General features: G+C 61.1%; 56 protein-coding genes and 1 pseudogene (2 of these 57 only partly in view). 31 read left to right on the top strand and 26 right to left on the bottom strand.

Annotated elements, in window-relative coordinates:
* On the top strand, positions 1–503 hold the 3' end of the coding sequence (rluB, locus tag LQ249_RS24640) for a 23S rRNA pseudouridine(2605) synthase RluB (RefSeq protein WP_017847162.1). 742 nt of this gene lie to the left of the window's left edge; the window shows 503 of its 1,245 coding nt (coding positions 743–1,245); its start codon lies beyond the left edge, outside the window; its stop codon occupies positions 501–503.
* A 111-nt stretch (positions 504–614) separates the two neighbouring features.
* Here rluB and LQ249_RS24635 read toward each other — a convergent pair whose 3' ends face one another.
* The gene (locus tag LQ249_RS24635) at positions 615–1,574 is read right to left on the bottom strand and encodes a hypothetical protein (protein WP_017847163.1); all 960 of its coding nucleotides are present in this window, start codon (positions 1,572–1,574) and stop codon (positions 615–617) included.
* A 73-nt stretch (positions 1,575–1,647) separates the two neighbouring features.
* A complete protein-coding gene (locus tag LQ249_RS24630; RefSeq protein ID WP_003175756.1) occupies positions 1,648–1,785 on the bottom strand; it encodes a hypothetical protein in 138 nt (45 codons plus the stop codon).
* A 648-nt stretch (positions 1,786–2,433) separates the two neighbouring features.
* Here LQ249_RS24630 and LQ249_RS24625 point away from each other — a divergent pair.
* The gene (locus tag LQ249_RS24625) at positions 2,434–3,849 is read left to right on the top strand and encodes an amino acid permease (protein WP_057004518.1); all 1,416 of its coding nucleotides are present in this window, start codon (positions 2,434–2,436) and stop codon (positions 3,847–3,849) included.
* A gap of 110 nt (positions 3,850–3,959) precedes the next feature.
* On the top strand, positions 3,960–4,373 hold the full coding sequence (gene arfB, locus LQ249_RS24620) for an alternative ribosome rescue aminoacyl-tRNA hydrolase ArfB (protein WP_017847165.1): 414 nt from the start codon (positions 3,960–3,962) through the stop codon (positions 4,371–4,373).
* Here arfB and LQ249_RS24615 read toward each other — a convergent pair.
* The 4 genes from LQ249_RS24615 to LQ249_RS24605 form a co-directional block, all read right to left on the bottom strand.
* Positions 4,370–5,566 (bottom strand): MFS transporter, encoded by a 1,197-nt coding sequence (locus LQ249_RS24615; protein ID WP_017847166.1) that lies wholly within the window; start codon positions 5,564–5,566, stop codon positions 4,370–4,372. The two genes, arfB and LQ249_RS24615, sit on opposite strands and share 4 nt — an antisense overlap.
* 103 nt (positions 5,567–5,669) lie before the next feature.
* Positions 5,670–5,852: a hypothetical protein gene (locus tag LQ249_RS24610; RefSeq protein WP_046382277.1), complete on the bottom strand. Its 183-nt coding sequence runs from the start codon at positions 5,850–5,852 to the stop codon at positions 5,670–5,672.
* A gap of 74 nt (positions 5,853–5,926) precedes the next feature.
* On the bottom strand, positions 5,927–6,055 hold the full coding sequence (locus LQ249_RS31565) for a hypothetical protein (RefSeq protein ID WP_017847168.1): 129 nt from the start codon (positions 6,053–6,055) through the stop codon (positions 5,927–5,929).
* A 160-nt stretch (positions 6,056–6,215) separates the two neighbouring features.
* Positions 6,216–6,527, bottom strand: a complete 312-nt coding sequence (locus LQ249_RS24605) for a DUF962 domain-containing protein (protein WP_017847169.1) — start codon at positions 6,525–6,527, stop codon at positions 6,216–6,218.
* A 160-nt stretch (positions 6,528–6,687) separates the two neighbouring features.
* Between LQ249_RS24605 and LQ249_RS24600 the strand changes: the two genes are divergently transcribed.
* Positions 6,688–7,746 (top strand): AraC family transcriptional regulator, encoded by a 1,059-nt coding sequence (locus tag LQ249_RS24600; protein ID WP_046382278.1) that lies wholly within the window; start codon positions 6,688–6,690, stop codon positions 7,744–7,746.
* On the opposite strand, the gene LQ249_RS24595 is transcribed toward LQ249_RS24600, so the two are convergent.
* Positions 7,703–9,157 carry a TrkH family potassium uptake protein gene (locus tag LQ249_RS24595; RefSeq protein WP_232565958.1) on the bottom strand — a complete coding sequence of 485 codons (1,455 nt, stop codon included), beginning with the start codon at positions 9,155–9,157 and terminating at the stop codon, positions 7,703–7,705. The genes LQ249_RS24600 and LQ249_RS24595 overlap by 44 nt on opposite strands.
* Before the next feature lie 157 nt (positions 9,158–9,314).
* Here LQ249_RS24595 and LQ249_RS24590 point away from each other — a divergent pair, with 157 nt between their 5' ends.
* A complete protein-coding gene (locus LQ249_RS24590) occupies positions 9,315–13,550 on the top strand; it encodes a dermonecrotic toxin domain-containing protein (protein ID WP_232565957.1) in 4,236 nt (1,411 codons plus the stop codon).
* Positions 13,551–13,628: 78 nt separating this feature from the next.
* Here the strand turns inward: LQ249_RS24590 and LQ249_RS24585 are convergent, their stop codons facing one another.
* The 5 genes from LQ249_RS24585 to LQ249_RS24565 form a co-directional block, all read right to left on the bottom strand.
* The gene (locus LQ249_RS24585; protein WP_057004516.1) at positions 13,629–14,972 is read right to left on the bottom strand and encodes an imelysin family protein; all 1,344 of its coding nucleotides are present in this window, start codon (positions 14,970–14,972) and stop codon (positions 13,629–13,631) included.
* Between the two features lie 127 nt (positions 14,973–15,099).
* Entirely contained in the window at positions 15,100–17,151 is a 2,052-nt protein-coding gene (locus LQ249_RS24580) for a putative bifunctional diguanylate cyclase/phosphodiesterase (RefSeq protein WP_017847174.1), read from the bottom strand.
* Between the two features lie 203 nt (positions 17,152–17,354).
* A complete protein-coding gene (locus LQ249_RS24575; RefSeq protein ID WP_017847175.1) occupies positions 17,355–17,537 on the bottom strand; it encodes a hypothetical protein in 183 nt (60 codons plus the stop codon).
* 156 nt (positions 17,538–17,693) lie between these two features.
* Positions 17,694–18,290: a superoxide dismutase gene (locus LQ249_RS24570; protein ID WP_017847176.1), complete on the bottom strand. Its 597-nt coding sequence runs from the start codon at positions 18,288–18,290 to the stop codon at positions 17,694–17,696.
* A gap of 178 nt (positions 18,291–18,468) precedes the next feature.
* Positions 18,469–19,068 carry a LysE/ArgO family amino acid transporter gene (locus LQ249_RS24565; RefSeq protein ID WP_057004515.1) on the bottom strand — a complete coding sequence of 200 codons (600 nt, stop codon included), beginning with the start codon at positions 19,066–19,068 and terminating at the stop codon, positions 18,469–18,471.
* A gap of 100 nt (positions 19,069–19,168) precedes the next feature.
* On the opposite strand from LQ249_RS24565, the gene LQ249_RS24560 reads away from it, so the two are divergent.
* The 10 genes from LQ249_RS24560 to LQ249_RS24515 all read left to right on the top strand — a co-directional run bounded on the left by LQ249_RS24560 (position 19,169) and on the right by LQ249_RS24515 (position 30,220).
* Positions 19,169–20,062 (top strand): LysR family transcriptional regulator ArgP, encoded by an 894-nt coding sequence (locus LQ249_RS24560; RefSeq protein ID WP_017847178.1) that lies wholly within the window; start codon positions 19,169–19,171, stop codon positions 20,060–20,062.
* Positions 20,063–20,114: 52 nt separating this feature from the next.
* Positions 20,115–21,113, top strand: a complete 999-nt coding sequence (locus tag LQ249_RS24555; RefSeq protein WP_046382282.1) for an NAD-dependent epimerase/dehydratase family protein — start codon at positions 20,115–20,117, stop codon at positions 21,111–21,113.
* A gap of 127 nt (positions 21,114–21,240) precedes the next feature.
* Positions 21,241–22,086 carry a hypothetical protein gene (locus LQ249_RS24550; protein WP_057004514.1) on the top strand — a complete coding sequence of 282 codons (846 nt, stop codon included), beginning with the start codon at positions 21,241–21,243 and terminating at the stop codon, positions 22,084–22,086.
* A 115-nt stretch (positions 22,087–22,201) separates the two neighbouring features.
* Entirely contained in the window at positions 22,202–23,461 is a 1,260-nt protein-coding gene (locus tag LQ249_RS24545) for a D-mannose isomerase (protein WP_017847181.1), read from the top strand.
* Positions 23,462–23,565: 104 nt separating this feature from the next.
* The gene (locus LQ249_RS24540) at positions 23,566–24,852 is read left to right on the top strand and encodes an ABC transporter substrate-binding protein (RefSeq protein WP_017847182.1); all 1,287 of its coding nucleotides are present in this window, start codon (positions 23,566–23,568) and stop codon (positions 24,850–24,852) included.
* 77 nt (positions 24,853–24,929) lie between these two features.
* Positions 24,930–25,838 (top strand): carbohydrate ABC transporter permease, encoded by a 909-nt coding sequence (locus tag LQ249_RS24535; RefSeq protein ID WP_003175732.1) that lies wholly within the window; start codon positions 24,930–24,932, stop codon positions 25,836–25,838.
* A complete protein-coding gene (locus LQ249_RS24530) occupies positions 25,831–26,676 on the top strand; it encodes a carbohydrate ABC transporter permease (protein ID WP_046382285.1) in 846 nt (281 codons plus the stop codon). Before LQ249_RS24535 ends, LQ249_RS24530 begins: the two co-directional genes overlap by 8 nt.
* A gap of 2 nt (positions 26,677–26,678) precedes the next feature.
* Positions 26,679–27,839 carry an ABC transporter ATP-binding protein gene (locus LQ249_RS24525; RefSeq protein WP_046382286.1) on the top strand — a complete coding sequence of 387 codons (1,161 nt, stop codon included), beginning with the start codon at positions 26,679–26,681 and terminating at the stop codon, positions 27,837–27,839.
* Positions 27,840–27,925: 86 nt separating this feature from the next.
* Positions 27,926–29,272, top strand: coding sequence for a carbohydrate porin (locus LQ249_RS24520; RefSeq protein WP_017847186.1), 1,347 nt, complete (start codon positions 27,926–27,928; stop codon positions 29,270–29,272).
* A 102-nt stretch (positions 29,273–29,374) separates the two neighbouring features.
* Positions 29,375–30,220 (top strand): D-hexose-6-phosphate mutarotase, encoded by an 846-nt coding sequence (locus tag LQ249_RS24515; protein WP_057004511.1) that lies wholly within the window; start codon positions 29,375–29,377, stop codon positions 30,218–30,220.
* 132 nt (positions 30,221–30,352) lie between these two features.
* On the opposite strand, the gene LQ249_RS24510 is transcribed toward LQ249_RS24515, so the two are convergent.
* On the bottom strand, positions 30,353–31,213 hold the full coding sequence (locus LQ249_RS24510) for a MurR/RpiR family transcriptional regulator (protein ID WP_169850571.1): 861 nt from the start codon (positions 31,211–31,213) through the stop codon (positions 30,353–30,355).
* Between the two features lie 219 nt (positions 31,214–31,432).
* Here LQ249_RS24510 and zwf point away from each other — a divergent pair, with 219 nt between their 5' ends.
* From zwf to LQ249_RS24495, 3 genes are read left to right on the top strand one after another with little or no spacing between them, the layout of a single operon-like run.
* Positions 31,433–32,899, top strand: a complete 1,467-nt coding sequence (zwf, locus tag LQ249_RS24505; RefSeq protein WP_017847189.1) for a glucose-6-phosphate dehydrogenase — start codon at positions 31,433–31,435, stop codon at positions 32,897–32,899.
* Positions 32,886–33,599: a 6-phosphogluconolactonase gene (gene pgl, locus LQ249_RS24500; RefSeq protein WP_046382287.1), complete on the top strand. Its 714-nt coding sequence runs from the start codon at positions 32,886–32,888 to the stop codon at positions 33,597–33,599. The genes zwf and pgl overlap by 14 nt, the downstream gene beginning before the upstream one ends.
* Positions 33,600–33,616: 17 nt before the next feature.
* Positions 33,617–34,282: a bifunctional 4-hydroxy-2-oxoglutarate aldolase/2-dehydro-3-deoxy-phosphogluconate aldolase gene (locus LQ249_RS24495; RefSeq protein ID WP_017847191.1), complete on the top strand. Its 666-nt coding sequence runs from the start codon at positions 33,617–33,619 to the stop codon at positions 34,280–34,282.
* 271 nt (positions 34,283–34,553) lie between these two features.
* Here LQ249_RS24495 and LQ249_RS24490 read toward each other — a convergent pair.
* Both LQ249_RS24490 and LQ249_RS24485 read right to left on the bottom strand, forming a co-directional pair.
* Positions 34,554–34,862, bottom strand: a pseudogene (locus LQ249_RS24490) (aminotransferase class V-fold PLP-dependent enzyme); the annotation flags it as partial.
* 11 nt (positions 34,863–34,873) lie between these two features.
* Positions 34,874–35,110, bottom strand: coding sequence for a DUF3820 family protein (locus LQ249_RS24485; RefSeq protein ID WP_003213031.1), 237 nt, complete (start codon positions 35,108–35,110; stop codon positions 34,874–34,876).
* 207 nt (positions 35,111–35,317) lie between these two features.
* On the opposite strand from LQ249_RS24485, the gene LQ249_RS24480 reads away from it, so the two are divergent.
* Positions 35,318–35,785: a ferritin-like domain-containing protein gene (locus LQ249_RS24480; protein WP_017847193.1), complete on the top strand. Its 468-nt coding sequence runs from the start codon at positions 35,318–35,320 to the stop codon at positions 35,783–35,785.
* Between the two features lie 54 nt (positions 35,786–35,839).
* Here the strand turns inward: LQ249_RS24480 and LQ249_RS24475 are convergent, their stop codons facing one another.
* Entirely contained in the window at positions 35,840–36,310 is a 471-nt protein-coding gene (locus LQ249_RS24475; RefSeq protein WP_017847194.1) for a MaoC family dehydratase, read from the bottom strand.
* 57 nt (positions 36,311–36,367) lie between these two features.
* Positions 36,368–37,312 (bottom strand): alpha/beta hydrolase, encoded by a 945-nt coding sequence (locus tag LQ249_RS24470; protein WP_046382289.1) that lies wholly within the window; start codon positions 37,310–37,312, stop codon positions 36,368–36,370.
* Positions 37,313–37,522: 210 nt separating this feature from the next.
* On the opposite strand from LQ249_RS24470, the gene fadD2 reads away from it, so the two are divergent.
* On the top strand, positions 37,523–39,211 hold the full coding sequence (gene fadD2, locus LQ249_RS24465; RefSeq protein ID WP_108524470.1) for a long-chain-fatty-acid--CoA ligase FadD2: 1,689 nt from the start codon (positions 37,523–37,525) through the stop codon (positions 39,209–39,211).
* A 383-nt stretch (positions 39,212–39,594) separates the two neighbouring features.
* The gene (fadD1, locus tag LQ249_RS24460) at positions 39,595–41,286 is read left to right on the top strand and encodes a long-chain-fatty-acid--CoA ligase FadD1 (RefSeq protein WP_017847197.1); all 1,692 of its coding nucleotides are present in this window, start codon (positions 39,595–39,597) and stop codon (positions 41,284–41,286) included.
* 116 nt (positions 41,287–41,402) lie between these two features.
* On the opposite strand, the gene LQ249_RS24455 is transcribed toward fadD1, so the two are convergent.
* Positions 41,403–41,780, bottom strand: a complete 378-nt coding sequence (locus LQ249_RS24455) for a hypothetical protein (RefSeq protein ID WP_017847198.1) — start codon at positions 41,778–41,780, stop codon at positions 41,403–41,405.
* Positions 41,781–41,979: 199 nt separating this feature from the next.
* On the opposite strand from LQ249_RS24455, the gene LQ249_RS24450 reads away from it, so the two are divergent.
* The 3 genes from LQ249_RS24450 (at position 41,980) to def (ending at position 43,838) form a co-directional block, all read left to right on the top strand.
* The gene (locus LQ249_RS24450; protein ID WP_232565956.1) at positions 41,980–42,165 is read left to right on the top strand and encodes a CsbD family protein; all 186 of its coding nucleotides are present in this window, start codon (positions 41,980–41,982) and stop codon (positions 42,163–42,165) included.
* Between the two features lie 179 nt (positions 42,166–42,344).
* Positions 42,345–43,295, top strand: coding sequence for a YihY/virulence factor BrkB family protein (locus LQ249_RS24445; RefSeq protein ID WP_046382291.1), 951 nt, complete (start codon positions 42,345–42,347; stop codon positions 43,293–43,295).
* Positions 43,296–43,298: 3 nt separating this feature from the next.
* The gene (gene def, locus LQ249_RS24440) at positions 43,299–43,838 is read left to right on the top strand and encodes a peptide deformylase (protein ID WP_108524469.1); all 540 of its coding nucleotides are present in this window, start codon (positions 43,299–43,301) and stop codon (positions 43,836–43,838) included.
* 43 nt (positions 43,839–43,881) lie between these two features.
* Here def and LQ249_RS24435 read toward each other — a convergent pair whose 3' ends face one another.
* The 5 genes from LQ249_RS24435 to LQ249_RS24415 all read right to left on the bottom strand — a co-directional run bounded on the left by LQ249_RS24435 (position 43,882) and on the right by LQ249_RS24415 (position 47,904).
* Positions 43,882–44,298: a GNAT family N-acetyltransferase gene (locus tag LQ249_RS24435; RefSeq protein WP_046382292.1), complete on the bottom strand. Its 417-nt coding sequence runs from the start codon at positions 44,296–44,298 to the stop codon at positions 43,882–43,884.
* 397 nt (positions 44,299–44,695) lie between these two features.
* Positions 44,696–45,208, bottom strand: a complete 513-nt coding sequence (locus LQ249_RS24430) for a hypothetical protein (RefSeq protein ID WP_057004505.1) — start codon at positions 45,206–45,208, stop codon at positions 44,696–44,698.
* 223 nt (positions 45,209–45,431) lie between these two features.
* Positions 45,432–45,860 carry a hypothetical protein gene (locus tag LQ249_RS24425; RefSeq protein WP_057004504.1) on the bottom strand — a complete coding sequence of 143 codons (429 nt, stop codon included), beginning with the start codon at positions 45,858–45,860 and terminating at the stop codon, positions 45,432–45,434.
* 204 nt (positions 45,861–46,064) lie between these two features.
* Positions 46,065–46,697 (bottom strand): glutathione S-transferase family protein, encoded by a 633-nt coding sequence (locus tag LQ249_RS24420; protein WP_017847205.1) that lies wholly within the window; start codon positions 46,695–46,697, stop codon positions 46,065–46,067.
* A gap of 175 nt (positions 46,698–46,872) precedes the next feature.
* Positions 46,873–47,904, bottom strand: coding sequence for a LacI family DNA-binding transcriptional regulator (locus tag LQ249_RS24415; protein ID WP_162231529.1), 1,032 nt, complete (start codon positions 47,902–47,904; stop codon positions 46,873–46,875).
* Between the two features lie 213 nt (positions 47,905–48,117).
* On the opposite strand from LQ249_RS24415, the gene LQ249_RS24410 reads away from it, so the two are divergent.
* The 3 genes from LQ249_RS24410 to LQ249_RS24400 all read left to right on the top strand — a co-directional run bounded on the left by LQ249_RS24410 (position 48,118) and on the right by LQ249_RS24400 (position 50,478).
* Positions 48,118–48,651: a gluconokinase gene (locus LQ249_RS24410; protein ID WP_046382296.1), complete on the top strand. Its 534-nt coding sequence runs from the start codon at positions 48,118–48,120 to the stop codon at positions 48,649–48,651.
* A gap of 84 nt (positions 48,652–48,735) precedes the next feature.
* Entirely contained in the window at positions 48,736–50,088 is a 1,353-nt protein-coding gene (locus tag LQ249_RS24405) for a GntP family permease (protein ID WP_057004503.1), read from the top strand.
* A gap of 108 nt (positions 50,089–50,196) precedes the next feature.
* Positions 50,197–50,478 (top strand): hypothetical protein, encoded by a 282-nt coding sequence (locus LQ249_RS24400; RefSeq protein ID WP_046382298.1) that lies wholly within the window; start codon positions 50,197–50,199, stop codon positions 50,476–50,478.
* Positions 50,479–50,522: 44 nt separating this feature from the next.
* On the opposite strand, the gene alaC is transcribed toward LQ249_RS24400, so the two are convergent.
* Positions 50,523–51,740, bottom strand: coding sequence for an alanine transaminase (alaC, locus tag LQ249_RS24395; protein WP_232565955.1), 1,218 nt, complete (start codon positions 51,738–51,740; stop codon positions 50,523–50,525).
* Positions 51,741–51,936: 196 nt separating this feature from the next.
* On the opposite strand from alaC, the gene LQ249_RS24390 reads away from it, so the two are divergent.
* Positions 51,937–52,419 carry a GyrI-like domain-containing protein gene (locus tag LQ249_RS24390; protein ID WP_017847210.1) on the top strand — a complete coding sequence of 161 codons (483 nt, stop codon included), beginning with the start codon at positions 51,937–51,939 and terminating at the stop codon, positions 52,417–52,419.
* 107 nt (positions 52,420–52,526) lie between these two features.
* Here the strand turns inward: LQ249_RS24390 and LQ249_RS24385 are convergent, their stop codons facing one another.
* The gene (locus LQ249_RS24385; RefSeq protein WP_017847211.1) at positions 52,527–53,021 is read right to left on the bottom strand and encodes a GNAT family N-acetyltransferase; all 495 of its coding nucleotides are present in this window, start codon (positions 53,019–53,021) and stop codon (positions 52,527–52,529) included.
* Between the two features lie 144 nt (positions 53,022–53,165).
* On the opposite strand from LQ249_RS24385, the gene LQ249_RS24380 reads away from it, so the two are divergent.
* The 3 genes from LQ249_RS24380 to LQ249_RS24370 all read left to right on the top strand — a co-directional run bounded on the left by LQ249_RS24380 (position 53,166) and on the right by LQ249_RS24370 (position 55,308).
* Entirely contained in the window at positions 53,166–53,585 is a 420-nt protein-coding gene (locus tag LQ249_RS24380) for a YybH family protein (protein WP_046382301.1), read from the top strand.
* Positions 53,586–53,627: 42 nt separating this feature from the next.
* Entirely contained in the window at positions 53,628–53,972 is a 345-nt protein-coding gene (locus LQ249_RS24375) for a YciI family protein (RefSeq protein ID WP_017847213.1), read from the top strand.
* A gap of 118 nt (positions 53,973–54,090) precedes the next feature.
* The gene (locus LQ249_RS24370; RefSeq protein WP_232565954.1) at positions 54,091–55,308 is read left to right on the top strand and encodes an RNA polymerase sigma factor; all 1,218 of its coding nucleotides are present in this window, start codon (positions 54,091–54,093) and stop codon (positions 55,306–55,308) included.
* Between the two features lie 54 nt (positions 55,309–55,362).
* Here the strand turns inward: LQ249_RS24370 and LQ249_RS24365 are convergent, their stop codons facing one another.
* Positions 55,363–55,519: the 3' portion of a LysR family transcriptional regulator gene (locus LQ249_RS24365; protein WP_017847215.1), read on the bottom strand. 698 nt of this gene lie beyond the right edge of the window; 157 of the gene's 855 nt are visible here — the last part of the coding sequence; its start codon lies off the right edge, out of view — the gene reads right to left on this strand; its stop codon occupies positions 55,363–55,365.

Below are 55,519 nucleotides of genomic sequence, written 5' to 3'. Positions count from 1 at the left end.
ACGAAGTCGACATCCTCAGCGCCGAAGTCGGCCTGACGCCGGTCGCGATGCCGCAGATGAACGCCAAGAGCAAAGACAAGCTCGAACGCATGCAGCGTAAATCGTCGCGCCCGGTGGCCCGCACCGAACGCGTTGCCCGCACCCTGCGCCCGGCGCTGGATGCACCGGCTACCGGCGGGCGGATTTCCCGTGAGCCGCACATTGAAGGCGAGCGTCGTCCAACCGCGCCATCGCGTCAGGAAGGCGAACGTGCGCCACGCACGCCGCGTCCTGCCGGCCGTGGCGAAGCGCCAAGCGGTGGTCGCGGTAATCGCGGTGAAGCCGGTCGCGGTGCGCCCGCAGGTCGCCCGGCCGACAACGCCAGCACCAAGCGCCCAGCCAAGCCCGCGCCGAACAAGCGCCCAGGCCTGAAACTGGTGGCGGACGAGCCGTCGGGCAAACGCCGTGGCGCGCCGGCCGGTTCCGGTCAGCGCCCGGGTTTTGGTCGCAAGAAACCGCAGTGATGTAACGGCTGCATAAAAACGCCAACCCTCGGGTTGGCGTTTTTTTTGGATCTGCATTTGCAATGCCATCAACTGTGGGAGGGAGCAAGCCCCTCCCACAGTTGGATCTGATCAGAACGCAAAGGTGCCATCGAACACCGGCTTGTCATCCAGCGCCAACACCCCGCTGGCGAAGATCAAATCCAGGTGATGACTGCCTTTCTGCCCGCCACCCAACCCAAGGTGCAGGCCGCAGTGACGCTCTTCGAACCCGGCGTTGCGCGCATACAGATCCTTGACCCCTTCATTGGTACCGATCCCCAGTTCCTCCACGCGGCGGTTCGATGGGTTGGCGTTCAGGTACTTGTTGAAATCATCCGCCAGCCCCGGGACGTCGCTGGCCACACTGCAGATGGTCGAGTTTTCGATCCACAGCTCCAGCGGTGATTGCAGCACGCCATATTTGCGTGCGAAGGGGATGGTGCTGAGGAAGGTGCCGACAAACCGCACCTGGCCGTTGATGGCTTCGCTGTGGGTGGCGATCTCGCCGGGGGCCAGGTCGTGGTTGCCGATGCCGTTGATATTGGTCCACTTTTTGATGCTGCTCAGCGGTGCTCGTAGGCGTGAGCCGTGCCGATCGCTGAAGCTCAGCACCGAGGCCTGGGACATGCGCCGGATCAGCGTGGCGTTGAGGTCGGCGATGCGTTGCGGCTCGACGCTGAAGGTGTCGTAGAAGTAGTCGCCGTAGTCCTTGAACAGCAGGGATTTTTTCCAGTGCTCGGCCATTACGCCATGCAACGCGCGGATAAAGTCCGGGCCTTCGGCGCGGGGGTTGGGCAGGGTCGAGGCGTCGTAGAAAAACAGGTACAGGTCGCAGGTTTCGATGGCTTCGGCCAGGGTGTCGCTGGCGGCCAGGTCCAGGCGCTGCACCTGGAAGTTGAAGCGGGCGGCGCTGCCGAGGCTGATCGCCTGGGCAATCGCCTCGTAGCGTTCGGTATGGCCCAGCAGCACAGTCGGCCGGCTCAAGCCGCTGAGGGCCGGATGGTGGGCGAGGTAGTAGAGAAAGTGTTCGACGGCGCGGGCCTTGTCCATGACGGGTGTCCTTGTGTGCCTTGGGTAAGGGGGCAGGCGCAGCGCACTGCGCCTGCCGGATGCCTGCCGAGGGTTAGAACGGCCACATCGCGGTGCCAAAAGGCACCACGGCATCGGCTTGCATCATTTCAACGGCGGCCTCATGGGTCGGCGCTTCAAACCAATCGTCAAGTTGCAGTTCGGTTTCCAGGTCGTTTTCCAGTGCTTGCATGGTGTATCTCCTAGAGGACGTTGTTTGAGAACGGCTTACCCGCGGGCTTCGCAGGGCAAGTGAAAGAACCTAGGTGAGAGTGTTTCGGAATGCAAAAATTTTATTGACACGGTCTCATTTGGATTTTTTGTTCTGTTTTTGACGCGCCATTTTTTCCCCATGCAAAACAGCGCACTGGGGCAGGCGAGTGTTCGGATATGTCCTACCGCCAATTTTTTGTGAACTGACAGATACTGGCTGGGTGTAACGCCGATTTTCCGCGCTGTAACGATTGATTTACGCAAAAGGCCTGCGGTATCGGGCCGGCACCGCGCTGTAAGGAATACCTGACAGATTGTCGCGGAAGCTCGCCAGGGCCGTCCGCAAGCGGTCGAGCGGTGTACAATGCGCCGCGTTTTACTGTGACCCCCTTGCGTAACCGCGCAAAAGGCCAAGACCTCAGGGTTAATCCACCCTGATCACTCCGCCTGGCCACGAGCCAGACGGGTTCGATTTCGTCACAGATAAAAACAAACAGGTGACGCATGACCGATAGAACGACGCTGTATTCCTGGTGCCTGCGCTGGGGTTTGAGCGGCGCTGCTTGAGTCGAACAACAAGGCAGCAACCTGCATTCAACATCATCAAACCTTGCGTGAGAGCCTTTTCATGAGTGGACCCGATTCCTCTTCAGGCGAACTGAAACGTGGCCTGAAAAACCGTCATATCCAGTTGATCGCCCTCGGTGGCGCCATCGGCACCGGCCTGTTCCTGGGCTCGGCCGGGGTGCTCAAATCCGCCGGCCCGTCGATGATCCTGGGCTATGCCATCTGCGGCTTCATTGCCTTCATGATCATGCGCCAACTCGGCGAAATGATCGTCGAAGAGCCGGTAGCCGGCTCCTTCAGCCACTTTGCCCACAAATACTGGGGCGGTTTCGCCGGCTTCCTGTCGGGCTGGAACTGCTGGATTCTGTACATCCTGGTGGGCATGTCGGAGCTGACGGCTGTCGGCAAATACGTGCATTACTGGTGGCCGGAGATTCCGACCTGGGTGTCGGCGGCGGCGTTTTTCGTGTTGATCAACCTGATCAACCTGGCCAACGTCAAAGTCTTCGGCGAGGCCGAGTTCTGGTTCGCCATCATCAAGGTGGTGGCCATCGTCGGCATGATCGCCCTGGGCAGCTACCTGCTGGTCAGCGGCAGCGGGGGCCCGCAAGCCTCGGTGAGTAACCTGTGGGAACACGGCGGCTTCTTCCCCCACGGTGTCGGTGGGTTGGTGATGGCCATGGCGCTCATCATGTTCTCCTTCGGCGGCCTGGAAATGCTCGGCTTTACCGCGGCCGAAGCCGACCAGCCACGCACCGTGATCCCCAAGGCGATCAATCAGGTGATCTACCGCATCCTGATCTTCTACATCGGCGCCCTGGTGGTGCTGTTGTCGCTGACGCCGTGGGACAGCCTGCTGGCGACCCTCAATGCGTCCGGCGATGCTTATAGCGGCAGCCCGTTCGTGCAGGTGTTCTCGATGCTCGGCAGCAACACTGCCGCGCATATCCTCAACTTTGTGGTGCTGACCGCCGCGCTGTCGGTGTACAACAGCGGCACCTACTGCAACAGCCGCATGCTGCTGGGCATGGCCGAGCAGGGCGACGCGCCGCGGGTGTTGGCGAAGATCGACAAGCGCGGCGTGCCGGTGCGCTCGATCCTCGCCTCGGCGGCGATCACCCTGGTGGCGGTGCTGATGAATTACCTGGTCCCGCAACACGCGCTGGAACTGCTGATGTCGCTGGTGGTGGCCACGCTGGTGATCAACTGGGCGATGATCAGCTTCTCCCACTTCAAGTTCCGCCAGCACATGAACCGCACCGGCCAGGTGCCGTTGTTCAAGGCGCTGTGGTATCCGTATGGCAATTACCTGTGCCTGGCGTTCGTGGTGTTTATCCTGGTGATCATGCTGATGAGTCCGGGGATTCAGGTCTCGGTGTATGCGATCCCGGTGTGGGTGGCGTTCATGGGGCTGTGTTACTGGATCAAGAACAAGCGCCGCGCGGATCAGCGTCTGGCGATGGCCGCGCTGGAGTAACCCTTCGATGCTGTTGAGCAAACCCGGCCGCGTGCCGGGTTTGTCGTTTGAAGGGATGGGCGGGGCGCATTCGCGTATCCTTGGGCTCCCCTTAGAGGAACCCGTTGCTCATGCTGGTGATTTCCAACAACGTCCACTTGCCCGACGCCGAGATCGAGCTGACCGCCATTCGCGCCCAGGGCGCCGGCGGGCAGAACGTCAACAAGGTGTCGAGCGCGGTGCATCTGCGCTTTGATATTCCGGCCTCGTCGTTGCCGGAATTCTATAAGGAGCGCTTGCTGGCACTGCGCGACAGTCGGATTACCAGCGACGGCGTGCTGGTGCTCAAGGCCCAGCAATACCGCACCCAGGAACAGAACCGCGCCGATGCACTGGAGCGCCTGGTGGAGTTGATCCTCAGCGCCACCAAGGTGGAGAAGAAACGCCGCCCGACCAAACCGACCCTGGGCTCGAAGAAACGCCGCCTCGAATCCAAGACCAAGCGCGGCAGCATCAAGGCCGGGCGCGGCAAGGTCGACTTCTAGGCGTCGCGCGCCTCGCGGGCCTTGGGGGCTTGCCGGTACAGGTAGACACTCAGCAGCAACCCGACCAGGGCGGCGAGGGCGGCGAACAGGAAGATCGACGCAAAGCCAAAGCCGGCCGCCACGGCCCCGGCCAGCGGGCCGGTGATCCCCAGCGACAGGTCGATGAACAGCGAGTACGCGCCCACCGCCGAACCCCGGCTGGACGCAGGCACCAGATTGACCGCCTCCACTCCCAGCGCCGGAAACACCAAAGAAAAACCGAAGCCGCTCAACGCCGCGCCCGCCAGTGCCCACGGCGCATCCGGCGCCAGCCACAGCAACAGCAGGCCCAGCACCTCCACCGACAGGCAGGCGATCGCCACGCGAAAGCCGCCGATGCGGTTGATCAAATTGCCGAACAACAGGCGCGCGCCGATAAAACTGGCGCCGAACAGGCTCAGTGCCCACACCGCGTTATCCCAATGCTGGGTGGTGTAATACAAGGTGATGAAGGTGGCGATGGTGCCAAAGCCGATGGAGCCCAGCGCCAGTGCGCAACCGTGAGGCAATACCCGGCCCAGCACATTCATGAAAGGCAGGCGCACCCCGGCGACAATCGGTGCCGGCTCTTTGCGCCACGCCAGCAGCAGACCCACCGCCGCCAGCAGCAGGATACTCACGCCCATGCTCCACAAGCCGAGGTGACGCACCAGCAGCACCCCCAACGGCGCGCCGACCGCCAGGGCGCCATAGCTGGCGATGCCGTTCCACGAGATGACCTTCGCCGTGTTCGCCGCCCCCACCCGGCCAATGCCCCAGCCGATGGCGCCCGAACCTACCAGGCTTTCGGCACTGCCCAGCACCAGGCGGCCGATGAGCAGGCTACCCAGGCTCAGCGCCGGCAGGCTGGAAAACCACGCCGCGAGCAACATGAACACGCCGCTCAGGCCGCAGCCCGCCAGGCCGATCAGCACGGCGCGCTTGCTGCCCAGGTTATCGATGATGCGCCCGGCATACGGCCGGCTCAGCAGGGTGGCGAGGTATTGCACACTGATCACCAGCCCGGCGATCACCGCGCCAAAGCCCAGCTCACTGTGGACATAGCCCGGCAACACGGCCAGGGGAATGCCGATATTCAGGTAGCCGATAAAGGTGAACAACACGATGGAAACAACTTGCAGCGTGACCGCCATGGGGCGCTGGGTATCTGGCATGGGAAGGGTCCACTGTCGCAGCAGGTAAAGATAGGCTGCTAATGATACCGATGCTTTGGCCCGCTCAGGGCAGTAAAAAGCCAAAACGTCGGTCTAAACCGCGTCAGGACCGGGCAGGGGCGAGCAATTGCGTGGTGACCAGGGCGGCCAAGGCGTTTTCCTGGGTGCCGAAGCGCTTGAGCAGCAGGGCCTGTTTGTCCGCGTTGAGGCGGTTCCATACGTCGACCATCTGCAGGGCAGTGTCGAGTATGGCGGCGTTGGGGCTATCGGAGTGGTTGTCGGTCATGGCGGGTATCTCGGGAATTTCAGGCAGTGTGGAAAGCGCTCAAAGGTGCGCTTTCCACACGGTCTGGTACGGCGTCAGTCCTGGCTTTCGCGGTCGACTGGTTTTGCTTCTTTGGCCTCAGGCTGCTTGTCGCCGGCCTGCTGCGGTGTTGGCTGCTCTGTTGGGTGCAGGCTTGGGAAGGGGAGATTAGGTATCTCGTGCATCGTCGTCGCTCCTCGCAAAGTCTGTTTTTTCAATCGCAGGTGATTCCGCGCTCTCAAAAAGCCTTGGCAGGATACAGCACTGTAAATGACAAAAAGACTTTTATATCGACGGATGGACAAAGCGTCATCGTTAAAGCACAAGTGACCAGACGTCGCACCACTAGAACGGCACTTTGCCCAGGATCATGTCGCGGTACATCACGAAATCCCCGAGCAGGCTGTAGAACGGATGCTGGAAGGTCGCCGGGCGGTTCTTTTCGAAGAAGAAGTGGCCCACCCAGGCGAAGCCGTAGCCAGCGATGGGCACCGCAATCAGCAGGCCGAGGGCGCCTTTGCCCAGCACATACGCCAGAAGCCCAATCACCAGCGTGGTGCCGATAAAGTGCAGGCGCCGGCAGGTGCTGTTGCCGTGTTCTTTCAGGTAATACGGGTAAAACTCGGCGAAGCTATTGAATTGCTTGGTATTTCCCACGGTGGTCGGCCCTCTGATTGTTATGCCGTCGAACAGTTGTTCGGCGGGGAGCTTATTTGAGTCTAGAGTGATCAGTGGTAACAGCCAGTGACATTAGATGCCACTTTAGTATCCTTGCCTTCCTGGCTGCGGTTTCAGCCTGCTTTATTAAGAAGACGCCATGAGCGAACGAACAACTTCTGCAAGCTGGGCGATGGGGATAGTCAAGGCACTGGAAATGGACGGCCTGGATTGCCAGGTGTTGTTCAAACAATTGGGCCTGGACTATGCCGCCCTCAACGACCCCGATGCGCGCTTTCCGCAAGACTCCATGACGCGGCTGTGGCAGCGTGCCGTGGAATTGTCGGGCAACCCCGCGATTGGCCTGAACATGGGCAAAGTGGTGCGCCCGGCGTCGTTTCACGTGACCGGTTACGCGCTGATGTCCAGCAACACATTGGCGGAAGGCTTTATGCGCCTGGTGCGCTACCAGCGGATCATCGCCGAAAGCGCTGACCTGAGTTTCCGATTATTACCCGAAGGCTATGCGCTGATTCTGACAGTACATGGCGATCACCTGCCGCCCACCCGGCAAAGCGCCGAAGCCTCGCTGGCCTGTGCGCTGGCGCTGTGCGGTTGGTTGACCGGGCGTACCCTGCAACCGCGCAAGGTGCTGCTGCAAGGTGAGCAACCCGCCGACCTCGCGCCCTACAAACAGGCGTTCCATGCGCCCCTGGAATTCAACGCAGCCTATGACGCGCTGATTTTCGAGCGCGCCGACATGGAGGCGCCGCTGCCCACTGCCAATGAGGCAATGGCGCTGCTGCACGACCGGTTTGCCGGTGAATACCTGGCGCGCTTCTCCGAAAGCCGTGTGACCCACAAGGCGCGGCAGGTGCTGTGCCGCCTGTTGCCCCAGGGCGAACCCAAGCGCGAAGTGGTGGCCCAGACCCTGCACCTGTCCCAACGCACGTTGCAGCGACGTCTGCAGGAAGAGGGCACCAGTTTCCAGACCCTGCTGGACGACACCCGCCGCGAACTCGCCGAGCAATACCTGGCGCAGCCGAGCATGACCTTGCTGGAGATCGCCTACCTGCTGGGCTTTGCCGACCCGAGCAACTTCTTCCGCGCCTTCCGCCGCTGGTTCGACGCCACGCCCGGCGAGTACCGCGCGCGCTTGCTGGATGCGTCGACGGTCAGTGACGCCAGAACGCCGGGATGCACAGAACAAAGACTGTAATGATTTCCAGCCGGCCGAGCAGCATGCCCAGCGCCAGGATCCACTTGGCCGCGTCCGGCAGGCTGGCGAAGTTGCCGGCCGGGCCGATGGTTTCGCCCAGGCCCGGGCCGACCCCGGATACCGTGCTGGCGGCGCCGGTCAGCGCGGTCATCCAGTCCAGGCCGAGCAGCGACAAGGCCAGGGCGATCATGCAAATGGTGATGGCGAAGAAAAACGAGAAGGTCAGGATCGAACGCACGATCTCTTCGTCGAGGCGGTGGCCGTTGTACTTCTGCTTGATCACCGCGCGCGGGTGAATCAACTGGTTCAAGTTGGCCTTGAGCAGGATATAGGCGACCTGGAAGCGGAAGATCTTGATCCCGCCCGCCGTTGACCCCGAGCAACCGCCGATAAAACCCAGGTAGAAAAACAGCATCAGTGAGAAATTGCCCCACAGGCTGTAGTCCCCCAGTGCAAAACCGGTCGTCGTCACCACCGACGTCACGTTCAGGGCCACATGGCGCAGCGCATCCAGCCAGTGCAGGTTGGTGGTCCACCAGTACCAGCTGCCGAGCACCAGCCAGGTCATCAACAGCAAGGCGAGCAAACCCTGCACCTGCTGATCCTTGATCAACGCCCGACGGTTGCCGCGCAACGTGGCGACGTACAGGGTGAACGGCAGGCTGCCGAGGATCATCACCACCACCGCCACCCAATGCACCGCCGGTTGTTTCCAGTGCGCCAGGGACTCATCGGAGGTGGAAAACCCGCCGGTGGAAATCGCCGACATCGCATGGTTGATCGCATCGAACAAGCCCATCCCGGCCCACCAGAACGCCAGGCTGCCGAGGATGGTGATGCCCACATACGCCGCCACGATCAGCCGCGCCACCATGTGCGAACGCGGCATGACCTTTTCCGAACGGTCCGAGGACTCGGTCTGGAACAGGCGCATGCCACCAATGCGCAGCAGCGGCAGGATCGCCACCGCCATGCCGATAAAGCCGATCCCGCCGAGCCAGTGCAGCAGCGAACGCCACATCAAAATGCCGGGCGATATGGTGTCCAGCCCGCTCAACACCGTGGAACCGGTGGCGGTGATGCCGGACATGCTTTCAAAAAACGAGTCGGTGTAGCTGATGTTCTGCGTCAGGAAAAACGGCAGCGCGGCGAAGATGCACACCACCACCCAACTGCTCACCGTCAGCAGGTACATGTCCCGGGGACGCAGGTGGATATGTTCCGGGCGACCGGGAATCACCAGGGCCAGGCCGGCGATAAAGGTAATCAGGCTGGCCCACAGGAACGACGGCAGGTCGCTGGTGCGTTCGAAGATCACCAGGATGGCCATCGGAACGACCATGGCGATCGCGAGGGTGATCAGGAAGATGCCGATGATGAAGCCAATGATGCGAAGGGTCGGCAACGCCATGAAGTCTGCTCGGGTGACAGGGGAAGGGCGCCATTCTACCTGGGGTGCAGGGCATGTAAACCTTGGCCGCCGATCGGCGGCGCGTAGCTATGTAGCGCATGGTTCAGGGGGGGCTTAGGCACGATGGGCCGGTATGTTTCCTATTCGAGAGGCCACCATGCCGTCTGATTTATTGTTATCTGCACCGCCAACTGTCAAGGACGCCCCGCAACAGGTTGCGTTGCGCGAACAGTTAATGGCGCTCGACCGCCAGATCGCCGAGCAGTTTCAGTCGCCACCGACGTTCCATTCATTTGTGCAGCATGCGTTCGAGCAAGCATTCCCGACCTTGACGCCCAGCCTCGATGTGCGCCACGCCTTCATCCGACTGCCGGAGACGTCCATCCCGCCAGCGACGTCAGAGGCGCAACCGCCCACCGAGGCCGAGTTGCTGCCCACGCTGTTCGATGCGGTGGTGCAACGTATCACCGCTGACCAGCCAGCGAGTTATGCGGGGCGCATGGCGACCCTGCATCGGCTGCCGGCGACGGGCGAAGCGCTGCTGCCCTTGAGCGGTATCACCCCGGCCGGGCTGGATAAATTCCTTGACCGCCTGGCCACCGGGCTGAGCGCTTCTTACAGCGCTTTCGTGCAAGCCTTCTGGACGCGCGCGCGCAGCCTGACCGATGCGCGCACGCAGAAACAATGGTTGGTGCAAACCCGTATCGAACTGCTGAAAACCGAAGTGGCGCTACTGGCTGCCGACCGCCTGCTCAGCCCCGCCGACCAGGACCTGTTCGCCCTGGTGCTGCGTCACCCGTACGCCCAGGCACGACAGGCGCTGCGCGCTGACCGGCCGTGTGTCTACGCGGTTGCCCTCAAGGGAGCTCCCGGCGCTGCGGACCTGACCTTGCGCGGCGCCTTTGTGCTGACCTCCAGAGACCCGGAACAAGCCGTGGTGAGGGCGCAGGAGGCGGTCGAGCCGGCCCGGGTGCGCCCCGTGGACCCAAGCATGAACGTCGGCACGCTGCTGCTGTTTCTGCCGGACTCCGGGCTTGAAGCGTTTGACTCCCTGGCCAGCCTGGATCGGGAGCTGCATCGGCGTTTGAACCACCCCGTCGAATTCGCCGCTGTGCTCGCTGGCCTGGCGGTGGCGGACCAGGCGCAAGGCTTGGCCCTGCATCGTCAGCTCAAGACCACGGGGCAGGTGGTCTACCATGAACAGCTCGAGTCGCCGTTCGTTGAGAGTGTCGAGGCGCAATGCCGGTTGATGCTCGACAACTTCACCTCAACCCTGTCGCGCTACCCGTCACCGGTCGACCCCATCGAAGTGGCTGAGCTGCCGCAGGTGCTGGACCGGGTCACGGACCCCGCTCGCCTTTTCAGTGCCGGCGGGGTGTTGTGGGGCCGCGAAATCAAGCGCGGGCAGGCGCAGCTCCGAACCTTTCTGCACGACGCATCCCCCGCCGATAAACAGGCGTGGCGCGCCGCGATGGCCGATTATTACGAGCTGCTGTCGCGCCTGCCGGACGCCGAGGGCTTGCCGTCGCTGGCGCAATTCAGTGATAAACCGACGCTGCTGGCATACGCCAACCAACAGCTGCGCATTCGCCTCAAGGCTGACTATGCACTGGACATCGACCCCGACACTGTCCGCGTACACACCAAAGAACCGTTCGTGCCGGCGACTGTCGTGGTTCCGGGCGCGCCTGCTCCGGCGCCGCGCGAGCCCGGTACAGCGTTGTTCCGGCAGCGAAGCCGCACGCTGACCGAGCTGGCCCTGGAGAATCTCGGCGGGCTGGATTTCAACTTCACGCACTTTTCCAGGCTCAGTGAAAACACGCGCAAAAAGCCTGATGAAGCACTGCTCCCCGAAGATCTGGAGGCGGCCCCGGCCTATGACGGGCTGACCCTGCAACAGGTCAAGGATCTGGTGCGCGCGGTCAATGTCGGACAAGGCTACGACACCTTTCTGAAGGACCGCCTTATCACCTCGCCGGCTGCGCTCGCGCAAAAACACACCTATGGCCAAGTCATGCGGCGGCAACTGCGTCTCGACGCCATCGAGGCCAAGATCCACGGCGACTTCCTCCCGGACCGCCTGGACCGTGGCTTCAATTGGGTGCGGGCGGTGCTCGATGCCCCCGTCGACAGTGATCGGCGCGAGCGCGTCGACGGGCATCGGATTCTCGTGCAGCACTTGAAACTGCGCGGTCAGCGCGTGCGCGGGGTACTGCTGTTCGGCACGGCCGCCGCCGGGGTCGGCTCGATCGTTGTATACACCCCGCAGGCGCCCGACGGTCGCGTGTTCCACGAGTACGCCAAAGACCGCCTGATGAGCGACTTCATCATCAACAGCAGTTGGCGCGCCTACCTGCTGGGGCGCGTGGAGCGGGCCTTCGAGCCTCACGTCCGCGCCGTGCTCAGGGGCCGCGGCGACGTGTCGATGGTGAGCCTGAGCCGGATTGCCGACGACTTCTTCGAGGAGGCTTATGAGGCTGAAGCGAACTGCGTGATCAACGACGCCGCCGCGCAAGCGAAGAGCACCCGGCAAGTCGACATTGAAACCGGCCTGAACGTCGCCACCGTGGCCTTCGACGTGCTGTCCATGGTGCTGCCGGTCAGGATCATGTTGCCGATCGGTTTGGCGCGCAGCCTGTTTTCGGTGTTCAACGCCGTCGAGGCGCTGGACCTGGGCGACCGCGCCGGTGCCGCACAGTCTTTCGTGCGCTCGCTGGGCGAGCTGGTCGGTGCGCTGGTGGACGGCGCGGTCGGCGCCCGCGCACCGGTGGCGGGCTCCCGGCCAAGGGCGTTGCCGGCGGAGATGGCGCTGGGGAAAAAGCCCGAGGGTGTGGCGCCGTTGGCCGGATGGGAAGGCCAGGGCGTGTATCACGCGCCCTCGAACGCCGCGGGTGCCCAGCACTACTTCCTCAATGACGGTGGGCGTTGGTACTCGATCCTCGATGACGGCGACAAAGCCGCCTGGCGGCTCAGGGACGCACGCAAGCTGACGCAATATCACTACGCGCCGATTCGGCGGAATGCGTCGGGGCAGTGGGAAATAGGTTCCCATCCGCTAGCCGGACTCAAGGGCGGCAACGCGCCGGAGCGTGCCCTCAGGGACCTTTACCCTCGGCTGGATGAGGTGCAGGCCAGACGCGTGTTTGAGTCGTTCAACTTCCCGGCGGGGCGCGAAATCGAATATCGGCTGGCCCTGGTCGAAAACCTGCGTCTGAGGCTCTCCACGGCGGCCTTCGAGACCTATCTGAACGTACCGCTTCTGCGGTTTCAGTGGCGTCTGGACGGGATTGATCTGCCAGACCTGCCGGTGGTGGCGACCCGCCATCCGCCGCCCGCCGAGCTGCCACCGAGCCTACCGACGCCACCACGCGCCAGTACCCGTGTCGCGGCGCCCGAGGCCACGGCGGTGCGTCCTGCAAACGAACAATTCATCGAGTGGGGCAGAACCCTCGACGTGGCCGAACTCGAGGTGGTGGATGCGACGCGGGGCATCTATCGGCGGGTTGCCGGTGATCCGCAGTGGCTGGGGCAGGAATACATCAAGATGGACCAGCGCTATTTCGCGATTTTGCCCCGCGACCCCAGCGCGCCCAACGACGTATTGATTCGTGACCCGAGGCGGCCGGCCATGCATTTCCTGGATCTGGAAAACCTGCTGCTCTCCGGCATTTACAATCAGCCCCGACAGGTGAAGTTTGCCACCGGTGACGGGCTGTGGGTCGTCGCCAGTGGCGTGCCCTTGAAAAAACTGGTCACCGCCTATGTGCGCGAGGCGTTTGCGCTGTTGACCACCCGCAGCCAAGTCGAACTCGCCCAGATCCTGTTCAATCGGGCCAACCCGGGGGGCTTGACCCAACTGGGCCTGCGCTCGCTGATACGCACCCTGCGGGACTGGCAGTTCTGGCTGCCCACGGCGCAGGGGCGGTTGGCCGATCCGTTTTCGTTGCTGCCGCCTACCCACACGCTCAGCGACGGCAGTTGGCTGTTACCGACCGCGCCCGGGCATTACCGCCGCCTGGACTTTCGTCCGGAGCCCGTCGCGGTGCCGCTGTTCAACGCGCTCCCGCCCGGCTCGGCCGGCTGGTTGCGGAGCTTGATGAGCGAGGTGGTGAGCCGCTGTCGCTACGGCGTGCTTGGCGGCTATGACGTTGCCGGCGAGCTGCTGTTCCGGCGTGTGGGGGATGTCAGGCTGTATTGGTTGAGAACGCGGCGTGTGGTCGGTGAGCGGATTGCCGCCGACGCGCAGGTTGCGCCCTACCGCAGCTTGATGGATGAGCCGACGCGAACCCTGGTCGCCCAGGCTGAGGCCAGTCATAACCTGGTACCGCTGATCGGCGGCATCCAACTGACGACGCCCATCGCGTCGCCGCAGATTTTTATCATTCGGGTGTAATGCCTTCGACTGCGGGCGTAAAAAAAATGCCCCGAGCGAGTCGGGGCATTCTTTATGGCACTTAGGCGTCGGCAGTGATCAGAACTCGTGATCAGCGCTATCCGGGTTCAGGTCGCTGATCCCCAGCTTGCCGGCAGCCGCTTCGATCGAGCCGGTCTGCTTGACCAGTGCGGCGATGGCGTCCCGCACGATCTGGTTGCCCGCGTCGTTACCCGCAGCGATCAACTGGTCGTAGTGCTCACCCTTGTTGGCGTGGTCAACCATGACCTGGATCTTCGCTTCGGTCGCCGCCAGGTCCGCTTTCAACGCGGCGTCGGCGGCCGGGTCGGCCTTGGCCACCAGGGATGACAGGCTGGCGCCGGTCATTTTGCTGCCGTCAGTGCGGGTGTACTCGCCCAGGTAGACGTTGCGGATGCCCTTGGCGTCGTAGAAGTGCGAGTTGTGGGTGTTGTCGCTGAAACAGTCCTGCTCGTCTTCCGGCGAGTTGGCTTCCAGGGACACCTTCATGCGCTCACCGGCCAGTTCGCCGAGCGACAGGCTGCCCATGCCGAACAGCATTTTGCGCAGGCCGTCGGTGGCCGGTTCGGCCTCCAGCGTGGCGCGGTAGTTGTCTTCGACGTTGGGTTTCCAGTTGCCGACCATTTCTTCCAGGTCGCTGACCAGCAACTGCGTCACGGCGCGCAGGTACGTGCGGCGGCGCTCGTTGTGGCCACCGGTTGCACCGTCGCCGGTCATGTAGTCCGACGCAGGCCGGTTGCCGGCGCCCGGGCCGGTGCCGTTCAGGTCCTGGCCCCACAGCAGGAATTCGATGGCGTGGTAGCCGGTGGCGACGTTGGCTTCGGAACCGCCCAGCTCATTGAGGCTGGCGAGTTTTTCCGGGGTGATGTCCTTGACGTCGACCTTGTCTTCGCCGACCTGGATCTCGGTGTTGGCGATGATGTTGGCCGTGGCGCCAGGGTTGCCCAGCGCGTGCTCGTAGGATTTGTCGGTGTAGTCGATCAGGCCTTCGTCCAGGGGCCAGGCGTTCACTTGGCCTTCCCAGTCGTCGATGATGGTGTTGCCGAAGCGGAACACTTCGCTCTGCAGGTACGGCACGCGCGCGGCGACCCAGGCGGTACGGGCGGCTTTGAGGGTCTCGTCGTTCGGGTTGGCGAGGAAGGTGTCGATCGCGGTTTGCAGGGTTTTCGCGGTGGATTCGGCATCGCTGTACACCGCGAACACCATGTCAGCGTAATGCGCGACCACGGCCTTGGCAGCGGTTTCGTCGACCTGGCCGGCAGAGGTGGCAGCCGCCGGAGCGGCAGTGCTGGCGGCCGGGGTCGGCGCCTGGGGCGCGGCGGCCTTGTCTTTACCTTCGCCGCAACCGGCGAGCGAAATGGCAATGGCCAACAGACTGGCGGTGGCCAGGGGCATACGAATCATGGCGAACATCCTGCATCGGTCGTTGATAGGGCGCGCGGGGGCCGCGCAAAACTGCAACATAATGCGAAAGATTTGCATTTTCTGTAAAGGGTTATACGAGGGAAATCTCAACTATCGTTTGGTCGTGTCAGAGAATGGCTGCGTTATTGCGCTCGGCCTGCTTCAAATACGCCGCCAATTCCCGTGCCGGCAACGGTTTGCTGTAGTGGTAGCCCTGACCTTCATGGCAGCCCTCGGAGATGATGTAAGCCTCCTGTTCCGCGGTTTCCACGCCTTCGGCGATCACCTGCATGCCCAGGCTTTTACCCAATTGGATAATCGCCCGCACGATGGTGGCGTCGTCGTCATCGTCGAGCAGGTCCTGCACGAAGCTCTTGTCGATCTTGATCTTGTCCAGCGGCAGGCTTTTCAGATAGCTCAAGGATGAATAGCCGGTGCCGAAGTCATCGATGGCGATCAGCGCGCCGGAGCGGCGCAGGCTCAGCAGGTGCTGGGCGGCGGTGCTGATGTCTTCCATCAGGCCGGTCTCGGTCACTTCCAGTTCCAGGCTGCGCGGTGGCAAGCGATAGATCTGCATCAGGTTATTCACCACCCGTGGCAATTCGGTGTGGTGCAGTTGCACGGTGGACAGGTTGACCGCCATGCGCAGCTCGGTGAAGCCTTGGTCGTGCCATTCGCGCAATTGTCGACAGGCCTGGTCGAGCACCCATTCACCGATCGCGATAATCGTGCCGTTCTGTTCCGCCAGGGGGATGAACAAGTCCGGCGGCACCAGGCCGTGTTCCGGGTGCTGCCAACGGATCAACGCTTCGACGCCGACCACACGGTGGTCGCGGTAGCTGATCTGCGGTTGGTACACCAGGTAAAACTGATTGCGGCTCAAGGCGTCGCGCAGGTCTTTCTCCAGTTCGCGGCGTCGGCGCATTTCACTGTCGACACTGGCGATATAGAACTGATAGCGGTTGCGCGAGCGGCTCTTGGCCAGGGTCATGGTCTGTTCGGCTTTTTGCAGCAGTTTCTCGGTGCTGTCGCCGTCTTCCGGGAACAAGGTGATGCCGATGGTGGCGCGCAGGCGAATCTGCTCGCTGTCGAGGGCAAACTCCGCTTCCAGGTCATCGAGGATACTTTGCGCCAGCTCGGCGGCTTCGTAGGGCTGATCGATATCGGCCTGCACCAGGGCGAACTGGTCGCCGCCGAGGCGGGCGAGGGCGCCGAGGCGGCCGCTGTGGGCGCGCAGGCGATCGGCCAGGGCCAGCAGCAGTTTGTCGCCGGCCTGGTAGGTGAACTGCTCGTTGACGCTTTTGAAGTCATCCAGGCCCACGCACAACACGGCGACGCGGCGCTGCCGACGGCCGGCGTCGATCAGGATCTTGTCCAGTTGCTCCTGCAGTTTCTGGCGGTTCGGCAGGCCGGTGAGAAAGTCGTACTGGGCCATGCGCAGCAGGCTGGATTCCGCTTCATGACGCAGGTGGGTGTTGCGTTCGATGGATTCGAGCAACTGGTTGGCCGTATTGATCCACAGCCCCAGTTCATTGCGTTCGTGGCCCTTGAGCTGGGGGATCTTGTGTTCGCTGGGGCGGTCGGGGTTGATCGAGGTCAGGTGTTCGATAATCCGCGACAGCGGCTTGGTCAGCAGCCAGTGATACACCAGGTACAGCACCAGGCCCATGGCCAGTGCGCGCAGCACCCCGGAAATAAAAATGATCACCGAGCTGACAATGAAACCCTTGCCGTAGGTGGCCGTGTCGAGCGTGATGCTCAGGTCGCCGTAATACTCGCTATAGGGGCCTTTGCCGACCAGGGCGGTGGTGAACGTGCGCTCCTGGCCGAGAATCAGGTCGGTCAACCAGCGGCTGGAGGATTGCTGCAAGGCGCGGTTTTTTTCCGCGAGCATGGTTTCGTTGGGATGGCCGATGGAGGCCATGCGGACCGCGTCGTCCTGAAACAGACCTTCGATCACCTGCATGCCCATCTCGCGGTCCAGGCTGTAGACGGCCTGGGTCGAGGGGTCGCGAAACATGTCGAGGATGCGCTGGGCATCATCGGCCACGGCCTGGCGCGTCTTGTAGGCATCGAAAACGATCTGCGCCACGCTCAGCGCCACGCCCACGATCAATGCCGACAGCAGCACAACCCGTAGCAACTTCACCGACAAGCTGTTTTTGAGTTCCAGCTTCAAAGGGGCATTCCTTGTCTCATGCGGGTGGCCTTCAATATGCCATGAGTATTGGCAATCTGGTGATGGCAGTCAAAGGAACATTGCGGCGCGATGCTCCATGACGCCATGGTGGGCCGGTCTGTTGCAGGCGGGGTCGTCAGGCGAGGGGGGAATTCAAGTGATGGCGGACTGATTTTGCTCCGCCACCGTTCACGCTTTCCCAATCAGAATTTGATTTGCTGCTGTTGATTCGTTGCGCTGCCGGCAGCACTCGTTGCGTTTTTCAGAAGGTCTTTTGCGACATTCATGGCCATACCGGCGGCTTGTTCAGCCAACGGCATTAGCACGGGGGCGAGTGCTGCGGCTGCGGAGGCTGCTGCTCCTAATCCTGCTGCGCCTGCGATCATAAGTTAATTCTCCGACATTGAATGAAAGGGACATTCCTCTCACTGCCTGGGTGGCAATTTCCGCGCAGTTGGTTCCGTCATGCCCAACTGGCGCCGCCGTCGAACGCACAAAAAAAAGCCCGGCAATCGCCGGGCTCTTTTTACTGCAAGGGTTGCTTAGGCAGTGAAGGCCTTGCCTTCGAACTGCTCAGCCACGAACTTCCAGTTGACCAGGTTCCAGAACGCTTCCACATACTTTGGACGGGCGTTGCGGTAGTCGATGTAGTAAGCGTGTTCCCAGACGTCGCAGGTCAGCAGCGGGGTGTCGCCGCTGGTCAGCGGGTTGCCGGCGCCGATGGTGCTGGCCAGAGCCAGGGAACCGTCAGCCTTTTTCACCAGCCAGCCCCAACCGGAACCGAAGGTGCCGACGGACGTCTTGGTGAATTCTTCTTTGAACTTGTCGAACGAACCGAACGCAGCGTTGATGGCTTCAGCCAGTGCGCCGGTCGGTTGACCGCCGGCGTTTGGCGCCAGGCAGTTCCAGTAGAAGGTGTGGTTCCAGACCTGAGCGGCGTTGTTGAAGATGCCGCCCGAAGAAGACTTGACGATTTCTTCCAGGGTCTTGCCTTCGAACTCGGTGCCAGGCACCAGGTTGTTCAGGTTCACGACATAGGTGTTGTGGTGCTTGTCGTGGTGGTATTCCAAGGTTTCCTTGGAAATGTGCGGCTGCAGGGCATCGTGTGCGTAGGGCAGCGGCGGCAATTCGAAAGCCATGATGATTCTCCTAATCAGGTCAGTTGCGGTGAGCGCAAGGCCGATCACGGGCGGCCAAACAAGCGCCGGGGAGTTTGTACTCTTTGCGGCGCAGGGTCCGGATCATAGCACCCGGGGTGTGGCAAAACCACGCAACAACTGTGTGGGATAGAGGTTCCAGAGCGTTTTGGAATATTCATCATGCACTGATCAATTGATAGGCCACGCTGAACATCATCCCCGCCACCAGAAGGTCGAGCAGGCGCCACGTCGTCGGACGTGCCAGCCACGGCGCCAACCAGGCGGCGCCGAGCGCCAGCGTGGCGAACCACAGGAACGAAGCGCTGGCCGCGCCGGCCACGTAGGCGCCGGGTTCGGTCTGTTGGGCGCCCAGCGAGCCAATCAGCAGCACGGTGTCCAAGTAAACGTGGGGGTTGAGCAACGTCACCGCCAACGCGCTGAGCAACACGGCGCGCAATGAGCGCACCTTGAGGGCGTCGCCTTGGTCGAGGCTCTGTTTCGAACAGGCCCGCCGCAGCGCGCAGGCGCCGTACCACAGCAGGAACGCGGCACCGCCCCAGCGGGCAATCCCCAGCAGGATCGGGCTTTGCGCCAGTATCGTTGCCAGGCCGAATACCCCGGCGGCCACCAGCAGCGCATCGCAGACCACGCACAGGGCCGCCACCGGCAGGTGGTGTTCACGACGCAGGCTTTGCGCGAGCACAAAGGCGTTCTGGCTGCCGATGGCCATGATCAGCCCCAACGCGACCAGCAGGCCGTTCATATAGCTTTGCCACATAGTTGAAGATCCTTGCTCAAGCCGAAACGATGCTGGCTATCTTCCCTGGCATGGCTGTATAAGAAAAACCAATATTGCTGATCGCTCATTAGAGAAACTGATGTTCGACTATAAATTGCTCTCCGCCCTGGCGGCGGTGGTGGAACAAGCCGGCTTCGAGCGCGGTGCCCAGGTGCTGGGGTTGTCGCAATCGGCGATCTCCCAGCGTATCAAGCTGCTGGAGGCACGGATCGGCCAGCCGGTGCTGGTGCGGGCCACGCCGCCGACGCCGACCGATATCGGCCGGCGCCTGCTCAACCATGTGCAACAGGTACGGCTGCTGGAGCGCGACTTGCAAAGCCAGGTGCCGGCGCTGGATGAAGAAGGCATGCCCGAACGCCTGCGCATCGCGTTGAATGCCGACAGCCTCGCCACCTGGTGGGCCGAGGCCGTCAGCGACTTTTGCGCCGAGCAGCATTTGCTGCTGGACCTGGTGGTGGAAGACCAGACCGTCGGCCTCAAGCGCATGCGCGCCGGTGAAGTGGCGGCCTGTATCTGCGCCAGTGAACGCCCGGTGGCCGGGGCGCGCAGCCTGTTGCTGGGCGCCATGCGCTATCGGGCGCTGGCGAGTCCGGCGTTTATCGCACGGCACTTCCCCAACGGTGTGCGCGCCGATCAACTGGCGCGCACGCCGGCCTTGGTATTCGGCCCGGACGATTTCCTGCAACACCGCTACCTGGCCGCGCTCGGGGTGGACGGCGGTTTCGAGCACCATTTGTGCCCGTCGTCCGAAGGGTTTATCCGCTTGGCGGAAGCCGGGCTCGGTTGGGGCCTGGTGCCTGAACTGCAGGTCGGCGACCAGCTGCAAAGGGGCGTATTGGTCGAGTTATTGCCAGATAAGCCCATCGATGTGCCGCTGTACTGGCATCATTGGCGCAGTGGCGGGCAACTGTTGGGTTTGTTGACCGACCATCTGGCCCAGGCCTGTGGTCAATGGTTGGTGCCGTTGGACTGATGGCGGGCGTCAAGGCAACAGCGATGAAAAACGAAAGAACACGGAGTAATACATGAAGATTCTGGTCACCGGCGCAAGCGGCTTCATCGGCGGGCGCTTTGCGCGTTTCGCCCTGGAGCAGGGCCTGGACGTGCGGGTCAACGGGCGGCGCGCCGAAGGTGTGGAACACCTGGTACGGCGCGGTGCCGAGTTTATCCAGGGTGATTTGAATGATGCCGACCTGGTGCGCGAACTGTGCCGCGATGTCGAAGCCGTGGTGCATTGCGCCGGCGCTGTCGGGCTGTGGGGGCGCTATCAGGATTTCCATCAGGGCAATGTGCTGGTGACCGAGAACGTTGTCGAAGCCTGCCTCAAGCAACGGGTCGGGCGCCTGGTTCACTTGTCGTCGCCATCGATCTATTTCGACGGCCGCGACCACCTGGGGCTGACCGAAGACCAAGTGCCCAAGCGCTTCAAGCATCCTTATGCCGCCACCAAGTACCTGGCCGAGCAAAAGGTGTTCGGTGCCCAGGAATTCGGCCTCGAAGTCCTGGCCCTGCGCCCGCGTTTTGTCACCGGCGCCGGCGACATGAGCATCTTCCCGCGTCTGCTGAAAATGCAGCGCAAGAACCGCCTGGCCATCGTCGGCGACGGCCTGAACAAGGTCGACTTCACCAGCGTCCACAACCTCAACGAAGCGCTGCTCAGCAGTCTGCTCGCCACCGGCTCGGCGCTGGGCAAAGCCTACAACATCAGCAACGGCACCCCGGTGCCGGTGTGGGATGTGGTGAACTACGTGATGCGCCAGATGGACTTGCCCCAGGTGACGCGGTATCGGTCCTACGGTTTGTCCTACAGTATCGCCGCGTTGAACGAGGCATTCTGCGCGCTGTGGCCCGGGCGCCCGGAGCCAGCGTTGTCGCGCCTGGGCATGCAGGTGATGAACAAAGATTTCACCCTCGACATCAGCCGCGCAAGGCATTATCTCGACTATGACCCCAAGGTCAGCCTGTGGACCGCGCTCGACGAGTTCTGCAGCTGGTGGAAGGCCCAGGAACCGGGGCTGAAGTAAGCTCACAAGCAGCAACACATCGGGAACCGAATTCAGGGTTCCAGGTCGATCAGTGCGGTAGGACAGCGGTTTATACTGCCGCCGCTCGGCTTTTCAGATAGCTATCTCACCGATTCAGGGTTGATTCATGCGTAACGATGCCAACGACGATTTCGACAATGTTCCCAGCCTGCGGGCCGACTCCTTGGACGATGATGATTTCGTGCCGACCGCCGCCACCTCCGTGCGTTCGCGCAATACCCCTGTGGTCAAGGTCAAGAGTGCCAGTACCGGGCCGCTGTGGGCCTTGGTCGGCGCGCTGCTGATCGCCTTTGCCGGCCTGGCCTGGTGGAGCTTCCAGCAGATCTCCCTGATGGGCCAGCAACTGGTTGCCACCCAGGAAAGTTTTGCACGCATCAGCGAAGAAGCGGCGGGGCGCCTGCAGGATATTTCCGGCAAGTTCGTGGCCAATGAGGCCAGCGTGAACAACGGCAGCGAAGCGCTGAAACTGCAGATCAAGCAGCTGGAAACCCAGTTGCTGGAGCAGGGCAAGCAGCAAGTCGGCGTGGCCGGCCAGGCCACCGAACTGGACAAGCGCCTGGCCCAGATGACCGCCAGCACCACCGACCTGTCGAACGCCAACGCCAAGCTGCAAGGCCAGGTGCAGGCGTTGACCGACGCCGTGGCCAGCCTCAAGGCGGCACAAGGTGAGGCCGCCAAGCGCGATGCCGAGATCAGGGAACTGGTCGCCGACGTGGCGGCCCTGAAGAAACAGGGCAACCCCAGTGCAGCCATCGCCCGCCTTGAACAAGACCTGGTGGTGCTAAAGAGCGCGCAGGACAACCAGCCGGGCAATAGCGACGCGCCGACCAATAAAGAGTTCGATGTGTTCCGCATCCAGACCACCCGCAATATCACCACCTTGCAGAGCCAGGTGCAGAACCTGAATCAGCGCCTCAATGCGCCGGCCGCGGTCACGCCGATCGGTCAGTAAAGGGCTTGGGGGAAATGTCACCATCTGGTGACATTTCCCTGGTCCTTCGTTACATGTGCTCACCTCGCCCTTGTTTAGACTCCGGTCATCCCACAAACAATAATAAGGGCTCCCCATGACCACCCAACCACTGCCTGCCAGCAGTTGGCTGAACGCACCTGCCCACCACGCCTGGCTCGCCAGCGAAGGCCAGCGCCTGCTGTCATTCGCCAAGGCTTCGCGCCTGCCCGACGGGTTCGGCAACCTGGACGATAAAGGCCAGTTGCCGGCCGATGCCGTTGCCGAGACCATGAACACCGCGCGCATGACCCATAGCTTCGCCATGGCTCACGCGATGGGGTTGCCCGGTTATGCCGGGCTGGTCGAGCATGGGGTAGCCGCCCTCAGCGGCGCGCTGCGCGATAACGCGCACGGTGGCTGGTTCGCCGCGCCCCACGCTGTGGATGGCAATACCGGCAAGGCTGCCTACCTGCACGCTTTTGTCGCCCTGGCCGCCAGTTCTGCGCTGGTCGCGGGCGCACCCGGCGCACAAGCCCTGTTGAACGACGCGATCCAGATCATCGAGCAGTTTTTCTGGAGCGAGGAGGAGGGCGTCATGCTCGAATCCTTTGCCCAGGACTGGAGCGGCGTCGAGGCCTATCGCGGCGCCAACAGCAACATGCACGCGACGGAAGCGTTCCTCGCCCTGGCCGACGTCACCGCCGACACACGCTGGCTGGACCGCGCGCTGCGCATCGTCGAGCGCGTGATCCACACCCACGCCGCCGGCAACCAGTTCATGGTGATCGAGCACTTCGACGCCCAGTGGACACCCTTGCGCGGTTACAACGAAGACAACCCCGCCGACGGCTTCCGCCCCTATGGCGTGACCCCCGGCCACGGCTTCGAGTGGGCGCGGTTGCTATTGCACCTGGAGGCTGCGCGCCTGCGGGCCGGGCTGGCCACGCCGGACTGGCTGGTGACCGACGCCAAAGGCCTGTTCGCCAGCGCCTGCGACAGCGCCTGGGCCGTGGATGGCGCCCCCGGCATCGTCTACACCCTGGACTGGAACCAGCGCCCGGTAGTGCGCGAACGCCTGCACTGGACCCACGCCGAAGCCAGCGCCGCCGCGCAGGCCTTGCTCAAACGCACCTTCGAGCCGCATTACGAAACCTGGTACCGGCGCTTCTGGGAGTTTTGCGACAGCCATTTCATCGACCGTACCCACGGCAGTTGGCACCACGAACTCAGCCCGCACAACCAGCCCAGCAGCAAGATCTGGGGCGGCAAACCGGACCTGTACCATGCCTGGCAAGCGGTCTTGCTGCCGGCGCTGCCGTTGGCGCCGAGCATGGCCAGTGCGTTGGGTTCCGGGTGCTATGTCACCAAGTGGTGACATTTGTGCATCCCTTTGTTACCTGCGCTTAAAAATTCCCTGTTTAAACTCCGTGCAGCGCAAGCTCCAGACTTGCATGCATAACAACAAGAAAAGGTACTCAGATGAACGCGATTAATCGCCTCGCCGTCGCTATTTCCATTGCCTCGTTGTTTCCCCTCAGTGCATTTGCCGCCGACTCGAAAGGGACGGTTGAAGTTGTGCATTGGTGGACCTCGGGCGGTGAAAAAGCGGCTGTAGATGTCCTGAAGGCCCAAGTTGAAAAAGACGGCTTCACCTGGAAAGACGGTGCTGTCGCAGGTGGCGGTGGCGCCACGGCCATGACCGTGCTGAAAAGCCGCGCGGTCGCCGGTAACCCACCCGGCGTAGCCCAGATCAAAGGCCCGGACATCCAGGAATGGGCATCCACCGGTCTGCTCGACACCGACGTCCTCAAAGACGTGGCCAAAGAAGAAAAATGGGACTCCCTGCTCGACAAGAAAGTCTCCGACACCGTGAAGTACGACGGTGACTACGTTGCCGTTCCGGTGAATATCCACCGCGTGAACTGGCTGTGGATCAACCCGGAAGTCTTCAAGAAAGCCGGTATCACCAAGAACCCGACCACCCTCGAAGAATTCTACGCCGCCGGCGACAAGCTCAAGGCCGCTGGCTTCATCGCGCTCGCCCATGGTGGCCAGCCTTGGCAGGACAGCACCGTGTTCGAAGCGGTCGTTCTGTCGGTGATGGGCGCCGATGGCTACAAGAAAGCCCTGGTTGACCTGGACAACGGCGCGCTGACTGGCCCGCAAATGGTCAAGGCGCTGACCGAGCTGAAGAAAGTCGCGACCTACATGGACGTCGACGGCAAAGGCCAGGACTGGAACCTCGAAGCCGGCAAAGTCATCAATGGCAAGGCCGGCATGCAGATCATGGGTGACTGGGCCAAGTCCGAGTGGACCGCCGCGAAGAAAGTCGCCGGCAAAGACTACGAGTGCGTAGCCTTCCCGGGCACCGACAAAGCCTTTACCTACAACATCGACTCCCTGGCGGTGTTCAAGCAGAAAGACAAAGGCACTGCAGCCGGTCAGCAGGACATCGCCAGAGTCGTGCTGGGTGAAAACTTCCAGAAAGTGTTCAGCATCAACAAGGGTTCGATCCCTGTGCGCAACGACATGCTGAACAAAATGGAATCCTACGGTTTCGACTCCTGCGCCCAGACCGCAGCCAAAGACTTCCTGGCTGATGCCAAGAGCGGCGGCCTGCAGCCAAGCATGGCGCACAACATGGCCACCACGCTGGCCGTGCAAGGTGCGTTCTTTGACGTCGTGACCAACTACATCAACGACCCGAAAGCCGATCCGGCCGACACCGCCAAGAAACTCGGCGCTGCGATCAAGTCGGCCAAGTAACGGTTGACCGGATGGGGGAGCCCTGGCCCCCATCCGGTACGTTCCTGTAGTCCTTTTCCTCTGTATTGGATTTTCCCATGAGTTCTGTTGCTGTGTTCAGCAAAGCCTCGCCGTTCGATGCCCTGCAGCGCTGGCTACCCAAACTGGTGCTGGCGCCAAGCATGTTCATCGTGTTGGTGGGCTTCTACGGTTATATCCTGTGGACGTTTGTGCTGTCGTTCACCACGTCGACGTTCCTGCCGAGCTACAAATGGGCGGGCCTTGCGCAGTACGAGCGGTTGTTCGACAACGATCGCTGGTGGGTCGCGAGCAAGAACCTGGCGCTGTTCGGCGGGATGTTCATCGGCATCACCTTGGTGATCGGTGTGACGCTGGCGATTTTCCTCGACCAGAAAATCCGTCGTGAAGGCTTTATCCGCACCATTTACCTGTACCCGATGGCGCTCTCGATGATCGTCACCGGTACGGCCTGGAAATGGCTGCTCAACCCGGGCATGGGCCTGGACAAACTTCTGCGGGACTGGGGCTGGGAAGGCTTCCGTCTCGACTGGCTGATCGACCCGGACCGCGTGGTCTACTGCCTGGTGATCGCTGCCGTGTGGCAAGCCTCCGGTTTCATCATGGCGATGTTCCTGGCCGGCCTGCGTGGCGTCGATCAATCGATCATCCGTGCCGCGCAGATCGACGGCGCAAGCCTGCCGCGCATCTACTGGAGCGTGGTGCTGCCGAGCCTGCGTCCGGTGTTCTTCAGTGCGGTGATGATCCTGGCGCACATCGCGATCAAGAGTTTCGACCTGGTGGCGGCGATGACCGCAGGCGGACCGGGCTACTCGTCCGACCTGCCGGCGATGTTCATGTACTCGTTCACCTTCAGTCGCGGCCAGATGGGCATGGGTTCGGCCAGTGCAATCCTGATGCTCGGTGCGATCCTCGCGATCATCGTGCCGTACCTGTACTCCGAGCTGAGGACCAAGCGTAATGACTAGTCTTGCCGCAAAACCTGCCATCAGCCTGAGCCGCATCGCGATCTACGCGGTGCTGATCTTAGCGGTGCTGCTGTACCTGGTGCCGCTGGTGGTGATGTTGCTCACCAGCTTCAAGACCCCGGAAGACATCAGCACCGGCAACCTGTTGAGCTGGCCGACCGTGGTCACCGGCATCGGCTGGGTCAAGGCCTGGGCCACGGTGGATGGCTACTTCTGGAACTCGATCAAGATCACCGTGCCGGCTGTGCTGATTTCCACCGCCATCGGTGCGTTGAACGGCTATGTGCTGTCGTTCTGGCGCTTCCGTGGTTCGCAATTGTTCTTCGGCCTGTTGCTGTTCGGCTGCTTCCTGCCGTTCCAGACCGTGCTGCTGCCCGCGTCGTTCACTCTCGGCAAGATGGGCCTGGCCAGCACCACCACCGGCCTGGTGTTTATCCATGTGGTCTACGGCCTGGCGTTCACTACGCTGTTTTTCCGTAACTACTACGTAAGCATTCCGGATGCGTTGATCAAGGCGGCGCGCCTGGACGGTGCAGGTTTCTTCACCATCTTCCGTCTGATCATCCTGCCGATGTCGACCCCGATCATCATGGTCTGCCTGATCTGGCAGTTCACTCAGATCTGGAACGACTTCCTGTTCGGCGTGGTGTTCTCCAGCGGCGACTCGCAGCCCATCACGGTGGCGCTGAACAACCTGGTCAACACCAGCACCGGGGCCAAGGAATATAACGTGGATATGGCGGCGGCGATGATCGCCGGGCTGCCGACCCTGCTGGTCTATGTGATCGCAGGCAAGTATTTCGTGCGCGGCCTCACGGCCGGCGCGGTCAAGGGGTAATCATGGCTACGCTTGAACTTCGCAATGTAAACAAGACCTATGGCGCCGGCCTGCCCGACACCTTGAAGAACATCGAACTGTCGATCAAGGAAGGCGAGTTCCTGATCCTGGTCGGCCCGTCGGGGTGCGGCAAGTCCACGCTGATGAACTGCATCGCGGGCCTTGAGACCATCACCGGCGGCGCGATCATGATCGGCGACCAGGACGTCAGCGGCATGAGCCCCAAGGATCGCGACATCGCCATGGTGTTCCAGTCCTACGCGCTGTACCCGACCATGAGCGTGCGTGAAAACATCGAGTTCGGCCTGAAGATTCGCAAGATGCCCCAGGCCGATATCGACGCCGAAGTGGCGCGGGTGGCCAAGCTGCTGCAGATCGAACACCTGCTCAACCGCAAGCCGGGCCAACTCTCCGGCGGCCAGCAACAGCGCGTGGCCATGGGCCGGGCCCTGGCGCGTCGGCCGAAGATCTACCTGTTCGACGAACCGCTGTCCAACCTCGACGCCAAGCTGCGCGTCGAGATGCGTACCGAAATGAAACTGATGCACCAGCGTCTGAAAACCACCACCGTCTACGTCACCCACGACCAGATCGAAGCGATGACCCTGGGCGACAAAGTGGCGGTGATGAAGGACGGCATCATCCAGCAGTTCGGCACGCCGAAAGAGATCTACAACGATCCGGCCAACCTGTTCGTGGCGAGCTTTATCGGTTCGCCGCCGATGAACTTCATTCCCCTGCGCCTGCAGCGCAAGGACGGCGGCCTGGTAGCGCTGCTCGACAGCGGCCAGGCGCGTTGCGAGCTGCCGCTGAGCATGAGCAACGCCGGCCTGGAAGACCGTGACGTGATCCTCGGCCTGCGCCCGGAGCAAATCGTGCTGGCGACGGGGGAGGGCAACGGTGCGTCGAGTATTCGTGCCGAAGTCCAGGTCACCGAGCCGACCGGCCCGGACACCCTGGTGTTCGTGCAGCTCAATGACACCAAGGTCTGCTGCCGCCTGGCACCCGATGTGGCGCCGCAGGTGGGCGAGACCCTGACCCTGCAATTCGATCCGGCCAAAGTGTTGCTGTTCGACGCCAAGACCGGCGAGCGCCTGGGCACCGCTGCGTCGCTGCCGGCACAGGATCGTGCCGACAACGTGGCCCAGTTCAAGGGTCGCTGAATTAGGTAAGTTGTTGTTTTTATTAAAAAAATGTAACCCGCGTTAGATAAAAACAGTTTAATAACAATAAAGACGAGGATGTAGGGATGAAAAAGCAACACAACAACACCCGGCTGATCTGCCAATTGTCAGCAGTGGCAGCCCTGGTCCTGTCCGCCAATGCGATGGCGGACGACGCGTTCAGCGCCGATTCCAAATGGATGACCGGCGATTGGGGCGGCGAGCGGACCAAGCTGATCGAGCAAGGTATCGATATCAAGGCTGACTACGTCGGCGAAGTCGGTGGCAACCTGAGCGGTGGCTACAACAACGACAAAACGGCGCGTTACGCTGACCAGTTCGGTCTGGGCGTGGCATTGGATCTGCAAAAGTTGTGGGGCTGGGATAACACCCAGGCCAAGATCCAGCTGACCAACCGTAACGGCCAGAACATCTCCAACGACCGTATCGGTGATCCGCGTGCCGGCACCTTGAGCTCGTCTCAAGAAGTGTACGGCCGTGGCCACATGGTGCGTTTGACCCAGTTCTGGATTCAGCACCAGATGTTCGACAACAAGCTGGACGTGAAGCTCGGTTACTTCGGTGAAGGCGAAGACTTCAACACCTTCCCGTGCGACTTCCAGAACCTGTCGTTCTGCGGCTCTCAGGTCGGTAACTACGTCAGCACCTGGTACAACTGGCCGGTCGCCCAGGCCGCGATCCGCGTGAAGTACCACATCACGCCTGAGCTGTATGCGCAGATCGGTGCGTACAACCAGAACCCGTCGCAGTTGGAGCACGGCAACGGCTTCAAACTCAGCGGCAGTGGCACCAAGGGCACCGTGATCCCGGTGGAATTGGTCTGGTCGCCGAAGGTCAATAACCTGCCGGGCGAATACCGTGTGGGTTACTACAAGAGCGCCGCCGATGCCAGCGACGTCCGTGAAGACGTCAACGGCAACGATGCTGCCACCACCGGCGCGGCCTACCGTACCCACAGCAGCAAAAAAGGCTATTGGTTCGTTGCGCAACAGCAACTCACTACCCATAACGGCGACGCGTCCCGTGGTCTGAACATCGCGGCCAACGCCACGTTCCACGACAAGGACACCAACACCGTCGATAACTACCAGTCGATCATGTTGGTGTACAAAGGGCCTTTCGACGCGCGTCCAAAAGACGATGTGGGGATTGGTGCCGCTCGTCTGCACGTTAACGATGACGTGAAGAAAAACGCCGAGCTGCTCAACGTTGCCAATGGCGTGAGCGACTACGACAACCCACTGTACGCACCGCTGCGCAGCACCGAGTACAACTACGAAATCAACTACGGTTTCCACGTCACCAACTGGCTGACCGTGCGTCCCAACCTGCAATACGTCGTCCACCCGGGCGGCGTGGATAAAGTCGACAATGCGCTGGTGGCCGGTCTGAAAATTCAGTCGGTGTTCTAACGCTGTTGCGATAAGCTCCTTCTCTCTGTGCGCATTTGCGGGTAGCCATGGCTATCCGCTTTTTTTTGGATTGCACTGTGAAGATATTCAGGACCGTGGCACATGCATGAGCATCCGCTGCAACGCTTTTTCAAATCCCTGCGCGAGCGTCCGGTGTTCGCCTGGGAGCGCTTCCAGACGCGCGATGTGTTGGTGATCGACCATCCGTTGTGCCAGGCGGTATTCAGCCGCCAGGGCGCGCAATTGCTGCATTTTCAGCCCCGTGGGCAGAAACCCTGGTTGTGGTGCGCAGCCAAGTGGCCACAAGTCGGTGCCATTCGCGGCGGCGTGCCGGTGTGCTGGCCGTGGTATGGCCGGCATCCCAGCGAAAATGCGTGGCCGTCCCATGGCTGGGCGCGGCTGATCGATTGGAAACTGCTCGACAGCAACACCGACGACGACGGCGTGCGCCTGCACTGGCAGTTGCAGTTGTGCGACTGGCAGGTGGACTTGCACGCGCACCTGGGCGAAACCCTGGAGTTGCGCTTGTGTACCGAGCATCAGGATGAGCTGCCGTGCCAACTGAGCCATGCGTTGCACGCTTACTGGCGGATTGGCAATGTCGGTGAGATAGCGCTGTCTGGGCTCGACGGGGCGCTAGGTTATGACCAGCTCAATCGCCAGGCTTGCCAGCAGGAAGGCGAGTTGCGCGTGGAAGGCGGGTGTCAGCGCGTGTTCCAGCATGAGGGCGAGCTACACCTCAAGGACCACGCCTGGCAGCGCGAATTGTGCATCGACACCGGCGACAGCGCCGACACCGTGGTGTGGCACCCAGGCAGCCGGCCGTTGCTGGGGGTGAGCTTCAACGAGGCGTCGGGGTTTGTATGCGTCGAGTCGGCGATGGCCGGGGCCAGCCTGGCGCCGGGGGAGCGGGCGCATCTGAGTTTGCAGGCCAGGGCTGGGGTTTAGCGCTGTTGCTGATACCGTCTTCGCGAGCAAGCCCGTTCCCACATTTGAAGCGTATTCCAAAGTAGGACTCGTCAAAATGTGGGAGCGGGCTGGCTCGCGAAGAGGTCGGGACTGCTGGAGGCATTGTCTGCTTCAGTTGAACTCATCGCCAACCGGATACCGGCTGTCATTCAAGCTCTCTTTGATCTTGCGCAGGTGCGGCTGGAAGTCCACGCCACGGCGCAAGGTCATGCCGGTTGCCAGTACATCCAGCACCGTCAGTTGGATGATCCGCGAGGTCATCGGCATATAGATGTCGGTGTCTTCCGGCAGCGGAATGTTCAGGCTCACGGTGCTGACCTTGGCCAGCGGCGAGTTCTCGGCGGTCACACCCAGCACCGATGCGCCGTTTTCCCGGGCAATACGCGCCACTTCCACCAGCTCGCGGGTACGCCCGGTGTAGGAGATGATCACGAACAGCTCGCCGGTGTGCGCCACCGAAGCAATCATGCGCTGCATCAGCACGTCGGCATGGGCGGTCACCGACAGGTTGAAGCGGAAAAACTTGTGCAACGCATCCATGGCCACCGGGGCGGACGCGCCGAGGCCGAAGAAGTGGATCTGGCGCGCCTGGATCAACAGGTCCACGGCCTTGCTGATCAGGTTCGGGTCGAGGGCCTGGCAGGCGCTGTCCAGAGAGGCAATGGCGCTGCCGAAGATCTTTTGGGTGTAGGCCTCGGGGTCATCATCGGCCTCCACCGCACGGCTGACATACGCCGCGCCGCTGGCCAGGCTTTGCGCCAGTTGCAATTTGAGTTCAGGGTAACCGCTGACGCCGAACGAACGGCAGAAACGGTTGACCGTCGGTTCACTGACCGAGGCGGCTTGGGCGAGGGCTGCGATCGAGAAGCGGGTCGCCTGCTGTGGGTTGAGCAGGATGACCTCGGCGACTTTTTTCTCGGCCTTGTTCAATTCTTCGAGGCGGTTCCGGATCTGTTCCAGAAGATTTCGCACGCGGTCCATACAGTGTTTCCTTGGGGCGACGATGCAAATAAAGGGTGGTCGCCAATCGACGAGTGGCCCTTTGCGGTGGCCTATCCTACTTAGGGTAGCTGAACACCACCACTCGGAATGCGTATTTCGGGAAAATGTTGTGGTTATTACTACATTTTTCCTTGAGTGATGCCTTGAAAAAAGGTATTTGTAGCTTAACTTGATAAAAGAACAAACATCATGCCTTCGATAACGGTAGAACCCTGCACCTTTGCCCTGTTTGGCGCGTTGGGTGATCTGGCGCTGCGCAAGTTATTTCCTGCCCTCTATCAACTCGATGGTGCCGGGCTCTTGCACGACGACACGCGCATCCTGGCCCTGGCCCGCGAAGCCGGTTCCGAGCAACAGCACCTGGCGCATATTGAAACAGAACTGCGCAAATACGTCGGCAAGGAACTGGACGAAGCCATCGCCCAGCGTTTCCTGGCGCGCCTGACGTATGTTCACGTCGATTTCATGAACGCCGACGACTACGTGGTCCTGGCTGAAAAAGCCGGCACCGGGCAGCGCCTGATAGCTTACTTCGCCACGCCTGCGGCGGTGTACGGGGCGATCTGCGAAAACCTGTCCAAGGTCGGCCTGGCGGACAATACCCGCGTGGTGCTGGAAAAACCCATCGGCTCGGACCTGGAATCTTCGCGCAAGGTCAACGACGCTGTCGCACAGTTTTTCCCGGAAAACCGCACGTACCGCATCGACCATTATCTGGGCAAAGAAACCGTTCAGAACCTGATCGCCCTGCGTTTCGCCAACAGCCTGTTCGAGACCCAGTGGAACCAGAACTACATTTCCCACGTGGAAATCACCGTGGCCGAGCAGGTCGGCATCGAAGGCCGCTGGGGTTACTTCGACAAGGCCGGGCAGCTGCGGGACATGATCCAGAATCACCTGCTGCAGCTGCTGTGCCTGATTGCCATGGACCCGCCGGCCGACCTGTCCGCCGACAGCATCCGTGACGAGAAGGTCAAGGTGCTCAAGGCCCTGGCGCCGATCAGCCCGGACGGCCTGACCACCCAGGTGGTACGTGGCCAGTACATTGCCGGCTACAGCGCCGGCAAGCCGGTGCCGGGTTACCTGGAAGAAGAGAATTCCAACACCCAGAGCGATACCGAAACCTTCGTCGCCCTGCGCGCAGATATCCGCAACTGGCGCTGGGCCGGGGTGCCGTTCTACCTGCGCACCGGCAAGCGCATGCCGCAAAAGCTGTCGCAGATCGTCATCCACTTCAAGGAACCGTCCCACTACATCTTCGCCCCCGAGCAGCGCTTGCAGATCAGCAACAAACTGATCATCCGCCTGCAACCGGACGAGGGTATTTCCTTGCGCGTGATGACCAAGGAGCAGGGCCTGGACAAGGGCATGCAACTGCGCAGCGGTCCGCTGCAACTGAATTTTTCCGACACCTATCGCAGCGCGCGGATTCCCGATGCCTACGAGCGGTTGTTGCTGGAAGTAATGCGCGGCAATCAGAATCTGTTTGTTCGCAAAGATGAAATCGAAGCCGCGTGGAAGTGGTGTGACCAGTTGATCGCCGGGTGGAAAAAATCCGGTGATGCGCCCAAGCCGTATGCGGCGGGTTCCTGGGGGCCGATGAGCTCGATTGCACTGATCACGCGGGATGGGAGGTCGTGGTATGGCGATATCTGAATTGAAACTGCCTCAGGGCGTCACTGCCCATGAGTACCGTTCGCCGGCGTTGCTGGCCGATGGCCTGGCCAACGACGTGGCCGAACAACTGCGCGCCGCCATCAGTGCCCGTGGCGAAGCGACCCTGGTGGTGTCCGGCGGCCGCAGCCCCGTGGCGTTTTTCCAGAACCTGGCCAAGCAGGGTCTGGACTGGTCCAAGGTCACCGTCAGCCTGGCCGATGAGCGCTGGGTGCCGGTGGAGCACGTCGACAGCAATGCCGGCCTGTTGAAGAAGTACCTGTTGCAAGGCCCGGCAGCCAAGGCCAAGTTCCTCAGCCTGTACAGCGCCGCCGCCAATCTTGAAGACGCCGCCGAGCAGGCCGATCGCCTGCTGGCCGAACTGCCAGCCATTGATGTGCTGGTACTGGGCATGGGCGACGACGGCCACACCGCGTCGTTGTTCCCCAACAGTCCGAACCTGAGCGAAGCCCTGCAGGCCGACGGTACCCGCCGTTGCTGGCCGATGCTCGCGCCGACCGTACCACGCCAGCGCCTGACCATGAGTCGCGCGCTGCTGGCTACGGCGAACTACACCGTACTGTCGATTTCCGGCAGTTCGAAATTGACCACGTTGAGCGCCGCGCTGGCCAGCAACGACGTTGCTGCCATGCCGATTCGCGCATTTTTGCAACCTACATTAGAGATTTACTGGTGCCCATGAGCCAAGGATCAGCCGCTATGAAAAGCCCTCAATCGACCGTGTCCATGGCGGATAAAGTTGCCCTGATCGACAGCCTCTGCGCCAAGGCGCGGATCCTGCCGGTGATCACCATCGCCCGTGAACAAGACATCCTGCCACTGGCCGACGCCCTGGCAGCCGGTGGTTTGACCGCATTGGAAGTGACCCTGCGTTCCGAGTTCGGCCTCAAGGCCATTCAGGTCCTGCGCGAGCAACGCCCGGAGTTGTGTACCGGCGCCGGTACCGTGCTCGATCGGCATATGCTCGAAGCCGCGGAGGTTGCCGGCTCGCAATTTATCGTCACCCCCGGCATTACCCGCGACCTGCTTGAAGCTTCGGTCCACAGCCCGATCCCACTGCTGCCGGGCATCAGCAATGCCTCCGGGATCATGGAAGGCTATAGCCTGGGTTATCGCCGCTTCAAACTGTTCCCGGCCGAAGTCAGCGGCGGCGTCGCAGCCATCAAAGCCCTGGGCGGCCCGTTTGGCGAAGTGAAATTCTGCCCGACCGGCGGCGTCGGCCCGGCCAATATCAAGAGCTACATGGCGTTGAAAAACGTGATGTGCGTGGGCGGTAGCTGGATGCTCGACCCGGAATGGGTCAAGAACGGCGACTGGGCGCGTATCCAGGAAGTCACCGCAGAGGCACTGGCGCTGCTGGACTGAGCTGATTCATCGAATCGTTGTTGCTGTGCTTAACGGCATTTTTGCGGTGCGCTTGGTCGGCGGACCGCTTTTTTTTTGCCTGCGCAAAACCTTGAGACCCACACATCTTCAAATGTGGAAGGGAGCAAGCCCCCTCCCACATTTTTCAGTCCGCGCTGAGTGCGGTGATGGCGTTGATCAGTGCATGGATGTCTGCGGTTGATGTCGCCAACCCCGGTGTCACCCGGATACAGGTGCCGAACGCCGCTCCACTGCGGGTAGTGGTAAACAGGTTGTAGTTGCGGATCAGCGACTGCAAGGCTTCGGTGGCGTTACGGGTGAAGGCGACCGATTCGGGGTCGGCGTCGATCAGTTCGGCCAGTTGGCGGCGGATCTCGACGTTTTCGCCCTGCTCGAAACGCTGGCGCACATGCACCGCGTTACTGCGGTTGATAAACGCGACGTGCTCGAGGTACTGCGCTTGCACCGCGCGGCTCATGCGCCCGAAGTAGCCGTTTTCCAGGTTGATCGGGCCTGGCTCCAGTGCATAGCGGTCGGCGATGGCCCGCCAGTGCGCTTCGTTGGCTGCATTGCATGGCATGGTGCGGGTTCCTAGTGACGAGGCGCGGGTTTGCCGTGTTTGGCGCGCAGTGGCTCCAGCAGTTCGGACAGGCCGTTGTGGTCGATTTCCTGCATCAAGGCCAGCAACCCGCCCAGCTCGCCGTGGGGGAAACCTTCGCGGGCGAACCAGTTCAGGTAGGGGCCGGGCAGGTCGGCGATGATCCGTCCCTTGTACTTGCCGAAGGGCATTTCGCGGGTGATCAGCAGTTCGAGTTTTTCGGGGTTCATGACGGCTCAGGCGTTTGCATCGAGGTCTTGGAAAATACAGGCATTCTGCATGAAGGCCAAATGACAGATCATGCAAATAACGCATGTACAGATCGTTCAATTATTTTTAACTTATTGAAATCTAAAGAAAAAGTTGTTTTTTAAAACCTGGCACGGGCGCTGCAATCATTAATGCAACCTTTCTCAACCCACATAAGGAATTGAAAAATGACTGATATCAATAAAGAGTCCATCTCCGTATTGAACGACCTGATCGAAACCAGCATCGACGGTCAAAAAGGTTTCAAAGAGTGCGCTGACGACATCAAGCATCCCGAACTCAAAGCGCTGTTTGCCAAGCGCTCCGCAGACTGCGCCACTGCCGCCGCCGAGCTGAAAACCGCCGTGCGTGCCCTGGGTGGCGACCCGGAACAGTCCGGCAGCGTGGCCGGCGCCCTGCACCGTGGCTGGGTCGATGTGAAGTCGATGGTCACCGGCAAAGACGAAGAGGCTGTGTTGAACGAAGCCGAGCGCGGTGAAGACCACGCCCTCAAGGCTTACAAAGCAGCGATCGAGAAGATCACCCAGCACAACCTGGTGGGCATTCGTGACTTGGTTGAGCGCCAGTACCACGGCGTACAACGCAACCACGATCAGGTGAAGGCCTTGCGTAACCAGGCTCGCGCTCAGTCGTGAGCCGTCGCTGAATAAAAAATCCCCGCCGATGCGGGGATTTTTTATGGGGACTGATCAGCCGATGGTGATGGCTGGCAGTTCGGTCAATGTCACGACCTGTTGCTTGCGTGGCGCGAGGATTTCCGCTTCGCCATCCACCACCAGCTCATCGCGCTGGTTGAATACGCGGGTGGCGATACGCACGCGGAACTTCGGCAGTTTTTCGAGGATTTCCAGACGCACGGTCAGGGTATCGCCGATTTTCACCGGTTTCTGGAAGCTCATCTGTTGGCCGATATAGATCGTGCCCGGCCCAGGCAGCTCACAGGCAACCGCCGCGCTGATCAGGGCGCCGCTGAACATGCCGTGGGCGATTCGCTCCTTGAACATGGTCGCCTTGGCAAATTCCGCATCCAGGTGTACCGGGTTGTGGTCGCCGGACATCGCGGCGAACAGTTGGATGTCACGCTCTTCGACGGTCTTGCTGTAGCTGGCGGTCTGGCCGACTTCGAGGGCTTCGTATGGGGTGTTGGTTACCTGGGTCATCTAAAGGTGCATCCTGTGGCTAATCGATAATTTAATTGGCTGATTTTAAACGAAAAATTATTCGCAGCGAGTCGGCCTGCGCGAGGTCAGGGCCTGGTCGAGCCACGTCAGCACATCCGCGGTGACTTCGTCGCGGTTGGTTTCGTTGAACAGTTCGTGACGCGCCTGCGGGTAGATATTCAGTTGCAGGTTCTGGCAGCCGGCCTCACGCAGGGCATGGGCCAGTCTTTTCAGACGCTTGCCTTCACTCACCGGATCACATTCGCCGCCGATCACCAGGATCGGCAAGCCCGGATCGATCTGCGCGAGATTGGACGCTTTGCTGATTTGCTGCAAGCCGCCCAGCAGGTCGATCCACAGTTGGTTGGTGCAGCGGAACCCGCAAAGCGGGTCGTGGCGGTAGCGGTCGACTTCGTCCGGGTCACGGCTGAGCCAGTCGAAAGCCGTGCGGTTGGGCTTGAACGCTTTGTTGAACGAGCCGAACGACAGGAACTCGATCAGCGCACTGCGGCCGCGCAAGCCCTGGCGCAGGCGTTCGGCACGGGCGATCAGCCGCGCGGCGCGGTACAGCGCCACCGGCTGGAAATTCGAACCGCTGAGAATCGCCCCATGCAGGCTGGCGCTGTGGTGCAGCAGGTAAGCCTGGGCGATATAGCTGCCCATGCTGTGGCCCAGCAAAATGATCGGCACTCCCGGCAACTGCTGGCCGATGTGCTGGTTGAGGCTGGCCAGGTCGCCCACCACCTTGTTCCAGCCGTCCCGCTCGGCGAACAGGCCCAGCGTGCCCTCGTCGGCGGTGCGACCATGGCCGCGCTGGTCCAGGGCAACCACCCCGTAGCCCGCCCCACATAACGCTTGGGCCAGGCGCGCATAGCGACCGCCATGCTCGGCCATGCCGTGGGACACCATGATCAACGCCTTCGGCGGCGTGTCCGGCAGCCATTGATTGACGTACAGGCGGCTGTGGTCATTCGCGGTCAGCCAGAAGGTGGTGTGGTTCATGGCGCTTCCTTTGCTCGGGGTCATTGCAGTGTATAGCCCATCCTCGGCCAAGCGGCTGATCAGTACAGACCCTTGTAGGAAGATTCACGCTATCAATGACGCTATTGCCCGTATTTGCCTGTTTGGCCATAGCTGCTAACGTCCCCGAAGCTCCGCTTTTTATAGCAGCAGAAAAGCGGCCAGGCACATTCAGGTAAGAGGACAAGAATAATGCAACCTGATTTCTGGAATGACAAACGCGCGGCGGGCGTTCCCAACGAGATCGATCTGACCGCCTACAAGTCGGTGATTGAAGTCTTCGAGCGTTCCTGCAAGGCCTTTGCCGACCGCCCGGCGTTCAGCAACATGGGCGTCACCCTGACCTACGCCGAGCTTGAGCGCCAGAGTGCGGCGTTCGCCGGCTACCTGCAGCAACACACCGACCTCAAGCCGGGCGATCGCATCGCGGTGCAGATGCCCAACGTGCTGCATTACCCGGTGGCGGTGTTCGGTGCGCTGCGCGCCGGGCTGATCGTGGTCAACACCAACCCGCTGTACACCCCGCGCGAGATGCGTCATCAGTTCAAGGACGCCGGCGTGCGCGGCCTGATCTACCTCAACCTGTTTGGTTCGCGGGTGCAGGACGTCTGCACCGACACCGAGATCGACTACCTGATCGAAGCCAGGATGGGCGACTTCATGCCAGCGGCCAAGGGCTGGCTGGTCAACACCCTCGTCGACAAAGTGAAGAAAATGGTCCCGGCCTATCACTTGCCGCGCGCGGTGTCGTTCAAGCGCGCCTTGCGCATGGGCGCAGGGCAGGGCGTGACGCGCCACCCGGTGAGCCTCGATGACGTCGCGGTGCTGCAATACACCGGCGGCACCACCGGCCTGGCCAAGGGCGCAATGCTCACCCATGGCAACCTGGTGGCGAACATGCAGCAGGTGCGCGCCTGCATGTCGCAGACCGGCGAGGATGGCCACCCGCTGATCAAGGAAGGCCAGGAGGTGATGATCGCGCCGCTGCCGCTGTACCACATCTATGCGTTCACCGCGAACTGCATGTGCATGATGGTTTCCGGCAACCACAACGTGTTGATCACCAACCCGCGTGACATCGCGGGCTTTATCAAGGAGCTGAAAAACTGGCGCTTCACCGGCTTGCTCGGGCTCAACACGTTGTTTGTGGCGTTGATGGACCATCCCGGCTTCAAGAGCCTGGACTTCTCCAGCCTTAAACTCACCAACTCCGGTGGCACGGCGCTGATCAAGGCCACCGCCGAACGTTGGGAGCAACTCACCGGTTGTGCGATCGGCGAAGGGTATGGCCTGACGGAAACGTCGCCGGTGGCCAGCACCAACCCGTATGGCAATCAGTCACGGCTGGGTACCGTAGGCATCCCGGTGCCGGGGACGGCGATGAAGGTGATCGATGATGAAGGCGCCGAGCAGCCCCTGGGCGAACGCGGCGAGCTGTGCATCAAGGGCCCGCAGGTGATGAAGGGCTACTGGCAGCAGCCGGCCGCCACCGCCGAGGCGCTGGACGCCGAGGGGTGGCTCAAGACCGGCGATATTGCCGTGATCGACGAAGATGGATTTGTACGCATCGTGGATCGCAAGAAGGATTTGATCATCGTCTCGGGTTTCAACGTTTACCCCAACGAGATCGAAGACGTAGTGATGGCTCACCCGGCGGTGGCCAACTGCGCGGTGATCGGCGTACCGGACGAGCGCACGGGGGAGGCGGTGAAGCTGTTTGTGGTGGCGCGTGCCGAAGGCGTGAGCCTTGAGGAGTTGAAGAACTACTGCAAGACCAACTTCACGGGGTACAAGGTGCCCAAGCACATCGTGTTGCGTGAGTCGTTGCCGATGACGCCGGTGGGCAAGATCCTGCGGCGTGAGTTGCGCGACATCGCCTGATGTGAAATGCAGTCGACAATGGGGGAGGGGGCTTGCCCCGATGGCAGTGAATCAGTCACCAGATGTGTTGGCTGATCCACTGCTATCGGGGGCAAGCCCCCTCCCACATTTGTCTGTGTTTATCCCGTTAAGCCCTGTTCTAGAGCCATTTTCAAGCGTATAGAATTTTTGCTCTAAAAATGACTATTAGTTATTCATGAGTCATGTTTATGACTGTAGGGCCCTCTTTTGGCTCTAGTCGGCCCTTGGCAAAGCTGCTACTCTCGGCGCGCTTTGTGACCTCTCGGCCTGCTTAAACGCGCCAGACTCACCTAAAAAACATACACCAATAATAATCGCATCAAATGCGATGATGAATTCGCGTCGCTGAGGAGTGGGCTTCCATGAACGTAGACTTTTGGAAGGATAAGTACCCCGCCGGGATTGCTGCAGACATCAATCCAGACGAGTATCCAAATATTCAGGCGGTACTGAAACAGTCCTGCCAGCGCTTCGCCAACAAACCGGCTTTCAGCAACCTGGGCAAGACAATCACCTATGGTGAGTTGTACGAATTGTCCGGCGCTTTCGCCGCGTACCTGCAACAGCATACCGATTTGAAGCCTGGCGATCGAATCGCCGTGCAACTGCCCAACGTCCTGCAATACCCGGTCGCCGTGTTCGGTGCCATCCGTGCCGGCCTGATCGTGGTCAACACCAACCCGCTGTACACCGCGCGGGAAATGGAACACCAATTCAACGACTCCGGGGCCAAGGCCCTGGTCTGTCTGGCCAACATGGCGCACCTGGCTGAAAAAGTCGTGCCCAAGACTGCCGTCAAACACGTGATCGTCACCGAAGTCGCCGACCTGCTGCCGCCGCTCAAGCGCCTGCTGATCAACAGCGTCATCAAGTACGTGAAGAAAATGGTCCCGGCCTATCACTTGCCCAAGGCGATCAAGTTCAACGACGTGCTGGCCAAGGGGCACGGCCAACCGGTCAACGATGTCAGCCCGGCCAGCAGCGACGTGGCGGTGCTGCAATACACCGGCGGCACCACCGGCGTGGCCAAGGGCGCGATGCTGACCCACCGCAACCTGGTGGCGAACATGCTGCAGTGCAAGGCGCTGATGGGCTCCAACCTCAATGAAGGCTGCGAGATCCTGATCACTCCGCTGCCGCTGTACCACATCTATGCGTTCACCTTTCATTGCATGGCGATGATGTTGATCGGCAACCACAACATCCTGATCAGCAACCCGCGCGACCTGCCGGCGATGGTCAAGGAGCTGTCGAAGTGGAAGTTCAGCGGCTTTGTCGGCCTGAACACGCTGTTCGTGGCGCTGTGCAACAACGAAGGCTTCCGCAAGCTGGACTTCTCTGCGCTGAAAGTCACCCTGTCTGGCGGCATGGCCCTGCAACTGGCCGCAGCTGAGCGCTGGAAGGCCGTGACCGGCTGCGACATCTGCGAAGGCTACGGCATGACCGAGACCAGCCCCGTGGCGACGGTCAACCCGATCCAGAAGATCCAGATCGGCACCATCGGCATTCCGGTGCCGTCGACCTTGTGCAAAGTCATCACCGATGACGGCGTCGAGCTGGGCCTGGGCGAGGTCGGCGAGTTGTGCGTCAAAGGCCCGCAAGTCATGAAGGGCTACTGGCAGCGCGAAGACGCCACCGCCGAGATACTCGACAGCGAAGGTTGGTTGAAGACCGGTGACATCGCGATCATCCAGCCGGACGGCTACATGCGGATTGTCGACCGTAAAAAAGACATGATTCTGGTCTCCGGTTTCAACGTCTACCCCAACGAACTCGAAGACGTGCTGGCGACCCTGCCGGGCGTGCTGCAGTGCGCGGCCATTGGTGTGCCGGACGAGAAGTCCGGGGAACACATCAAGATCTTCATCGTGGTCAAGCCGGGCGCCACCCTGACCAAGGATCAGGTGATGGAGCATATGCGTGCCAACGTCACCGGCTACAAGGTGCCCAAGGCCGTGGAATTCCGCGATGCCTTGCCGACCACCAACGTGGGCAAGATCCTGCGTCGCGAATTGCGTGATGAAGAACTGAAGAAACTGGGCCTGAAAAAGTAAACCAGGCCTAAATGTGGGAGGGGGCTTGCTCCCGATGGCAGAGTGTCAGCCACTGCATCGAGTGACTGAACCACCGCTATCGGGAGCAAGCCCCCTCTCACATTCTGACCGCATTCCTACAGGGTGAATGGCGCGAAGCTGACGCCAGCACCGGCTGGGCGCACATCCTTGAGGAACGAGTCCTTGTCCGCGCTCAGCTCCAGGGTAATCTCTGGCTTGCGCTTGCCCGCATTGCGCACCACCAAGCCTTCGAGCTTTTCACGCAGGAACACCGTCGGCACCTTCAGGTGCAGCAACTGGTCAGTCTCGGCGTTGTGCAGCAACAAGTGAATCCACTCGTACTGGCCCACCGCGATCCGCGCCACCGGCAGGTCGAACCACCAGATGTTGCGTTTGCGGTCCAGGTCGGTGAAGTGGCAGTTGTTGACGCCGAGTACGGCACCGCCCAGTTCCTGGTTTCTGCGGGCGATGGCCTGTGCTTTATTGAGTTTCATAACCTTCCTACGGGATCTGTTATTCAGCGTTGTAGCCTGAATGTGCCGGGCATTCTCGTGGGTTGGCCGCAAAACATAAAGCCAAACCTGCTGCCGGCGATGAAATGCCCGCGTAAAAATAATTGAAACTCTGCCGAACAGCCTTGGGTCAATCTCTAGGTAATGACCAAAACCCCTCGATTGTTCCAGGAGAAATACCATGAGCAGCACATCGGATAAGGTAAAAGGCGTCGCCAACGAAGCAGTCGGCAACATCAAGCAAGGTGTCGGCAAAGTGACCGGCAACGACAAGCTGCGCGCTGAAGGGGGGGTCCAGGAAAAGAAAGGTGAAGTGCAGAAAGCCGTGGGTGATATCAAGGATGCGGTGAAGAAAGCGATCAAGTGACCCTGATTCGCCGCTTGTATTACCCAGCCCGACGGCCATCCACGGATGGCCGTTTTTGTGTCACCTGAAGTGGTTAATCTTTCGAAATTGTTTCAAGGTCGCCAAATAGGCTACCTTGATGTAGAAAACGGCCCCTGAGTCGCCCACGAACCTGACTTTTTGCGGCGAAAGGAGACGCTATGATTTTCCCGGTACTCGATGGTCTCAAGCTGCACCAAGTGCTGGTACGCACGGTCAAGGAATTCGTCAACGACGAGATGTCCACCTACGCCTCGGCACTGGCCTACCAGATGCTGTTCTCGTTGTTTCCGTTCCTGCTGTTTCTCATTGCATTGATCGGTTTCCTGCATTTGCCGGACTTCTTCACCTGGCTGCGCCTGCAGTCGGAACTGGTGTTGCCGCCCCAGGCCCTCGAGCAGGTCAACCCGGTGATCGACCAGTTGCAGCAGTCCAAGGGCGGCCTGCTTTCGGTGGGTATCGTGATTGCCCTGTGGACCGCGTCGGCCGGCGTGCGCCTGATGATGAGCGCGATGAACGCCGCCTACGACGTGATCGAAGGCCGGCCGATCTGGAAGCGTTTCCCGCTGTCGGTTTTCTACACCGTCGGCATCGCTGGCATGTTGCTCGCCGCCGCCGCGCTGATGGTGCTCGGCCCGCAGGTCATGGAATGGCTGGCAGGGCAGATCGGCATGCAGGAATTCGTGGTCACGCTGTGGACCATCCTGCGCTGGCCGCTGATTGTGATCCTGCTGATGTTCGCCGTGGCCCTCATGTATTACGTGATGCCTGACGTGCAGCAGAAATTCCGCTTCATCACCCCAGGCTCGGTGCTGGCGGTGGTGGTGTGGATCGTCGCGTCCCTGGGCTTTGGCTACTACGTCAAAACCTTCGCCGACTACAACGCCATGTATGGCAGCATCGGCGCGATCATTGTTCTGCTCCTGTACTTCTATATTTCCGCCGCCGTGTTGTTGCTGGGGGCGGAGATGAATGCCGTGATCGAGCACATGTCGGCCGAAGGCAAGGACCCGGGAGAAAAGACATTCGATGAAAACACCCATGCCGGTGAAAAAAAGCACGTCTCCGGTCTTGGCCGAGACCATTCCAAGCCCACTCCCGATGAAGTCTGATTGATGATCCGTGAAATCCTGAAAATGGGCGATGAGCGCCTGCTGCGTATCGCTCCGCCGGTCCCGCCGGAAATGTTCGACAGCCCCGAACTGTGGCAACTGATCGATGACATGTTCCAGACCATGGAGCACGTCGGCGGTGTCGGCCTGGCCGCGCCGCAGATCGGTGTTGACCTGCAATTGGTGATCTTTGGTTTCGAGAGCAGCGAACGCTACCCGGAGGCGCCGGCCGTACCGCAGACGATTTTGATCAACCCACTGATCACGCCGCTCAGTCCGATCATGGAAGAGGGCTTCGAAGGCTGCCTGTCCGTACCCGGCCTGCGCGGCGCGGTGGACCGTTACCAGCAGATCCGCTACGAAGGTTTCGACCCCAAGGGCGAACCGATCATCCGCATTGCCGATGGCTTCCATGCGCGGGTGGTGCAGCACGAGTGCGATCACCTGATCGGCCGCTTGTACCCGTCGCGGATTAGCGATTTCAGCAAGTTCGGGTTCATCGAGGTGATGTTCCCCGACATGGACCCGACGGCCGACGAGTAGCCTCCTGACACAACGCAACGCCAACCTCAGCTCCCACGGGAGGTTACAAGGCGCGTTCCATGCCCATCGCGATCATCGGCTTGTTGCGCTTGTAGCGCACCAACCGTTCGCTGAGGGACTGCGGCAGCACGGTATCCTGGGTGAAACCCATGCGTTGATACCAGCCTTCCAGGTCCGGATGACACATCAGCCAGACCGTACCCTCCCCATCGGCCACCGCTTGACGAATCAAGCGCGCCGCCAGCCCCTGACCGCGATAGGCCGGGTCGACAAACACCCCGGTCAGCCATTGCCCGCCCACCACCGGCGTCAGGCATAAGCCGGCGACGATCTCGCGGTCCCGCGCCACCCACAGACGTCCGCCCTTGAGTGCCTTCATCGGCGAATCGTGGTGACGATAAAACTTGTTCAGCAGCGGCCACAGGGGCTCTGCCAGCGGTTCGATGTGCAATTCGGGCATGGTGTTCAGGCAGGCGTTATCCAGGGCCGGGGATTATAAGCGCCTAATGTGCGGCAATAGGTGGTATACCCATTGTTACATCCCCTGTAAGTGGAGCATGCATCATGGCCAAAGGTATGGATTCAAAGAAAGCCGCGAAGAAGAAACCGGCAAAGACCGCCGATGAAAAACGCGCTGACAAGAAAGCCAAGAAATCCGAGACAGGGCTGTTCGGTCACTGAGTTGAACGTGTAGAAGCCTACGATCTGCAAGATGTTCCCGCCTTACCGCACAGAGCAGGACACACCTGCTCTGAGCTGTCGATGCCCAACTAGCGTGATGGCACCCAGTGCCGGGAAATCAACGTCCTGGCACACGGCGTTACTGCGCGACCGAATGGCCCCATTGGCCGGGTCGCTTAGATCGCGGCCAAGGTCTCTTTCACCGATTGCGCTTGTGGCTCTGCCGTTTTCACGGCTACCTGCTGCTCTTGCTGTTGCTTCAGACGATCAGCCACTTGCTTGGCGATTGCATCCTGTTTTTCCTGCGGCATTGTCTGCACCTCCGCCTCGGTCAACCCCTGCTCCTTGAGCAACTGTTCGCGAATGCGTTCGGCCGGGGTTTTGCTCATGTAATCGGTGAAGTCTGCGCGCGCCGCACTCGTGGTAGAACCGGCTGCGGGCACATCCGTGGTCGCCGGGGTGGCGGCCGTTGAGGCCTGCAACTGCACGCGGGTCTTGGCGAAGGCTTCGTCGATGCGGTCGGCGGCCTTGTCCAGTTGGGTCTGCGCGGCGGGTACGCTCACACTTTGCTGCGCCGTTTGCAGGGCACCGCTGTACAGCGTGCTGGCGGCCGCGTTGGCGGGGTCCATGTCGGGGCGCTTGAGCTTTTCGACGGTCGACAAGGCTTGAGTGTTGTTGTTAATCAGCATGATCGGTCACCTATGCAAATGTTCGATGCGTCAGCTGGAGCAAATAGCGTGCCGGGTGCTAATCCCAAGGTTTTATGGGCGCTGGCGCGGCCATCGCGGCAAACATTGTCCCGTCGACGGCCAAGCGTTGCCGTCAATGGGCGATGTTTTCCAACGCCTGGTGGCATATGGCACCCCTGGACATTCGCTGATTAATCGCACAAGGGCTCAGTCGATGATGGGGTTAAGCGCCCGTAAGATTCAACTCACCCTGGGTGACCTTCAGTGGTTCTTCGCCCTTGGGCACCTTATGAGAGGTGAAAGAGAATGTCGCAGCGAGGTGCCGAAGTTCCAGATCGATCTTCGTGAGGTGGAATTTCCCGCTGCTGGGCTGGTAAGTCCATGGGTTCGGTCCAAGCGCATGGTAGTAATAGACCTGAACCTTGCCTTTTTCTTGGGCAACATCATATGAGCCAGGCTGGATATCTTTAGCTAATTGAAAGCTCATCAGCCGCTGGCCTTGATTGCTCTTGGCGTCTATAAAATTAGCTTCAGGAAACTCGTGAAATTGGATGTCTTCGGATGTGAAGTTTCCAATGGGATCGTTGATGTTCGCTGTTACCAAGCCATCTGCAGGCTGCGATTTCAGGGCCCGTGACCGATCGTTATCCATGAGCGGATGCCTCCGAGAGGTTATAGGAATTGGGAGCGCCCAATCACTTCGCTGTCAGTCAAACGTCGGTAACGGGTAGCGTCTACTGTCAATGTTGACAGGTAGGCCGCAGTATCCGATGGGTGGTACGAAGCGAGCGTTTTGCTGTCGCAGGCCCCGGTGCGGCGCAGTACGTTGAGTTCTTTTACGTTGTTGTCCTTGGGCTTAGTCATGGCCGTCGAGGGCGAAGGTCTTAAAGCCGGCATGCTGGCCAAGGCGCTGGTAATACGCGGCAACTGCCGGGTAGGACGGGCGCTCCATCGGCGTCATCTGCCAGCGGTGAACCGAGAGGCCGATGAGGATGTCAGCCAGGGTGAATTCGTCGCCAGCCACGTAGGCACCGGTCTTTGCCAATTGTTGTTCCAGCAGGCCCATCTTGTCGTGCCAGGCTTGCACGCCCGCCTTGATGCGCTGCGGGTCCTGATGGTCGGGGCTGTTGCGCACCAGGGCCTGGAAGGCATAACCCCAGGACGGGTTGAGTTCGGTGGCTTGCCAGTCCATCCACTGCTCGACCCGGGCGCGGGGGGCGGGCTCGAGAGGCAGCAGGTCGTGGCGTTGGTAGAGGTTCACCAGGTAGCGACAGATGGTGTTGGACTCCCACAGCACACCGTGGTCGTCGATCAGCACCGGCACTTGGGCGTTGGGGTTCAGGGCAAGGAATTCGGCGGATTGGGTCGGCTTGAAGCCGATGCCCCAGTCTTCGCGCACATAGTCGATGCCCAGTTCCTGGCAGGTCCAGAGCACTTTGCGCACGTTGATGGATGAAGCGCGACCCAAGATTTTCAGTGAGTGTCCCATGGTGCTTCCCTGACAGTGGAGAACGCTCAATCTAGCAGGGGGCGGACATTACGGCGATGCCTTCAAGCGGGCACGGTTAAAAATGTGTGTGTGGCCATGGCTTTGCCCACTGGCAATACGCTCAGCTCCCTCAACTGACGAATTGCCAAGGCCACATCGCAATGTCAGCCGCGTCCTACGTGCTTTCCCGCACCTGCAACTCAAACCCCATGTCCACCACCGGCTTGGCGATCTTGTTCCCCGCCATGACCGTCAGCAGATGCTCCGCCGCGCGCCGACCGATGGCCTCGCGCGGCGTGCTGATGCTGCTCAGGCGCGGCACCATGAAGGAGGAGGCGGGCAGGTCGTTGAAACCCAGCACGGCCACGCGCCCCGGGACGTTGATGCCGTGACGCAGGGCTTCGAGCAGCGCGCCCTGGGCCAGGTCGTCGTTGCCGAAGAAGATCGCATCCACATCCGGATGGGCCGCCAGCAACTGCAAGAACAACTCGCCGCCCAGGCCCACGGAGGAGGGGCGTGGCGTCAACAGTTCCAGCGCCGGGTCGTACAGCCCGGCCTGTTGCAACGCACGGCGGAAGCCTTCGCCGCGCAGCAAGGTGCGTTGGTCCAGTTGCGCGCCGATATACGCCAGGCGCTTGCGCCCACGGGACAGCAAATGCGCCGCCGCCGTCTCACCCGCCGCCAACTGCGAAAAGCCCACGCAGTTCACGCCAGCGTTGGGGTCCAGATCCATCATGTACACGCACGGCACATTGCTGGCCTCGACCATCCGTCGCGCGCTTTCGGTCCGATCGAACCCGGTCAGCAGCAAACCCCGCGGCTGGTAGGCCATGTAGTTGCGCAGCAAAGTCTCTTCTTCGTCGCGGGAATAGTGGGAGTTGCCGATCAGCACTTCAAAGCCCTTGGGCCGCAGCACCTGGTGGATCGCTTCGAGGGTTTCGATAAACAGCAGGTTGGACAGCGAGGGCACCAGCACCACCACCGAATGGCTCTGGGCCGAGGCCAGGGCGCGGGCGGCGGGGTTGACCACGTAGTTCAACTCGGCGGCGGCCCGTTGCACTTTTTCCACCAGTTCGGTGGCCACGGTGCTGATGCCACGCAAGGCGCGGGAAGCGGTGATCGGGCTGACGCCGGCCAGGCGGGCGACTTCATTGAGGGTCGGGCGACCCGTGGTGCGCGTATTTTTATCGTTCTTGGAGGTCATCAGGCGGCTTGCCAAACAAAAATCGAGGCACTAAGGTAGCGCTGTCTCCAAACGGCTGCAAATGCTTGAATGCTGGGTTGCCTGATCCAGTTCAAATGCTTGGAGCGGATGCACGCGTCACTCCATAAAAAAAGACAAGACGGCGCGGGAAAAGCCTGTTTTTGCACTAGCCTTACAGCGTGCAAAGGTAGCGCTATCTGCGTCCTGAGGTGTTTCATGAGTCAACCTGTTACCGCCCTGGTCATCATGGGTGTCGCCGGCTGCGGCAAGACCAGCGTCAGCGAGGCCGTGTGCCGCCTGAACGGTGCCACCGCCATTGAAGGCGACAGCTTTCACCCCGCCGCGAACATCGAAAAAATGAGCGCCGGCCACCCCCTCGACGACAACGACCGCGCCGGCTGGCTCGACATCCTGTGCGATGAGTTACGCCGTTCGCTCAAGGCCGGCGAACACCCGGTCCTCACCTGTTCCGCATTGAAAAAGAAATACCGCGACCACCTGCGCGAAGCCGCGCCGGGCCTGGGCTTTGTGTTTCTGGAACTGAACCGCGAAGTCGCCGCCGACCGCGTGTCCCATCGGCCCGGGCATTTCATGCCGGCAAGCCTGATCGACAGCCAGTTCGCCACCCTTGAGTCGCCCATCGGCGAGCCGCTGACCCTGGCCCTCAACGCCAGCGAAGACAGCGTCGAGGCGTTGGCCGAGCAAACCCATGCGTGGTGGTGCAAACACGGTTTTGAACCCGCTCATTAATTTTTGTGTCGGAAAAGATAGCGCTATCTCCGACAACAAATTCAACACCCGCTTTAATAACAACAACAAACAGGAGAGACCCCCATGTTTGGCATGTCCCACGAGTCCTACCTGCTGCTTGATGCAGTGGTCACTATCATTGGTCTGATCTTCTTGATCACCAAGTTCAAGGTTCACCCGTTTATCGCGTTGATCATCGCCGCCGGCTTCCTTGGCCTGACCTCGGGCATGCCCGTGGACAAGATCATCAAGGCCTTCCAGGACGGCTTCGGCGGGGTGCTCGGCTTTGTCGGCATTATCCTCGCGCTGGGTACGATGCTCGGCAAGATGATGGCCGAATCCGGCGGTGCCGATCAGATCGCCCAGACCCTGATCCGCGCCTTCGGCAAGGAAAAGGTCCAGTGGGCGATGATGTTCGCCGCGTTCCTGGTGGGTATCCCGCTGTTCTTCGAGATCGGTTTTGTGTTGCTGATCCCGCTGGTGTTTATCGTCGCGCGCCGTACTGGCGTGTCGCTGATCAAGATCGGCATCCCACTGCTCGCCGGCCTGTCGGCGGTCCATGGCCTGGTGCCACCGCACCCGGGCCCGCTGCTGGCCATCGGCGTGTTTGGCGCGGACATCGGCAAGACCATTCTGTACGGCCTGATCGTCGCACTGCCGACTGCCATCATCGCCGGCCCGATCTTCGGTACGTTTATCGCCAAGTACATCCCGGGCAACCCGTCCCAGGAACTGATCGACCAACTGGCCCGCGAGTCGGAGCACAAGACGCTGCCGAGCTTCAGCATCACCCTGATCACCGTGTTGCTGCCGGTGTTCCTGATGCTGCTGAAAACCTTCGCCGACATCGCCTTGGCCGACGGTCATGTGGTGCGCAACTGGATGGACATGATCGGTCACCCGATCAGTGCCTTGCTGCTGGCGTTGCTGCTGTCGCTGTACACCTTCGGTCATCGCCAGGGCATCCACTCCAAGCAGATCCTCAAGTTGCTCGACGCCAGCCTGGCGCCGACCGCCGCGATCATCCTGATCATCGGTGCCGGTGGTGGTTTCAAACAGATGCTGGTGACCAGCGGCGTGGGCGACGTGATCGGCCATATGGCGGTGAACGCGCAGATCAACCCGATCCTGCTGGCGTGGCTGGTGGCGGCGGTGATTCGGGTGGCGACCGGTTCGGCGACAGTCGCGACCATCACTGGCGCAGGCATCGTGGTGCCGGTGGTAGGCATGATTCCGGGGGTTAACCGCGAGCTACTGGTGTTGGCGACGGGGGCGGGTTCGTTGATCCTGTCTCACGTCAACGATGCGGGGTTCTGGCTGGTGAAGCAGTACTTCAACATGACCGTGGCCGAGACGTTCAAGACCTGGACGGCGATGGAGACCATCTTGTCGGTGGTGGCACTGATTTTCATCATGTTGCTGTCGTTGGTGGTGTGACAGCGACCGCGAATACCGCTTGTCGTAACTGGTACTTTTCACAGGTCCGGGTTTTTTCTGAATATGAGGGAATGAAACCCCAAATGTAATTCAGAAAAGGAAATGGCCATGACCAAGGAAAATGAACCCACGCAGGCACTGCCGCCTCAAATCCAGGCGCCGGCAGCCAATACGACTGTCCCTAGCCCTGTCACCATCTCCGGGTTAGTACCCCTGGAAGGTGCCACGGTAACAGTGGAGGACTCGACTGGTAAGTTGGGAGTTGCCGTTGCTATCGGACATAATTGGTCGCTCACCGTCGTTATGACTCCGGGCGCCCACCACATCTCGGCTTATGTTTCTTTTCCGGTGGTTTCAGGTAGTACCGAGCGAAAATTTGTCGTGAAGTAGTCTTTCAAGATAATGGGGCATGAATGCCCCATTACAGTTCGCAGTCAGACTCCAGTCCTGGGCACCAAGCCATCCGCGCGGAACATCGCGCGAATCCCGCGTACCGCCTGGCGAATCCGGTCCTGGTTTTCGATCAGCGCAAAGCGCACATGGTCGTCGCCATATTCACCAAAGCCAATCCCCGGCGACACGCACACCTTGGCTTCGAGCAGCAGCTTCTTGGCAAACTCCAGCGAGCCCATGGCGGCATACGCTTCGGGGATCTTGGCCCAGACGTACATCGACGCCTTGGGATTCTCCACCATCCAGCCCAACTCATGCAGGCCTTTGACCAGTACATTGCGGCGCTGGCGGTACTGCTCGGCGATGTCTTTCACGCACTGTTGGTCGCCTTCCAGCGCGGCAATCGCCGCCACTTGCAGCGGGGTGAAGGTGCCGTAGTCGTGGTAGCTCTTGATCCGCGCCAGGGCGTTGACCAGCTCTGCGTTGCCCACCATGAAACCAATGCGCCAGCCGGCCATGTTGTAGCTCTTGGACAGGGTGAAAAACTCCACCGCAATGTCCTTGGCGCCCGGCACCTGCATGATCGACGGGGCTTTCCAGCCGTCGTAGACGATGTCGGCGTAGGCCAGGTCATGCACCACCAGCACGTCGTACTGCTTGGCCAGGGCGATCACCCGCTCGAAGAAATCCAGCTCCACGCACTGCGCGGTCGGGTTGGACGGGAACCCCAGGATCATCATCTTCGGCTTGGGAATCGAACCGCGAATCGCCCGTTCCAGCTCGGCGAAAAAGTCCACGCCCGGAATCAACGGCACCGAACGCACCTGGGCGCCGGCAATCACGGCACCGTAGATATGAATCGGGTAGCTCGGGTTGGGCACCAGTACGGTGTCGCCCTGGTCCAGGGTGGCCAGCATCAAGTGCGCCAGGCCTTCCTTGGAACCGATGGTGACGATGGCTTCCGACTCGGGGTCGATATCCACTTCATAACGGTCCTTGTACCAGCGCGAAATCGCCCGGCGCAGGCGCGGAATGCCTTTGGAGGTGGAGTAGCCGTGGGTGTCTTCACGCTGGGCGACGGTGACCATTTTTTCCACGATATGTGGTGGGGTCGGGCCGTCAGGGTTGCCCATGCTCAAGTCGATGATGTCTTCGCCGCGCCGACGCGCAGCCATCTTCAGCTCGGCAGTGATATTGAAAACGTAGGGGGGGAGTCGATCTATGCGCGCAAAGCGGCGCGGCAAACCTTGGTCGGCCATTGTTGCCTCGAAAGTACGTAAGCGCCCGGAACCGTCCGAGCGACGTCGGCCACTGCGGTGGCCTGCGGGGCAGACAATACGGTTGATGATGGCCAGTTGTCCAGATGTGTAGGAAAAATTTCTACATGCAGTGCAATCCGGATATACCCCTATACTCAATACGGGTTTGTTCTCTCATAAGAAGGAGACTGTTCAGATGGATCAGCAGACGCAACAACCGTTAGAGCCGCGCATGGAAGAGGGCAAGGCCCTGGTGATCGCCGGGGTGCAAGGGCATTATTCGAAGGCCACCACCGGGGATATTCCCAAGTTGTGGGGCGTGTTTGACGAGAGCGTCAAGTACATCAAAAAGCGTTTGGGCGGCTTTACCTACGGGGTTTGTCATAACCCCAGACACGATGAGTTCGACTACATCGCAGGGGTTGAAGTCCCCGCCAAGGGTGATGTGCCGAGCAATTTCGAGTTCATCGAAATCCCGCCGCATCACTATGCCGTGTTCGCGCACTACGGTGAGGTACACGCGTTGCCGCAGACCTACGAGCGGATCATGTTCGAATGGTTGCCGCATTCCGGGTACAAGGTTGCCGGCGTGGATTTCGAGCGGTACAGCGCGGATTTTGATGTGAGAAAGGGCCTCGGCACCGTGGAGGTCTGGCTGCCTGTGGAAGCAAAGGCCTGAAGCGCCGGCCGAAGATGATGGCGACTCTTCGGCCGTTTTTCCTGCGCGGGAATGCTCATGATCCAGCGTCCCCTCAAGCGTTGGTCGCTGTCATCTCAACGTGACATCTACTGCGGCTCCAAGCCCCGACTCAAACGGCGCTCATACCCGACCCGCCCTTTGTACGCCTCCCCGCGATCCACCCAGCCCAGCCCCAGGTACAAGCCCATCGCCGCGACATTGTGCGTGTCCACCGACAACTCCAGCGCCTTGATCTGCGGCCAGGCCTGAAGCGCCGCCGCGGGTAGCGCCTGCAGGCAGGCTTTGCCAAATCCCCGGCCCTGTTGGCTGCGATCCACCTGCAACGCGTGCAGCGTGGCGCTGTGGGCATCGGCCCAATGGGGCAGGCATGGCGGGCATTTGAGCAGGAGGAAGGCCACGGGCACATCGTCGGCCAGCAGCGCAAAGCCTTTGATGCCGGGGCTGGGGTTGACCAGCAGGGTGTTGAGTGCGCAATACATGTCGCCGCAAAACGGCAACTGCTCAGGGTGAACTTCGATCGCGCCGACTTGCTGTGTTTGCACAGCGTTCAGCGCCTCGTAGGCGACAAGGCGGGTTTGCATCGGGGCGTCCGAACGGCTGCAAAGAAGGGGGCAGTCTATCGGGTTTGCACGCTGCGAGATTTTTTTTCAGCGCGCTGTCGATCGGGCGGCGGGCCATTCGACTAAGGGTGTCTCTGAAGATTTTCACCCCCCAGGAGTATCGCCATGAACACTGCAATCCACACCCTGATCAAACAATGGAAACAAGCCGTCGTCGCCAAGGACATCGATAAGATTGTCAGCTTTTACGCCGACGATATCATCGCGTTCGACGCGGTTAGCGCCCTGCAGTTCAAGGGCAAGGCGGCCTACCGCGCGCACTGGCAGGCGTGCATGGAAGTCTGCCCCGGCCCCGGTGTGTTCGACTTCCATGAGTTGCATATCGTCGCCGCCGACAACAGCGCCTTTGCCCATTGGCTGGCTCACTGCGGTGGCACCGGCCCGGACGGCGTGCTCAAGACCTGCTGGATGCGCGTCACCGTCGGTTACCAGCGTGTCGACGGCCAATGGAAGGTGGTGCATGAGCATTGGTCGGCCCCCTTCGACATGGCCACCGGCGTCGCGCTGTTCGACCTGAAACCTTGAGCCCCGCGAACTATAGTCAGTAGTCCGAAAACGGAGAACGCCATGAAATACCTGTGCCTGATCTACAGCAACGAACAGGTGCTGCACACCGCGCCGGACAGCCCGGCCGACCCGGAGTGTTTCGCCTACGCGCAGTCCGTCCAAAAGAGCGGGCGCATGCTCGCCGCCGAGCCGCTGGAGTCGGTGAGCACCGCCACCACTGTGCGTATGCGCAATGGCAAGCTGTCGATCACCGACGGGCCGTTTGCCGAAACCAAGGAGCAGCTCGCGGGGTTTTACCTGATCGAAGCCCGGGACTTGAACGAAGCGCTCCAGGTCGCCGGCGGCATTCCGGCGGCCCGGGTCGGCAGTGTGGAAGTACGCCCCGTGCGCCAATTGAATCTCTGAACACAAAACACCCATAAACAGGAGGTTTACCCATGAACACTCAACCTGCCGAATGTGAAAGGTCCATCAAACCTGGGGGCGACGCGCCCAATCGCCCGGTGACCCAGGATCTGCCCGATTGACCCCTCCGATCGAGACGATTTACCGCCGCGAATCACGGCGCGTGCTGGCGACGCTGATTCGCTTGCTCGGCGATTTCGACCTGGCCGAGGAAGCGCTGCACGAGGCGTTCCTGGTCGCCATGCAGCGCTGGGAGCACGACGGCGTGCCGAGCAATCCACGGGCGTGGCTGGTCTCGACCGGGCGCTTCAAGGCCATCGATCGCCTGCGCCGCCAGGCCCGTTTCACCCCCTTATTGCAGGCGCAAGCCGATGCGCTGGCAGCGGCCGATTGGGACGACGAAGACGTGGAAGACGACCGCCTGCGCCTGATCTTCACCTGCTGCCACCCGGCGCTGGCGGCTGACGCCCAAGTGCCGTTGACCTTGCGTGAAATCTGCGACCTGACCACCGAAGAAATCGCCCGCGCCTTTCTGGTCCCGCCGGCCACCATCGCCCAGCGGATCGTGCGGGCCAAGGGCAAGATCCGCGAGGCGAAGATTCCCTATCAGGTGCCGTCGCTGGCCGAATTGCCCGAGCGCCTCGACAGCGTGCTGCGTGTGATTTACCTGGTGTTCAACGAAGGCTACTCGGCGTCGATGGGCACGGATCTCACGCGCGACGACCTGACCCGTGAAGCCATCCGCCTCGGCCGTTTGTTGCTGGAGTTGCTGCCGGAGCCGGAAGTCATGGGCTTGCTGGCATTGATGCTGCTGCACGAGTCGCGCCGCCCGGCGCGGACCTCGGCCGGCGGCGAATTGGTGCTCTTGGACGAACAGGACCGAGCATTGTGGGACGCGTCCCTGATTGCCGAAGGCTGTGCGCTGGTGGAGCAAGCGCTGACGACCCGGCGCTTTGGGCCCTATGGCTTGCAGGCGGCGATTGCGGCGGTACATGCCGAAGCGCCGAGTGCCGAGCACACCGACTGGCCGCAGATTGTCGGGCTATACGATGTGTTGCTCCGCACCGTGCCGTCGCCCGTGATCGAACTGAACCGCGCAGTGGCGCTGGCCATGCGCGATGGGCCGTTGGCCGGGTTGCAACAGGTGGAGGCGATTCTGGCGCGGGGCGAATTGCTGGACTATCACCTGGCGCATTCGGCGCGTGGCGAATTCTGCCGACAATTGGGGCGGCTGGACGAGGCGCGGCTGGCGTATGAAAAAGCCCTGTCTCTGACCCGGCAAACCCCGGAAAAGCACTTCCTCGCACGCCGCCTGGCCAGCCTGACCCCGATCTAGCGTCCAACGCATTTCCACTGTGGGACCACCAAGCGCTGCCTGCTCTGGACGAACTCAATCGAGCATCTGCCCCAACAACCAACTCCCCGCAGGCCCCGGCGGATATTGCCGCGACCACAGCGCATCCACCGCCACCGAGCGCGGCCAACTGCGCACGCTCAGTTCAATCAGCCCGGCATTGCCAAAGCGTTCCACCAACCAGCGCGGCAGT

This window comes from Pseudomonas sp. 7-41, assembly GCF_021233075.1.
Classification (GTDB): Bacteria; Pseudomonadota; Gammaproteobacteria; order Pseudomonadales; family Pseudomonadaceae; genus Aquipseudomonas; species Aquipseudomonas veronii.
Note: the sequence above shows the minus strand (reverse complement) of the source record. Positions and strands in the feature narration are given on the sequence as shown.

Excerpts from the sequence above, each read along its gene's own strand:
- LQ249_RS24635 (WP_017847163.1), bottom strand. The coding sequence starts at position 1,574 with ATGGACAAGGCCCGCGCCGTCGAACACTTTCTCTACTACCTCGCCCAC.
- LQ249_RS24630 (WP_003175756.1), bottom strand. The coding sequence starts at position 1,785 with ATGCAAGCACTGGAAAACGACCTGGAAACCGAACTGCAACTTGACGAT.
- LQ249_RS24625 (WP_057004518.1), top strand. The coding sequence starts at position 2,434 with ATGAGTGGACCCGATTCCTCTTCAGGCGAACTGAAACGTGGCCTGAAA.
- arfB (WP_017847165.1), top strand. The coding sequence starts at position 3,960 with ATGCTGGTGATTTCCAACAACGTCCACTTGCCCGACGCCGAGATCGAG.
- LQ249_RS24615 (WP_017847166.1), bottom strand. The coding sequence starts at position 5,566 with ATGCCAGATACCCAGCGCCCCATGGCGGTCACGCTGCAAGTTGTTTCC.
- LQ249_RS24610 (WP_046382277.1), bottom strand. The coding sequence starts at position 5,852 with ATGACCGACAACCACTCCGATAGCCCCAACGCCGCCATACTCGACACT.
- LQ249_RS31565 (WP_017847168.1), bottom strand. The coding sequence starts at position 6,055 with ATGCACGAGATACCTAATCTCCCCTTCCCAAGCCTGCACCCAACAGAG.
- LQ249_RS24600 (WP_046382278.1), top strand. The coding sequence starts at position 6,688 with ATGAGCGAACGAACAACTTCTGCAAGCTGGGCGATGGGGATAGTCAAG.
- LQ249_RS24595 (WP_232565958.1), bottom strand. The coding sequence starts at position 9,157 with ATGGCGTTGCCGACCCTTCGCATCATTGGCTTCATCATCGGCATCTTC.
- LQ249_RS24590 (WP_232565957.1), top strand. The coding sequence starts at position 9,315 with ATGCCGTCTGATTTATTGTTATCTGCACCGCCAACTGTCAAGGACGCC.
- LQ249_RS24585 (WP_057004516.1), bottom strand. The coding sequence starts at position 14,972 with ATGATTCGTATGCCCCTGGCCACCGCCAGTCTGTTGGCCATTGCCATT.
- LQ249_RS24575 (WP_017847175.1), bottom strand. The coding sequence starts at position 17,537 with ATGATCGCAGGCGCAGCAGGATTAGGAGCAGCAGCCTCCGCAGCCGCA.
- LQ249_RS24570 (WP_017847176.1), bottom strand. The coding sequence starts at position 18,290 with ATGGCTTTCGAATTGCCGCCGCTGCCCTACGCACACGATGCCCTGCAG.
- LQ249_RS24565 (WP_057004515.1), bottom strand. The coding sequence starts at position 19,068 with ATGTGGCAAAGCTATATGAACGGCCTGCTGGTCGCGTTGGGGCTGATC.
- LQ249_RS24560 (WP_017847178.1), top strand. The coding sequence starts at position 19,169 with ATGTTCGACTATAAATTGCTCTCCGCCCTGGCGGCGGTGGTGGAACAA.
- LQ249_RS24555 (WP_046382282.1), top strand. The coding sequence starts at position 20,115 with ATGAAGATTCTGGTCACCGGCGCAAGCGGCTTCATCGGCGGGCGCTTT.
- LQ249_RS24550 (WP_057004514.1), top strand. The coding sequence starts at position 21,241 with ATGCGTAACGATGCCAACGACGATTTCGACAATGTTCCCAGCCTGCGG.
- LQ249_RS24545 (WP_017847181.1), top strand. The coding sequence starts at position 22,202 with ATGACCACCCAACCACTGCCTGCCAGCAGTTGGCTGAACGCACCTGCC.
- LQ249_RS24540 (WP_017847182.1), top strand. The coding sequence starts at position 23,566 with ATGAACGCGATTAATCGCCTCGCCGTCGCTATTTCCATTGCCTCGTTG.
- LQ249_RS24535 (WP_003175732.1), top strand. The coding sequence starts at position 24,930 with ATGAGTTCTGTTGCTGTGTTCAGCAAAGCCTCGCCGTTCGATGCCCTG.
- LQ249_RS24530 (WP_046382285.1), top strand. The coding sequence starts at position 25,831 with ATGACTAGTCTTGCCGCAAAACCTGCCATCAGCCTGAGCCGCATCGCG.
- LQ249_RS24525 (WP_046382286.1), top strand. The coding sequence starts at position 26,679 with ATGGCTACGCTTGAACTTCGCAATGTAAACAAGACCTATGGCGCCGGC.
- LQ249_RS24520 (WP_017847186.1), top strand. The coding sequence starts at position 27,926 with ATGAAAAAGCAACACAACAACACCCGGCTGATCTGCCAATTGTCAGCA.
- LQ249_RS24515 (WP_057004511.1), top strand. The coding sequence starts at position 29,375 with ATGCATGAGCATCCGCTGCAACGCTTTTTCAAATCCCTGCGCGAGCGT.
- zwf (WP_017847189.1), top strand. The coding sequence starts at position 31,433 with ATGCCTTCGATAACGGTAGAACCCTGCACCTTTGCCCTGTTTGGCGCG.
- pgl (WP_046382287.1), top strand. The coding sequence starts at position 32,886 with ATGGCGATATCTGAATTGAAACTGCCTCAGGGCGTCACTGCCCATGAG.
- LQ249_RS24495 (WP_017847191.1), top strand. The coding sequence starts at position 33,617 with ATGAAAAGCCCTCAATCGACCGTGTCCATGGCGGATAAAGTTGCCCTG.
- LQ249_RS24485 (WP_003213031.1), bottom strand. The coding sequence starts at position 35,110 with ATGAACCCCGAAAAACTCGAACTGCTGATCACCCGCGAAATGCCCTTC.
- LQ249_RS24480 (WP_017847193.1), top strand. The coding sequence starts at position 35,318 with ATGACTGATATCAATAAAGAGTCCATCTCCGTATTGAACGACCTGATC.
- LQ249_RS24475 (WP_017847194.1), bottom strand. The coding sequence starts at position 36,310 with ATGACCCAGGTAACCAACACCCCATACGAAGCCCTCGAAGTCGGCCAG.
- LQ249_RS24470 (WP_046382289.1), bottom strand. The coding sequence starts at position 37,312 with ATGAACCACACCACCTTCTGGCTGACCGCGAATGACCACAGCCGCCTG.
- fadD2 (WP_108524470.1), top strand. The coding sequence starts at position 37,523 with ATGCAACCTGATTTCTGGAATGACAAACGCGCGGCGGGCGTTCCCAAC.
- fadD1 (WP_017847197.1), top strand. The coding sequence starts at position 39,595 with ATGAACGTAGACTTTTGGAAGGATAAGTACCCCGCCGGGATTGCTGCA.
- LQ249_RS24455 (WP_017847198.1), bottom strand. The coding sequence starts at position 41,780 with ATGAAACTCAATAAAGCACAGGCCATCGCCCGCAGAAACCAGGAACTG.
- LQ249_RS24450 (WP_232565956.1), top strand. The coding sequence starts at position 41,980 with ATGAGCAGCACATCGGATAAGGTAAAAGGCGTCGCCAACGAAGCAGTC.
- LQ249_RS24445 (WP_046382291.1), top strand. The coding sequence starts at position 42,345 with ATGATTTTCCCGGTACTCGATGGTCTCAAGCTGCACCAAGTGCTGGTA.
- def (WP_108524469.1), top strand. The coding sequence starts at position 43,299 with ATGATCCGTGAAATCCTGAAAATGGGCGATGAGCGCCTGCTGCGTATC.
- LQ249_RS24435 (WP_046382292.1), bottom strand. The coding sequence starts at position 44,298 with ATGCCCGAATTGCACATCGAACCGCTGGCAGAGCCCCTGTGGCCGCTG.
- LQ249_RS24430 (WP_057004505.1), bottom strand. The coding sequence starts at position 45,208 with ATGCTGATTAACAACAACACTCAAGCCTTGTCGACCGTCGAAAAGCTC.
- LQ249_RS24425 (WP_057004504.1), bottom strand. The coding sequence starts at position 45,860 with ATGGATAACGATCGGTCACGGGCCCTGAAATCGCAGCCTGCAGATGGC.
- LQ249_RS24420 (WP_017847205.1), bottom strand. The coding sequence starts at position 46,697 with ATGGGACACTCACTGAAAATCTTGGGTCGCGCTTCATCCATCAACGTG.
- LQ249_RS24410 (WP_046382296.1), top strand. The coding sequence starts at position 48,118 with ATGAGTCAACCTGTTACCGCCCTGGTCATCATGGGTGTCGCCGGCTGC.
- LQ249_RS24405 (WP_057004503.1), top strand. The coding sequence starts at position 48,736 with ATGTTTGGCATGTCCCACGAGTCCTACCTGCTGCTTGATGCAGTGGTC.
- LQ249_RS24400 (WP_046382298.1), top strand. The coding sequence starts at position 50,197 with ATGACCAAGGAAAATGAACCCACGCAGGCACTGCCGCCTCAAATCCAG.
- alaC (WP_232565955.1), bottom strand. The coding sequence starts at position 51,740 with ATGGCCGACCAAGGTTTGCCGCGCCGCTTTGCGCGCATAGATCGACTC.
- LQ249_RS24390 (WP_017847210.1), top strand. The coding sequence starts at position 51,937 with ATGGATCAGCAGACGCAACAACCGTTAGAGCCGCGCATGGAAGAGGGC.
- LQ249_RS24385 (WP_017847211.1), bottom strand. The coding sequence starts at position 53,021 with ATGCAAACCCGCCTTGTCGCCTACGAGGCGCTGAACGCTGTGCAAACA.
- LQ249_RS24380 (WP_046382301.1), top strand. The coding sequence starts at position 53,166 with ATGAACACTGCAATCCACACCCTGATCAAACAATGGAAACAAGCCGTC.
- LQ249_RS24375 (WP_017847213.1), top strand. The coding sequence starts at position 53,628 with ATGAAATACCTGTGCCTGATCTACAGCAACGAACAGGTGCTGCACACC.